We start from the raw sequence: 57,671 nt of genomic DNA on the forward strand, positions 1-57,671 counted from the left end.
AGAACTTAAAAAGTTAGGAGAAATTTGTCTTGAAAGAAACATTATTGTATTATCAGATGAAATACACTGTGACCTCTCTATGCAAAATCATAAATATGTTCCTTTTGCTTCTATCTCTGATGAAATTTCTAATATTACAATAACTTGCACAGCAGCAAGTAAAACTTTTAATATTGCTGGTTTATATAATTCTAACATAATTATAAAAAATGAAATTTTAAAAAAAAAATATTTACAAGTTTTACTAAAGAATGGACTTGGAGCAGCAAATCTATTTGGTATAATTGCAACAGAAGCAGCTTACAGATATGGAAAAGATTGGTTAATTCAAGTAAAGAATTATATCTTTGAAAATTATCTTTATACTATCTATACATTTTCTCAGAATCTTCCAGATGCCAAAATTACTTTACTTGAAGGAACTTTTCTTGTTTTAATAGACTTTAATCCATATAAAGAAAAAATTATTAAAATTATTAATAAAAAATTCCCAAATAATTTACTTGAATTTGAAGATTTTGATAAAATACTCAAGATTTTTTTTGAAGATCTATGCAACATATGGGTTGATGAAGGGATTAAATTTGGAAAAGAAGCATCCGGATTTATGAGAATTAACATTGCTACATCAAGATTTATTTTAGAAAAAGCATATAAAAATATATTTAATTTATTATCATAAAATTGAATCAATTTTTATTTAAAATTAATTTTAAATCAATTATCTAATCTGCAAGATCTCTTCTAAATTTTTTCTCTCTGGTCTATTTAGTTCTCTCTCTATTTGATCTTTGTTTAATTTATTATTGTCTAAATTATCATCTTTTTCCCCAATAATTATCAAAGTTATTACTTCTGAATCATTTTCCAAACCTAGTAATTCTTTTACTTTTTGTGGTGAAAAACCAGCTATAGGATGAGCAACATATCCTAATTCTGTAAACAATAATATTAAAAATCCTACAAATATCCCTGTATCAAAAGAATAATAAAACCTATCTTTAATAATACAATCATAATCTTTTTTACTCCAGATTGCCAAAACTGCAGAAGCTTCATAACACCATTCATTACCCTTTGAATAAACACTCTTTAATTTTTGAAGAATCTCGTTTGATATGCATGCAACAACTCTCCATGGTTGATTATTAAAACATGAAGGTGCAAGAAGAGCCAACTCAACAATTTTTTTTATTTCATTTATATCAATATTCCCTTTCTTTAAATTTCTATAAGCTCTTCTTTTTTCAACTGCTTCTCTTATATTCATATAAACCCTTTTATATTTTTATTTCAATAATTTCATAAGGTTCAATAATATAATCAAAAAAATTAATTGTTTCGTTATTATAGTTAATAACATAAATTTTATCTATTAGTATAAATAGTTCCAGATTTTTTTTATTCAGAATTTTTAAAATGAATTCATCTATATCTAAATCAGAAATATTTTTAAAAATTTTTTTTAATTTATATATAGGAATCATATTACTTGGTATAAATTTCCTAATAATTTTATTTAATTCAACAGAATTAAAACAAGAGGACAGATAAAGTGTTTTCTTATCTTCTGAAATAATAAATGGTACTATTATATCCTTTCCTTTGTATTCCAATCTTTCAATCCAGTAATCTCCAGTAATTTCCATTCCATTATAACTAAAATTAAAATCTTTTATTGCTCCAAAATCAATTATTTTAAATTCAATATTTCTAAAAACTTTAATTAAACTCTCATTTAAATTTATTCTATTATATTGATCTTTAATATCTGTCATACAAGTTACTATAAGATAATTTTTAAATGATTTTATTTTTTCTTTAATTTCATTGTCTAGATAAATTGCATAAGGAAATATTAAAATATCAAATTTATTTAAATTTTCTTCATTTTTAAATATAAATTCAGGTATAAATCCTAAAGATTTAAAGACCTCATAAAAGTTAAAAATTCCTTCAATATAAGAAAAATCTTTAGATACGCTGTTAATTGAATGAATAAAACTATTTTCATAATCAAAATATATTCCAACCTTATATTTGTTTCCAGAATCTTTGTTAAATTGATTTAAATTTCCTTTTATTTTTTTTTCTTCTTTATTTATATAAAAATCATGTAAAATTTTTAACCTTGGAGAATCCTCTGTTTTACCATTATAATTCAATATAGCATTATGATATTGTTCAGCTCCAAAACTTAAAGCTCTATCTCTAAATATAAGAATATCATCTGCATTGTGTAAAAATCCTTGATAAATCCAACACTTTAATATTTCATAGGGATAATACCAATTTCTTTTTTGCCAATTAACCCTTCCTGGTTGCAATTCCATTATTGTAAAAGGTTTCCTTTTTAAAGAATACATTAATGAATAATTCATAGAAATTAAAGCTGGATTAAAAATATCAGATGGTATATAACTGTCATATGATACAAAATCATATTGCTTTGCCAATTCAAAATAATCAATTTCTGTAAAATTTACCATAAAGTTATGAGTTATTGCTTTGTTTGAATATTTTCTTATTAACTCCTCTTGAAAATTGGAAAATTCAATTATATTTTTTGTAGTAAATCTATAAAAATCAAGATATTGATGAGGATTTGGTAAAGCATTTGTCTGTTTAGGTGTTTCTATTTGATCAAAACTATTATACATTTGTGACCAAAAAACAGTTCCCCATGCTTTATTAAGATTCTCTATAGTTATATATTTATTTTTTAAATATTTTCGAAATTTTTCATCACATTTTTCACAATAACAATATGTTGTCCCTTCACAACCAAACTCATTATCTATTTGCCAAGCATATAAAGATTTTGAATCTTTATATCTCTTTATAATCTTTTCCAACAATTTTGATATGTATTCTTTATAAATATCACTTGAAAAACAATAGTGTCTTCTAGAACCAAAATTTCTAATAGATCCATCTCTATTTCTTTGTAAAATTTCTGGATATTTTCTTATAAGCCATGCTGGAGGTGTTGCAGAAGGAGTGCCAAAAATAATTTTCAAACCTAGATTTTCAGAGATATTAAAAACTTTATCAAATAGATCAAAATTAAAAATTCCTTCTTCTGGCTCAAATATATCCCAAGCAAACTCACCAATTCTTATTATCTCTATTCCATTATTAATAAAAGTATTTAAGTCATTCTCAACTCTATTTTCTCCCCAATGTTCAGGATAATATGCAACTCCTAACATAAATACCTCTTTTTGAAAATTGTTCAAAATTATTAGAATTTTTTTTAACTAATTCAAATTGTAACAAATATTATTCAGATTGAGGAGTAGTCTCAACTTCTTCTACTGGAGCTTCAATTATATAAATTGAAGACCATTCTGGATGATCCTCATAAAGTGCTGCTAAATTCCATAAATATTGAGGTATATCTTTTTCAAATTCTATATTTTTTTCAATTCTTTTTACTAAATTTTTACCATCATAAAATTCAAAAATAACATTTTTTTTATGCCATGGTACAACAATTTGTCCAGGAACTCCCACAAAATAAGTTAAAACATTTTCTTTGTAAATTTTCTTTTTAAAAATTTTAAACCAAATTTTATCCATAACCATCAAGAGAGGACTAGGTTCTACAGCAGAAATTATTTTGCATGTATACTTTGCAGGAATTTCTGTCCCATCTTTTGCAATAAATTTTTGATTTACAATATTTATAGTATGTCCTTTCCCAATATTATAAAGTGCAACACAAACTAAAATATATAAAATTATGAATATAAATCTAATAAAGTTTCTAAAATTAAATATTTTCAATATATTTAATCTCATATTTCTTCCCTTTAATTATTCTTTCTAGTACATATTTCTATTTATTTTACTTTATTCTTATTAAGTTCATTAAACCTTATAGCCTCTCTCTCTTTCTGTTTTTCTTTAAATCTCTTCCAAGAATATAATACTAAAGCAATAGCTATAATTCCATAAGAAACAAAAACTCTGAAATATTCACCAACTTGAGCATTTCCTATTAAATTCTTACCTGCCATAGGAGAAACTATGAACATTAAATGAAACAAAATAACTCCAAGAAAAACATTACCAATAGAAGCATTACTAACTGTAGCACCTCCTACTAAAAGAGAAGCAGCAGCAAATTGTCCTGTTTGATCATGGCTATTATAAGTAGAAAGAGTCCCTATGTTTTGTAAAAATATTATTTGACCAATTGATGCAAGAACAGTAGATATAACAATAGCTATTAATCTAGTTCTATCTGCATTAATACCTGAAGATTCCGCGATAAGTCTATCTTGACCTACAGCCCTCATGTCTTGACCAAGTTTAGTTTTAGTAAACCAAATAATAAAAAGACAAAACAAGAAAATTACTATATAAGTTCCTATTTGTAACTTAATGCCTGGATCAAAATCAGTTTGAAGTATATTAATTGGTATAAGATCATCTAAACATTGTCTTATCCCTTGTAAATTAACAGCATTTCTAATACCAAATCCTCTTGATAAAAGAATCAATTTATTTCGTATAGGAATAACAGGCCCCATTAAATATAAGACTACAAATTGATAAAAACCATTCATAAAAAATCCAAGAATCATAGAAGTAACCATCTCTCTACCTTTTGATCTATTAAGTATATAACCACATAAAAACCCAAGAATAACTGAAAATGGAATAGCAATTAAAATAGCTAAAAAAAATCCTGGTAATCCAACAATACTCCAATCTGTGATAAGTATCAATGAAATTTGTCCTGCCATTGCACCTAAAACCATAGCAAAATTAATACCCATCCCAGCCATAATAGGTAAAAGAAGCGAAAGAACTAAAAAAGAGTTTCTTGCAAGTCTATTTAAAAGCTCATTTACTAAATACTTCCATGAAAAACCAGAAGCAGGAATAGTTATTATTAAAAAAATAATGAACATTATAGGAACAGGGTATGAAATAAAAATCTTTTTAAGATTTTCATAAAATCTACTTAAAATATTACTTTTATTTATACTATTGATATTTTTATTCATATTTTCCTCTTATCCTCTTACTTTTGTTTTTCTTGTTAAAGCATAAAGGATCATTCCCATAGATATAATTATTCTAAATATTTCTGACATGTCAGTTTTTAATGCACTATTTATTACTGATGGAGCCATTGTTAAGATTCCTTGAAAGAGAAAAGCTCCGATTAACACATTTGCTATGGTTGCTTTATGAACAGAAGCTCCTCCAAGTAAGATAGCAGCAACTGCTGGAAAACCCAGATAAAAAGGCCCATTGTAAATTTGAATGAAACCATAACTTTGTTCATAAATTATTATACCTATAGCACCTAAAACTGTAGACATTATAACTGAAAGAGTTCTAATTTTATCTATATTAACACCAGATGCTCTTGCATAGTCAGGATTTGAGCCAACTGCAGTCATAGCAGTACCTGTTTTTGTGTGAAAAAAAGCCCAAATTAAAAAGCACATTAAAGCAAAAAACAAAAACATTCCTGTAGGGAAATAAAAATTTTCACCAATTCTAAAAGCTAAAATATCAGATAAAGCTGATTGCCAGAATTTTTGAACAGATATAGTTGTTCTAAGTCCCTTCCCTGCATATCCCCAAACCATTACTGGGCTTTTAAAAGGCAATAATAACCACAAAATACAGAAAAATGAAACAGAAGAAAATCCAACATAAGTTGCGATCATCATCTCATCACCTTTTACTTTATTTAAAAGATTGCCATATGCCCATCCAAATAAAATAGCAAAGGGTATTGCCATAAAAATTGCAGCAAAAAGACCAAAAATACCTGTTAGATTAAGTTCTATAGATAATAAGGCACCTAAAATACCAGCTAAATAACCAAGAGGTAAACCAAAATTTAAACCACAACCTGATTGAACCATAGGAACTAAAGCTAGTACCATAGTAGCATTCATACCAACTCTTACAAGAGTATCTGAAATAGACCTAGCTAAATTTAGCTTAACAAGTGGTGCACAAGCGAAAAGAATTATTAAAAATATTCCTATAATAATCCTTGGCCATCCTGCTTTTTCTATAAATTTTTTAATACTATCCATATATTATCCTTTTATTTAATAATTAAACTATTAAAAATTTTTTCAATCCTTGTTAAATATTAATATCATTTAAACTTAAATCTACTAAATAAATAAAACTAAACTTTTTGTCCAACCATTAATAAACCAAAATCATCTAAGCTTGAATCGGATGGTAATATTCCAGAAACCCTTCCATCATCAACAATTGCTATCCTGTCACAAATTGATCTTAGCTCTTCAAGCTCAGATGAAATTATAACTATAGTAGTTCCATGTTCTCTATTATATTCTTTAATTGTTTCAAGAACCAGTTTTTTAGCACCAACATCAATTCCTCTTGTCGGTTCAGAAACAAAAAGAACCTTTGGGTTTAAAGCAAAAGCCTTTGCAAGACACACTTTTTGTTGATTCCCTCCTGATAATTCCTGGACATTTTGTTTTGAACTTACACATTTTATTTCAAACTTTTTGATATAATAATTAGCTAGCTCTTCAAGTTCCCTATCATTTCTCCACTTTATTAAACCTCCTAGTAAATTTTTAATATATTTATTTTGAATTTGCATTGCAGTAAAACCAATATTCCAATCTATTGGCTCTTCAAGAAGTAATCCTACGCCTCTCCTATCTTCAGATACAAAAGCAAAACCGTTTTCTATTACTTTTTTAGTATTATTTATATCAATTTTTTTGCCTTCAAAATATACTTCACCACCAGATGGATATAATCCCATTATTCCATTAGGTATACCGAGTTTCCCTTGACCAGCCAATCCTCCTATTCCAAATATTTCTCCCTTATAAACATCAAAAGAAACATCATAAACATTCTCCCCAGGCATATCGACCCATAAATTTCTAACTTCTAATAAAGGTTTCTCATTATAAGTATTTAAATTTGTTCTCCTTTTTGCTTCCTCTTTAATCTCCCTACCTACCATCCAATGAACTATCTGTTTCATATCAGTATTTTTAGTTTTTGCCTCACCTACAACTTTACCATCTCTCAATACAACAATTCTATCTGAAACACTTAGAACCTCATTTAATCTATGACTTATAAAAATTACTGAAATTCCTTTTTTAGCTAAATTTCTTAATGAAGTTAATAATATTTCTGCTTCTTTCTCAGTTAATACAGCAGTAGGCTCATCTAATATGAGTATTTTCGTAGTTTCCCTTTCCAATTCTCTTGCAATTTCAGTAAACTGTTTATGACCAACAGGCATTTCTGAAACAAGCATATCTGGATCTATATTAATTCCTAGCATTTCAATTGCTTTGGAAGCTCTATTTCTAAGTTCAACAAAATCAATAGTTTTCATTCTTTCACCAAAAAGCTCAACTAAGAAATTGTATTTTAATGGTTCCTTATTTAAACAAATATTTTCTTTTGCAGTAAAGCCAGGTAATAATGAAAACTCTTGATGAACCATTCCTATTCCTGCATTTATAGCTTCAAAAGGTGAATTAAACTCACATTTTTTATCTTCAATAAGTATTTCTCCCCTATATCCACCAGTTTGATTAATTATTGGCATTCCAAAAAGAATTTTCATTAGCGTACTTTTACCTGCCCCATTTTCACCTACAAGGCCGAGAACTTCGCCTTTTTCAAGATATAAATTTACATTGTTTAAAACTACATTTCCAAAAAAATCTTTTGTTATATTTTTCATTTCAAGAATTTTTCCCATTAAAAATACCTCTTTTTATATTTAATTATAATTTGCTAACGAATAAAATTAAAATAATTAATTTTAACTAAAAATTAACGCCACTATAATAAATTAATTAAATTCATAATAAAAAAAATTACTAATTTTAATAAAATTTTTAATCAAAAATATTATTTTACTACATTAAACCTTACAATTGTCTTATAATTGTTAATAATTAAAAACTTTATTTTAAAAATTCTTTAAAAAAATAAATAAAAAGGCATAAGAGCTTTTAGCTCTTATGCCTTATAAAAACCAATTTAATAAAATTATTTAATTTTAAAATATTTTTCAGGAACTACTTCTTTTGTCATACCAAGATAACCTAAACCAAATACATAAGTGTCTTGATATAATAAAACATGGTTCTTCTTCTGTTCTCCAGTAGCCATGTCTATATAATATGAACCATTCCATTCAGCACCAGGAGTAAACTTCATATATGCATCCATTAAATCTTTAAAGTTTTCAAGTTTTGCAACACCTTCAATTATTCTTTTTGCAAATTCACCTAAACCTGCTGTTGTTGTATAACCATAAGAGTAAGCCCATGTACCCATTCTTTTAGCTCCACCTGCTGCAATTACAGCATCTTCAACTTTTTTTAGAATTGCTGGCCAATTTCCTGCTTCTTTAGAAAGATCTATTCCTAAAGCACCAGGATACCCCATTAAAGGTGATGGTAAATCTGCTTCAACAAAGAAACCCCCAAGTTCAGCAATTCTCTTTAACAATGGTTCAGTATGAGCATCATTTGTACAGAAGAAAGCAGCTTTTTTCCCATATTTCTGTAACCATTGTGGTACTTTTTCTAAAATATATTGTTGAGCTCCTGCAACACCTACATCTGTTGTTGGATCTGGAGCTGTTTCAAAAGCAAATTTTAATCCCAAATCTTTACAAGCTTCTTGCATTATATTTCTTCTTCTTGAAAGAAGTTCATAACTCATATGTCTTGGGAATGAAATATGAACAAAAGTGTCTGCTCCCATTTTTTTTGCTGCTAAAATAATTAAATAGCCTCTTGCTACATTATCAGCATTAACTGCTAAATCAGCAACACTTTCAATAACATTTGGATCTTCATGTGGTTCACCAGCAAACAAAAGTATTTTTCTATTCGGATATTTTTCTCTAATTCTTCTAAAAGCTTCAGTAGTTCCTGGAACAGCTTGATTTACAATAATTGCTTTCATCAATGGATCATCTGCTAAAGCTACTATTTGAGATATAGTTGTTTCCATTTCTGAAGTAAAATTATCTGGGTAAGTAATATGTTTGATCATTCCTCCTTTATCAGCATCACCATAAAGAGCTATCAATGCTTCCGCACCTCTAAGATCATCTTCACTTTGAGATACAGTACCTGTTACAATACCAATGTGAAATTTAGCTTTTGCAGCTTTTTTGCCACAGGAAAAAGAAAACAAAACAAGAAAAATAACAAGTAAAACTACTAAAAATTTTTTCATAGAAATCTCCTTCTTAAAAGTTTTGAATTGCTACTATCATTTAAATATTATTTAGTAAATTGTCAATAATTTTTATAAAAATTATTATTTTATAATAAAAATTATTTAAAAATAAAAACTTAATTCAAAAGATATAGTTAGAGGGAAATTTAATTCAAGGGCACTTCTATTATTAACATTAAATTGGTTTTCTCCAAATTCATTTCCAATATCTAAAATATTATAAAATGCAATCTTTAAAAAATTATTAATATTAATTATTAAATCTATTCTCCATAAACTATCTTCCCTTGGACCTCCTTTAATTCCATATATATTTTCTGCTTGAATTGTATCAAACAAATAAGCTATTTGGCCTGATGAACTTTGAAATATTCTATAAAAAGAAAATGGTTGGCCATCTTTGTATCTTATATTAATGTAACACCAAATTTCATCTAATATCCTAAATCCCATAATAAAATTAAAAATATATGCCCTATCATTGTCTGTTCTTCCATAAGAAGTCTTGTCAAAATATGAATAATAAGTATTAGGATTAGCAAAGGAATAATCAAGAGCAAGTAAATCATTGTTAGAAAATCCATTCCCAAAAGTTGTCACCCCTACTACCTGATGGGTTTTAAAAGCTGTTTTAATAAATAATTTTTGATCTATTAAATATATAAGTTCTATTTTCCCAGATATCGAATAATCAAGGTACCTATTATCACTATTTTTTAAAATATAATATTTTTCACCTTCTTTATAAAAATAAACTATTGTTTCGTTTATATTTTCATAATACATATACTTATTAATATCATCATCAAATACTAAAATAAACTTGTTTAATATTATTTTACCTGAAAATTCTAAATTTATTGTAAAGTTATTATTAATGATAAAATCAGTTCCAAAAATTGCTCCATAAATAGATGGTAATTTAAGTTTATTATCTACCTTTGTGAATTTACCTCCCAATGTATTTATTAATATAAAATCATTATTGTTATTTTTATAATATACATAAACATCAAAAAAATTAGGATTTAAATATTTTAAATATTCAAAATTTAAGTATACATTTTGTTTATAAATATAAAAATAAGGAGAAACCTTTTTATCTTTTTTAATATTAGCTAGTTTTATTTCAAAAAAAGGTGAAACTAAAAATAAATTATTTAATAAATTATTATTCAAATATAAATTTATCCCTAACCCTGCATTAATTGATAATATATAGTTACTCAATAAACTTAAATTGGAACTAAAGAATATTTCATTTATTGAATTATAAAATAATTGTTTTTCATAATTTATATTAATTTTACCATATTCAGCATTCTGATAATAAATTTTGTTTTCAATTGAATCATTATAATAATTAAAAATAAAAAATGTATTTCTAGTATTAAATTTCAGTTTAAATAAATCTTTTGTTTTACTTAACCCAAATAAATTTAATATATTATTTAAATCAACATTTATAAAATTTAATACAAAAATATCAAAAAAACCTTCAAAATAAATGGGGAATAAACCTTCTCCATCAGGATCGATTATATTAAAGAAAAATGATGGATTTATATGTTTAAAATCACTATTTATAAAATATATAGAGTAAGAAAAATTACTTTCTCTAATTAAATTCAAATTTTTATAAAATAAATTATTCAAAATATTAAAAATTTTATAACTGTAATTTTCTTTTTCTTGTTGTTCTTCAAATTCATTATTTTTATTTAATTCAATATTATCTTGATATTTTTTTTGAGAGAATATCCCAAACATAGTATACGAAAATTTTAAAGTTTGTTCATATTGAAAACCACATTGGTTTTTAAAATTTGAAATGTATCTTAATTCATATATAAAATATGGTAAATTTTCATCTTTACAATAAAAATTTTTGTCTAATAAAGTTGTAATTAAATTAATATTATGCATTACTTGAAAAACAAAATAATTTTCCAAATAAGACATATTATTATTAGAATCATAATAAAATGAATTAAAACTTCTCTCTCCTTTTAAGAAATACAAATTAACAAAGTTGTTATTATTTATTTGCTTTGTTTTATTATAATCTTCTAAATTAAAAAAAAAGTTAAAAGATGTTTGATATTTCAAATGTCTTCTATTATGAAAAGGAGAAATCTCTCTTTCTAAAGGATGTATTCCTAATAAAAATGATTTAACATTTAAAGAATTTATAAAATCATATAAATATTTCCCTACTATTAAACTAAAATTATTATAACCATTTGTATATGAAAAATTTATAAAACTTTTTCTATCAAAGTTATATTCTAATATTATATTTGATAGGCTTATATTAATAAAATCTATTAAATAAGTTACAGGAATAAACAAAGAAGAACCTGGAATTATTGGGTTTGAGAAATTACTGCTATTCAAAAACCAATCAGTTATCAAAAAAGAATTATCATAAACTGATATAGCTTGAAAATCTATTACTGTAAAACCACCAGATTCTTCTATTAATGATAAAAAATCTGGAAATAAATATTCTATAAAAGATAAATATGATTGATCATATGCGTAAATTTTACTACAATTCAATATTATAAAAATAACAAAGAAAATTGTTAAAAATATTAGAGTCCTATTTCTGAAAGAAAATGTCAACTTATTCTCCTTTAATTCTAAAAATTGAGCATAAATTTTTTTATTAATTAATAAAATTAATAATTTAATTTATTTTTATATAATTTTTCCTTCTCTTGACATCCTTTTATATTTTCTGACTAAATCTTCATTAAAATCAGTATTATAAAATGTAAAAATAGCAGGATTATGCCACAAAAAATCTTCAATATTATTTTTTATCTTACCCTTTCTATAATTTTCTAAAATTAAATCATAATAAAAAGTTCCTTTAATAGGTGAATAAAAAGCAAAATAAGTTTTATATCCTCTTTCTGTTAAATAATTAACTGATTCCCTTACTTCTTCAATAGTTTGGTCTGGCAATCCTATAAGTAAATAAAATTTAATAAAATCTTTATTAATTTTATTTCTTTCAAGAATAAAAATAAGATTATCTAAATCAATTCTACTAAATTTATAACCTCTTTTTAAATTTGACTCTTCATTTATAGATTCAAAACCAAATCTAATCATTTTAAAATTAAGTTTTTTAAACCAATATGCAATTTCATCGTCAAAATATTTTATATGAATAGCATTTGGAAGATAAAAAGAAAGTTTTTCATAATTATTCAAATCATCAATATTATTTTTAAAGTTATTAGTATTTTTTATATTTTCTATTTTATGAAACAAACTTACTATATGTTTTTTATCAAATAATAGAGCATCGTCATAAAAAGCTATATTATAAATCCTATTTCTGATAAAAAAATTTATTTCATCTTCTAAATAATTTATATCAATTTTATAAAATTCTCTATTTATTATTTTTGAAGCACAATATTTGCAATTAAATGGACAACCAACAGTTGTTCTTATAATTCCATAATTTAATTTTTTATAAACTTCCCATAATGGAAAAATAACTTTGTCAAGGTTAATATCATTATAATTTTTGCAATTACTAAATAAACATTTTTTATTTTCTAAATATTTATTAAGATTATTTAATTGTTTTTCATTAACTAATTTATTATTAATAAGAAAAATTAAAAAAGAATTTAAATTTTCAGGAGCAATACCATCAATTAAATTAACTAAATTCCCATAATTTAATATTATATCACCTTTATATAAAATTGAAAATAAACCACCTATATATATTTTAGAATTTTTAGAGTGCTTTCTTAAAATTGGAACAATTTCATAAATTATATTATAATGAAAAGAAAAATTAATATTAACGAAAATATAACCAAACTCATCATTATTATATAATAAATCTGTCATATCTTCATTAGATAAACCAAACCTAAAATATTTTTTCCCTGTTACCTTAAGTACTTCGGGTAATTCTATTTCATATTTGTAAAACTTTCCAGTCCCATCCTCTTTGGTTTTCCCTTTTATATACAAATCTCTATTATTAAAATATTTTAAGTTTTTATCAAGACAATCTATAAAAACAAAATCTATATTCAAAATTTCAAGTAATTTAGCTAATTTAAGCATCCCATATGGTTTTGAGAATAAATCATATTGGGAAAAGTCATTGACTGGTGGGTTAAATAGCAATATTCTATTATTTGTCATAAAACCAACATTATTTAAAAAAGTAGGATTATAAAATTATTTTGAAATAAATTTGAAACTTTAAAAATTATTAAAATAAAAAAAAATTAAAATTAGATATTTAATAAATTAATTATATTATAAATTTTTTGGTTATTAGAATTATTTATTAAATAAAAATCTTTTTATATTTTTGTAAAAGATCATTATAAACTTTCCAAGCATATTCAATATATTTCAAATGCTTTTCACTTATTTCTTTTAATTTTTTAACAGGATTACCAGCATAAATAAAGCCACCCTCAAGTTCAATGTTTTGAGGAACAATAGATCCTGCTGCAATTATAGTATTTTTATTAATTTTACAATTATTTAATAAAATAGAGCCCATCCCAATTATAACATTATCATCGATCTCACTCCCATGTATTGTACAATTATGACCAATAGTAACAAACTTGCCAATTTTAACTTTAATATCTTTATCCGTATGAACTATAGTGCCATCTTGGATATTAGAAAAGCTATCAATAAAAATAGAATCTAAATCTCCTCTCAAAATACAATTAAATAAAATGATTACATTGTCATTTATTTTAACATCACCAATTATAAAGGATCCTGGCAAAACTAAACTATATTCGTTAATAGAAGGAATTTTACCATCTATTTCAATAATGTTTTTTATGTAATATTTATTATTATCCACATTCACAACTTAAAAAATATTAAAATATCAAATAAATATTTTAACTAAAAAATAATGCATCTATATCGAGAGTTACTATTACCTGATTATCAATTTTAACAAAACCTTTTATAAACTTATCACCTACAAACCTCAATAATTTTGGGGCTTCCTCATATTGATTTTCATCAAGATATGTAACTTTAACGATTTTTTCTACAATTATTCCACCTAAGCCCTCTTTCATATTACAAACAATAATATTGCCATATTGATTATTTTCGTTTATCAAATTTTTTCTATTTTTTATTTTAGAATCTTCTTTTTCACTATTTATAACAGATGTATCTGCATTGTTTTTATTTTCATCTACTAACTTTTCAGAAACTGATTTAGTTAAATCTTCTATAGTAATATTCTCAATTTCAAGTCTTTTTTGTAAATTTATTATTGGAATAATTTCACCTCTTAAATTCAAAAGCCCTTCAATATAAATATTTGAGTTTGGTAATTTTCTTATTCTAAATGTATCAAGTATCTCTTTTACATCCATAATATCTATACCAAAGTACTTTCCTGCAAGTTCAAATATTAAAACTTGTTTTTTTAAAAAAGCTTTTTCTTTTTTAATTATATTTGTATCAACAGCAAGGTCTTGTATTTCACTAATACTTGATACATTTTTAATATTTTTTTCCATAAATATCTCTTAACTATTATATTATTATTTGCTATTATTTAGTAAAAAATTTATTTCTATGGATTTTTTTGTTCATTATTTTGCTCAGTATTACCTTCGTTTGAATTTTCTTTTTTTTGCTCTATATTTGGGTTTGCTTTTATAATTGAGTTATTTTCCTGTGCTTTTTCTTGAGCTTCAATCTTTTTAAGTTTTTCCCTTTGTAATTTGCCCATTCTATTATATGAAAATGATAGTAAAAAAACAACAATAAAAAATATTATACCAATTATTGTAGTTATTCTATTAAATATAGAAGATGATTGTACTCCAAAAGGATTACCACCACCTCCAAACATATCTAAGTGTCCTTCTCTTTGAGATTGAACAAGAACTGAAAGAATCAGAAGTATTGCAAATACAAAAAATAGAATCAATAAAAGTGTTACCATTAATATATCCTCCATCTTTTATAATTTTTATATATTTAATTTAAAATTCAATAATAAACTTAATAAAAAATTCATAATTAAATATTTTTTAACAGCCTGAACCTTTAAATCTTAAGATTCTAGCAAACTGTTCATAAATAATTGATGCACCCCCTACTAATACACCATCTATTTGTGAAACAATCATAAAAGAGTCTATGTTATCAGGCTTAACAGATCCTCCATACAATATTCTTATTTCATTTGCAAAATCTTCACTATATTTATCTTTAATAATTTCTCTTATAAATTTATGCATCTGATATGCATCTTTGGGTTCAGCATTTTTACCAGTGCCAATAGCCCAAACTGGTTCATAAGCAATTACAAGCTTTGATGGGTCAGATATTTCAACTTCTTCTAAAGCTTGTAATACTTGATTCTTAACAACTTCAAAATGAATATTTTTTTCTCTTTCTTCTATCAATTCTCCAACACATAAAATAGGAATTAAACCTTCAAACAAAGCTTTCTTTACTTTCTTATTTATAAGATCATCTTTTTCATTAAAAATATGTCTTCTTTCAGAATGTCCTATAATAACATAAGTAACACCATAATCTTTAAGCATTTTAGGCGATATCTCACCAGTAAATGCTCCTCTATCTTCATAATACATATTTTGAGCACCTAATTTTATCTGAGAATTTTTAATAATATTTGATACCACTGGTATATTAATAAATGGTGGACAAAGTAAAATCTCATTTTTATACTGTTTGAATTCATTTAATATTTTTTCTGCAAGTTCAATAGATTCCTCTTTATTTAAATTCATCTTCCAGTTACCAGCAATTAATTTCATTATTCATCCTTTTATGATTTCTAAAATAATAATCTATTATATTATTTTACAATGTATAATTTTACTCAAAAATTTCAATCCCAGGTAATTTTTTACCTTCAATATATTCAAGAGAAGCTCCTCCACCTGTTGATATGTGAGAAAACCCTTTTTCAACTTTAGCTTGATTTACAGCAGCAACAGAATCCCCACCTCCTACCACTTTAAATGCTTTTATTTTCGCTATGCCTTTTGCTATTTCCATAGTTCCCTTAGCAAATTCTTTTCTCTCAAAAATACCTACAGGTCCATTCCAAAAAATGACTTTACCTTTTTTCAAATATTTCAAAAACTCTTTAATTGTTTTTGGACCAATATCAACTCCAATAAAGTTAGATGGAATTTCAACACCTGGAGTTTTCACAATTTTCTTAAAGTTTTCAACATCATCAACTACTATATGATCACATGGTAAAATAATTTCTACATTTTTTTGATTAGCTACAGAAAATAGTTCATTTACAAACACAAGTTTATCATTTTCAACAAGAGATTTTCCTACTTCTAAACCTTTAGCTTTTAAGAAAGTATAAGCCATAGCCCCACCAATAATTAAAACATTTACTTTATTTATTAAACTTTTTAAGACATCTATTTTAGATGATACTTTCGAACCTCCAATTAGAGCAACTAGAGGGGTCTCTTTTGCATGAAGAACATAATTTAAGCTATCAACTTCTTCCTTGATTAAATAACCATAATAAAAAGGAATAAATTTAGCTATACCTGTTATTGAAGCATGAGCTCGATGGATAGCACCGAAAGCATCTGAAACATAAACATCAGCAAGTGATGCTAACTTTTTAGCAAATTCTTCATCATTTTCTTCTTCTTCTTTATAAAATCTTAAATTCTCAAGAATAGCTATATCTTTATTGTTCATCTTATTTATCTGTTCTTTAACATGATCACCAATACAATCATCAATAAAAATAACTTTATTATAATTTATATTATTTTCTTTCAATAATCTTTCAAGTACATCTTTAATAGGTTCAAGTGAATCTTTTTTACTTTTTTCTTTAGGTCTTCCTTTATGTGAAATTAATATAACTTTAGCATTGTTTTTAAGAAGAAATTCAATTGTTTTTAATGATTTCAAAATTCTGGTTTCATCTGTAACTTTATTATCTTTATCTGTTGGAACATTATAATCAACTCTAACTATAACTCTTTTATTAAAAAATTCACCATTTTCAATAAAGTATTTTTGATTTAATATCATACTTTCTCCTTCATAATATTTTATAAGTAAAAAAGTGATAGAAATAAAATCAAATAAAGTAATTTTTTTTATTTAAATAAATATATAAAATAATTTAAAAAAAAGTTATAAAATTTTTTATGAATAATAAATTATTTAAAAAAGTTTTGAGCAAGATCAACTACTCTGTTTGAATAACCAAATTCATTATCATACCATGCTAAAATTCTAACCATTTTTCCCATAACTTTAGTCTGTTCTGCATCAAATATACAAGAATAGGTTGTACCAACAATATCTGATGATACTATAGGATCTTCTGTATAGTAAACTATACCTTTATAAGCCCCTTCCGCTGCTTTTTTAATAGTTTCGTTAATTTTCTCTTTTGTAACTTCAGAATTTGTTATAAAAACAAAATCTGATGCAGAACCATCTGTTACAGGTACTCTTGTAGCTACTCCATCAAGCTTACCTTTCATTTTAGGATATACTAGAGCAACTGCTTTAGCAGCACCAGTTGAGGTTGGAATAATATTTGCAGCTGCAGTTCTTGCTCTCCTTAAATCTTTATGAGGAAGATCTAAAACTCTTTGATCATTTGTATAAGCATGAATAGTATTCAACCATCCCTGTTCAATTCCAAATGCTTCATCAAGGATTTTAACAATAGGTGCTATACAATTAGTAGTACATGATGCATTTGACAATATTTTATCAGTAGGCAAAATATCTTTATCATTTACACCAACTACTATAGTTTTAACATCATCTTTAGCAGGAGCAGTTAAAATAACTTTCTCAGCTCCAGCTTTTATATGCTTTTCAAGTTCAGTTGATTTAGTCCAAACACCAGTAGACTCAATAACATATTTTATTCCTAAATCTTTATATGGTAAATTCTCTGGATCTTTTTCAGCAGTAACTCTGATTTTTTTACCATTAACAATAATATTATTGTCATCATAAGAAACTTCACCTTTAAATCTTCCATGAACAGAGTCATACTTTAGTAAGTGAGCTAATGTTTTTGTATCTGTTAAATCATTAATTAAACCTATATCAAAACCTCCTTTTTCTATCATTATTCTAAAAACCAATCTTCCTATTCTTCCAAAACCATTTATAGCTAATTTTGACATAAAAATACCTCCATAATTACTATCTTATTCTTAAAAAAATTATATTAATTTTTTGGTTTTGTCAATATAAATAATCATTAATTTTATAACTACTTTATTAAAAACATTACTTTTATAAAGTTGCTATTTATATAAAATTTTGACCATATCAAAATAATTATTAATTAATATTATATTAAATTCTCCTATTTATTTTCATCTTCAGAAGTTTTCAGTATCTTAACAAAAGCATCTTGAGGTATATCGACTTTTCCAAATCTTTTTAATTTTTTCTTTCCTTCCTTTTGTTTTTCAAGTAATTTTCTTTTTCTTGTTATATCTCCTCCATAACACTTTGCAAGAACATCTTTTCTAAATGCTGAAATAGTTTCTCTTGCAATTATTTTATTTCCTATTGCAGCTTGCAAGGCTACTGGAAATTGTTGTCTTGGAATTATATCTTTTAGTCTTTCAACAATCTGTCTTCCTTTATACACAGCACTTCCTTCATAAACAATCTGAGAAAAAGCATCTATCTTTTCATGAGCCACCAAAATATCAAGTTTAACAAGCTTGCTTTCTTTATAACCAATTATATGATAATCTAATGAAGCATATCCTTTAGAAATAGATTTTAACCTATCATAAAAATTATAAATTATTTCTGCTAAAGGGATCTCATATTCAAGAAGAACTCTTTTAGAATCAATATAGGTTATCCCAATTTGCACCCCTCTAGCTGACTCAGCTAAACTTATACAATTTCCTATATATTCAGAAGTAACAACTATCTCAGCTTTAACATAAGGTTCATAGGTCTCTTCTATTTCAACAGGATCTGGAAATTTTATTGGATTATCAATAAATATTACTTCTTCAGAATTTTTTAACTTTACTTTATATGTTACAGAAGGAGCAGTTAAAATTACATCTATGTTATGTTCCCTCGAAAGTCTTTCTGTAAATACTTCTAAGTGAAGCATCCCCAGAAAACCACATCTAAAGCCAAATCCTAAAGCGAGAGAATTATCTTTTTCATAAATCAATGCTGGGTCATTTAATTTAAGTTTTTCCATTGCAAAACTTAAAGCTTCAAACTCATCTGGATCAACTGGGAAAACAGATGAAAAAACATAAGGTTTTACCTCTTTATAACCTTCAAGTGGTTCTAAAGCTTTATTATAAAAAGTAGTTACAGTATCTCCTATTCTTGCATCTGATATATTTTTTATGGAAGCTGTAAAATATCCTACCTCACCTGTTTGGAGTTTTTCACATGGTTTAAATTTTAACTGTATATAACCAACTTCCTCTACCTTAAATATTTTTTCCTCTTTAGACATAAAAATAATTTCATCTCCTACTTTAAGCTCACCATCAAACAACCTAACATAAACTATAACACCTTTATAATTGTCATAAATAGCATCAAAAACTAACGCTTTTAAAGGATTTTTTTCATCACCCCGAGGAGGAGGAATTCTTTTTACTATTTCATCAAGTAAAATATCAATGTTCGTACCGTTTTTTGCTGATATTAATAAAACTTCTTCTTTTTTATAACCAAACTCATTATTTAATTCCTCCAAACACATATTAATATCAGCATTTGGAAGATCAATCTTATTAATGACAGGTATAATTTCTAAATTTTCATTAAAAGCAAGATAAAAATTTGAAAGAGTTTGAGCTTCTATACCCTGTGATGCATCAACAACTAATATTGCCCCCTCACATGCTTTTAATGCTCTTGAAACTTCATAAGTAAAATCTACATGACCTGGGGTGTCTATTAAATTCAAAATATAATCTTTACCATCAAAATTATGAGTAAGTCTCACAGTTTGTGATTTAATGGTTATACCCCTCTCTTTTTCTATTTCCATGGTATCAAGTATCTGTTTATGTTTTTCTTTTTCTTCTTTAGGTAAAAGACCAGTCCACTCAATAAGTCTATCAGCCAAAGTTGTTTTACCATGATCTATATGAGCAATAATACAAAAATTTCTTATATTCTTCATTTTAAATTACCACTATTATTTTTATTATAATTAGTAAAATATTAAATAAAATAATTTTACCTAAATCAAATTATATAATTTATTAGAAAAATCAATATAAATAAAAAAGGTCATCCTCCTTAAAAATTGGGAGAATGACCTTTTTAAGAAATTATTATAATATTTTTTCTTATTTATTTAATTTTTCAAATTTTAAATAAAAATTATTCTTTTTATAATTTTTTATAAAACTAAATTTTTAATTTTATTTATAAACTAGAAAGAAAGTTGTGCATTAACAGTATAAGATATGGATGGCTTATATCCACCTTGTCCATCTGGGACAAAGAATACATTATAACCAATTATTATAGCTATGCCTTTATCAACTTCATATCCAATTTTTAAATAAACAAACAGATTATCTGTAAAATTCTCAAAAGGCTTTGGAACAAATACATTCCAATTAACTTTTTTTACTGATAATTCACCAAATACTTTTGGAATAAGATCTTTTTCAAGTATTAATCCCAATATCATTGTATCTCCTAATACGCCAATAAATGAAGAAGGTAAAGTGAAGTAATGAACATATGATACATCGCCATGAATTTTCTTTAATACATTAATAGTTAAATTAAAGTAAAATCCAGAAATTATAGTTTCAATATTAGTTGGATTTATAATTTTATTTTTATAGTAAAGATAAATATTCTCCTTATTTATATCATATAAATTATTAAACATTTGAGGTAGGAAGTCATTATAAATCATTCTATATTCTGCTCTGTAGGTACCAAAAAAATAAGATCCTCTAACTCCAGCAAAAACACCAAATCCTTTTAAAATACCAATTTCTCCATTTTTTCTTATGTAATAATTGGTACCTATATCACCAAATAAGAATAATGAAAAGAAATTATTATTTGGGATTACAGGTAAAATTAATCCAGCAGCAACACCACCTATAACAGGATTATTATTTGTTGAGTCGTATAAAGGCTCAAGATCTCCTATAACCTCTATTCCTACTTGCAATGGAAACTGTTTTTTAAATGGTTTTAATGCTGGCCTTAATCCTACTACAGAAGGTTTCAATATATTATTAGTCATAATATCCATAGCAAAAACTTCTGATTCAAATTTTAACTGAACACCCAAATATCTTATAGCTGGAAAATTAATCATATTTGAATAATAATACATATTTAAACCATTTCCTATTATAAAATCATCAATGCTTCCAATCTTAAAATAAAATGGATCATCATGCTCATTTATCCTTAAATATTTAATTTTAGTCACAATACTATAAAGTGTTTTAAATGTATCTTGATAAGAAGCAAAACTAAATATGTATTCATTATAATTATACCAATTTTTTGGTTCAAAAAGTCCACCTTTTGCTGGATCAAATATTATTGGAGCATAAATTCCAATACCAACATTCCCAAGAGCAAATTCAGTATTTATAGTAAAAAGTGACCATATCTTACCATCAATTACTATTGTTCCAAAATCTCCAATCATATTTAAATTTTTTTCTAACCATTCTTCAAAAGCTGATTTTACTTTCTTCTCAGTTTCCTTTTTTACCTGTTCCTTTTTTTGCTCAGGTATTTGAACAGTTTGAGTTTGTCCAGTTGTTGTATCTATAGATTCTACAGGTTCAGGAGAATCAGTTTTCATATTTTGTAAAAAGTTGTTTTTAACATCTTCTGGAATATTAACTACTTGAGACATTGTTTGTCCAATTATTGATGCCATTTTACCAGCTTCAACCATTATCTGGTTTGTTAATGATGGTCCAAATGCTACTAAACCTTTAAATACATAAAGATCAGTTTTACCATTTTGTGGATCTACTGAAATACCAAGGTCTGTCCCTCTAACAGATGCTACTCCATTTGGAGTATTGATTTGAAAAGTTGAATCTTGACCTTTAACTTTTGCAACAATAGCTCTTACAGTTCCTGCAACAATATTAAAAACTGATTTTTTTGTTTTCTTATTTTGATCAATAATCTCTTGTAATTCTTTAATCTCAAAAATAGATTTTTCTGCAATCTTAATTACAGTACCATCATCAAAAACAAGCTCTACTGAAGATTGAGCTTTTGTTTCAACTTTATAATTAGCATATAAAAGCATATCTACTTTAGCAGTTATAGGTTGTGCTAAGGGATTACTCATATCATATATGAGAACTTCTCCTACTGGGTAAACTATCTTAACAGCAACCTTTTTAGTTTGCCCCTGTGAAGAAGTAGATTGCTTTTCTTGTGAGTATATAGTAATATTAATTGTAGTTACAAACAAAAATATAAGCAAAATCATTAATATTATTTTTCTCATTTTAAACCCCCTATTAACTATCTAATTTATATAATTTTATTTTTATTAATTTATTATATGTTTTATTATATTTAGAATTGTATTCCAGTAGTAAAATAGCTTGTTGAAACTCTCACTACCTGCCCATTTTCAATTTTATATTTAATTTCATAAATTAAAGAAATAGAAGAAGTTCCAGAACCTGGAATAAGCTTAATTTCCATTTTTAAATAAGAATTCAAAAGAGCTTGAGGATTACTCCAATTAAAAATATCTCCAAATTTTTCAATGTTTCCCCTAATCATGTATAGATTAAAAGAAAGGAAAGGTATAATTCCTTGATTTAAACCAATCGCTCCAATAAAATAAGGTTTGATTGTTGAAGAACCAAAAGGACCAGAGTATTCAGCATAAGTATATACAATTTCTTGTAAGATGTTCAAAAAAGCAAAAATTCTCCATCCAGTATAGCCTGGAATCAAATCAAGTGTACTATATTTTGTGTTTCTAATATCTTTATTTTCATAAAGTAAATCAAAATATGGTGCTGTAAATTTATCTTTATAGCTTAATATTTCAGCACCCAAACCTATAATTTTGAAAAATATCGAATGAATACCTGTTTTCAATCCAGATCCTTTACCCTTTATAGAAGCAATGTCAAAAAAATATAATGCACTTATAGATTCATTATTTATTAAAGGGATTTCAAAATCCAAGCCTGTTATTGAAACAACATCTGTAGGGGAACTAGAATCTGAATATGGAGCAGTTGATAGAGGATCAGTATCAGATACTATTGAAAAACCAACTTTAAATTGATTAATAATTGGGATCTGTAAAAATAAGAGCGGTCTTACATAGAATCTAAATCCTATTATATCAATGTCCTTTATATCATCAATAAATGATTCAAATCCGATATATGGGAAATTAAATAGAGCCCCATCTAAATCAAAAGCAAAACCAGTTTTTCTTATTTCTGGGAAATATAATCCATTTGAATAATTCTGCATAATAAGACCATGCCCTAAAGTAGCATCTTCTATAACACCTATTTTAGCATAAATTGGCTCTCCCTTAAAACCATATTGAACAAATAATATTTTATTCATCCAGTCTTGCCATGTCGACCAACCAACATATTTATCATTCTCTTTTCTTAAATTACCATTAGAATCTAATTCAAAATATAAATCAAACCCAAAAGATATTTTTCCAAATGTAAAAGTAGGTCTTAAAGATATTGTAAAATATGTTATACCATTTATAACTGAATTTCCAAAAAACATATTAAATTTAAAAAAATCTTTGTTATTATCCTGATTTTCTTGTGCAAAAATATTCAAACTAAAAAATAGTAAACATATTAAAACTACAATAAAAAAATAATTTAATCTTTTTCTTATAAATATCATATTCTCTCCTTAAAAATTATTTCTAATAATAAAAAATTTTTTCTTTTATAATAATTTTAGCATAATTTTTTTAAAAAACAATAAAAAAATTAAAAATATAACTATTGTAGTCTTTATAATACCAACAGTTATAAATTTTATATATTTAATAATTAGGAAAAGTTAACCACTTAGTATTATAATAATACAAACTCAAAACAAATAATTATATTTGATTTTAGATAGTATAACAAAAAAAGATAAATAAGATAATTAATATAAGATTTAAATAATGTACTCTAAGATTTTTTATGATGATAAAGCTTTTTTTATAGCAGATAACATTCTTTCATTTTTATAAGGTTTAACAATAAAATCTTTAACACCAGCTTTTATTGCTTCAATAATTAACAACTGTTGACCTAAAGCTGAACAAATGATAATTTTTGCATTTGGATCAAACTCAAATATTTTTTTCATAGCTTCAAGGCCATTCATATATGGCATTGTTATATCTAGAATAATAATATCAGGTCTTAACTCTTTATATTTTTGAACGGCTGTTATACCATCTGCTGCTTCCCCTACAATTTCATAACCTTCTTTTTCCAAAAGATCTTTTTGCATCATTCTTACAAATGATAAATCATCGGCTAAAAGAATCCTAGCTCCCATTAAAACCCCCAAATTATTGAAATAAATATCCTCATTTATCTTTAATATAAATTAATATATTTATAAAATTTTTCAAGTAATTTCATTAATATAAATTTCTTTAATTTTTTCTTTATCTTCTACATTATTATTCTTTAATTTATTTAATTGTTTTTCATTTTCTTTTTTTATTTCTAACTTTTCTTTTTTTTCTGCTTTTTCTTTATCTTCATTCTTATTTTCTATATTATTTATTTTATAATTATCTACATCTGATTTATTTATAATTTTTTCACCCTCTTTAACTATATTATCATGAAACCCTACAAAATCAACATTTTCAGAAATCATTTCAAATAATCTTGCATTTTTTTCTATATACTCTCTCACAATTTCTGGAATATTTAGTACTAAGGCAATGGACCCATCACCTAAAAGACCAACTCCTGATATACCTTTAACCTTCTCAAAAATATTATCTAATGGCTGCAATACAATATCTTGTTCTCCTATAAGTTCATCTATTACAATACATATCTTTTTTTCATTAAATTTAACAATTACGATGTAAACTAAATCATCAATTGATTTATAATGTTTACCCTTTCCAACAAGATCTGATAAAAAAATGACAGAGTAAATTTCACCTCTATATCTAATAATATCGTATTCTTCCAATTTTTCAATTGAAGATATTGAGACTCTGTCAGTTTGATCAATTGTATAGATTGGAATAGCAAAATAATCATTTAATGATTTTACAAGTAAAATTTCAAGAATAGTTAAAGATAAAGGTAAAATAATTCGAATATTTGTTCCAACGCTCTTTTCTGAATTTATTTCAACTTTTCCCCTTAATTTTTCTACCATCTCCTTTACAACATCAAGACCTACCCCTCTCCCTGATAACTCTGTTACTTTATCTTTAGTGGAAAAACCAGGCAAAAATAAGAATGAATAAAGCATATTATCATGAACTGGTTCAAATTCTGATATTAGACCCATTTTTATAGCTTTTTCTCTAATCTTTTCTTTATCAATCCCTCTTCCATCATCAGATACTTCTATAATGATATTAGAACCTTCCTGGTAAGCTGCAAGTTTTACATTTCCTTCTGGGGTTTTTCCTAATTTTTTTCTTTCATCTGGATACTCAATACCATGATCAATAGCATTTCTTATAATATGTGTTATTGGATCTTGAATCTCTTCAATAACCTTTTTATCTATTTCAGTATCACCACCTATAATTTCTAAATTAATATCTTTCCCTACTCTCCTTGCTATATCTCTAACAACTCTTGGGAATTTATTAAAAACATTGCTAATCGGTATCATTCTCAAACTCATTATAATATTTTGCATATCATCAGTAATCCTATCTAGCTCTTTCTCCGCTTCCTCCATATAATTAATAATTTCAGAAATATCTTTCCCCGATTTTAAATATTCAATAGCTTGGATAAATTTTGATTTATTAATAATTAATTCTCCAATGTGTCTTGAAAGGGCGTCAAGTCTTTCAATATCAACTCTAATCGAAGTTATAGAAGATTTTTGAATCTTATCAGTTAAAGATTTAACAGAAGTTTCTTGTTCTTCATCGCTTTCATTCAAATTATTTTCATTTCTACTTAATATTTGGGCAGTCTCCTTTTTCTCACTTTCTTGTGTAGAAAATATAATATTATAAATTTTAACATCTTCTATTTCATCAACATTACAAGCTTCTCTAATTAAAGCTTCTTTAACTCCATCTTTAAAGTATTCTATAATGTACAACTTTCTGTAATTATCATCATTATGATCTTTTTCTATATTAGGGAATGTAGCAAGAATTTCCCCAATACCATTTAAATTATTCCAAACAAGGAAAGCTCTTGGGTATTTCATAGGGGAAGATTCAAGAATATAAATTATTAAAAACCTAATATTTTTTTTATCTTTTACTGATAATATATTTGATTTTTGAAATTCATTTAATGAAAAAATTTTTATTAATTCATCAAAAGTATAATTTTCTGTTGAATTTTTTTCCTCAGTTTTTTCCTTATTTTTTTCTTTTTTAGATGCTCCTATTAAATCATCAATACTCATTTCATGAACTTCTAATGAATCACTATCTTCGCTTGAAGTATTTTTATTTTTTTCTTTTACTTCTTTTTCAATATTTTTATATGATTCTATTATAGATTTAAATTTACTAATTAATTTCTCATTTACTGGTAAATCTTCCCACTTTTTAGAAAGATTATTTATCCCCTCATGAATATAATCAATACCTAAAAATAATATATCAAAATCTTTTTTAGAGAGTTGAATATTTTTACTTCTTATTATATCTAATAAATCTTCCATTTTATGTGCTATTTCTGAAATATTACTTAACCCCATTAAACCTGATTCAGACTTTAATGAATGTGTATATCTAAAAAGTTCATTAATTAGTTCTCTATCTTTGGGGTTTTCCTCTAATTCAAGCAAAGAAGAGTTAAGTTTCTCTATCAGCTCTGAAGCCTCATCCAAAAATGCTTTTTTATATTTCTGATCAACTTCCATATATTTACCTTTTATCTTATCATCTTTTTTAAAGAATTTTTATTATGTTATAAATAATATTTATTCAATTTTTATAATAATTAATCAATAACATTTTTCAACACCAGAAAACAACCTCGATAAAACATTTCCTGTTTGAAGATCAAATATAATTGTTCTTCCTAAATCTCCAAATACATCTTCAGCAATTATTTTTATATTAAATTTTTTTAACATTTTTCTTGCCATTTCAACATTCATTTTACCAATATCTGGTAATATTCCAGCAGTATCAGAAAAATATATTTTTGCTCCACCAAATATTTTAGCTTGCAAATCACATGAAGATATTTTTAATTTTTCAAAATTTTTTATCATCCTTTCTATAGATGTATCGACAAATTTAAACTCATTTATTATATTTGAATGTTTTTGAGGAAGCATAGCATGAGCTAAAGCTCCTATTTTCAGTCTCGGATAATAAACACAAATCCCTACACAACTACCCAAAACAGTTTTAAGTTTTTCTGGAGATTTTCCAAATTTCATATCAGCAATACCTACATGGACAAGATAAACATCATTAATAATAATTTTTTTTTCTAAATCCATTTATTACCTATTAATTAAAATTTTTATTTATATAATTTTTATTAAATATTGAAATATTTATAAACTAAATTTATCATTTTTTCAAAATATATTTATAAAAATTATTTTATTGTTCACCTTTTATTTGCTCAAAACATTTTATTTCTTTAGGTAGATAAATAAATAAACCCTCAATATTCTCATTTTCAATGTAAAATTTAGCAGAAAAGAGTTTAATAATATCTGTATTTTCAATTATATCATAAACAAATTCATTAATTATAGCATATTTATAAGAAAAAGATATCATTGGAATTGATAACATTATAGGTTTTTGAATTAAATCAGAAATAGAAGAAATAAATGTTGAAATAAATATTTGAGCTAAATTTTCTATCGAACCTCTTGCTATGTCTCTTAGATGCCCATTTTTATCAACAATATTATATTTAGACTTTCCTGTTAATTTTTTAACAATATTTTCTCCACTCTCTTTTGAAACAATAAATATTATTTTCCCTGGGATTTCATTTTCTACATTTATCAAAACACAAATTACTTCTTCATTTTCATTACCTACAAAAACTGGAATTTCATTAATTTCTAATGAAAATATTTTAAACTCAGAAAAAACAACTTGATGATTAAAAAATTCTTCAAGTTTAGTTGATGTTTCTAAAGATGCTTTTTTGAGTACTTCATTTAATGAATTAAAAATATAATTCTCATTTTTTTCCTGTTTATTTTTTTTACCAAATAATGGCATAATTAACCCTTAAATAACTAATTAAAATAATTTATTTTATTCCTTATAATATACAGTACAATCATCAATTCTTAAATATTTAAAATCAGTTTTTATAACATATAAAGTTTCCGCATGGCCTAAAAAAAGAAAACCCCCTCTATTTAGAGACTCATAAAACTTATCAACAACATACTTTTGAGTCTCTCTATTAAAATATATCATAACATTTCTACAAAAAACAATATCAATATCATTAATATATTTATCAATAAGTAAATTATGTTGAAAAAACTTAACACTATTTTTTATTTGGCTTTTAATAATGTAATTATTTTCATCTATTTTATTAAAATATTCATTTATTATTTCCTGCTCAGTTCCTCTTAATTTTCTATCATTATACACACCATTTTTGGCATCTTCAAGAACCTTTGTATTTATATCTGTAGCATATATTTCAACTCTGTAAAGACTTTTTATCTGATCACATGCAATTGCTATTGAATAAGGCTCTTCACCAGTAGAACATCCTGCAGACCAAATTTTAATTTTTTCTTTTTTCTTAAAAAGAAGAGGTAATATACGATTTTTCAAGACCTCTATTTGGTTATTACTTCTGAAAAAATAAGTTTCATTTGTTGATATAGAGTTTATAAATTCAGATATTTCTTCAGGATGAATTATTAAATATTTATAATAATCTTCATAAGAGCTAAGATTTAAAATTTTTAACCTTTTTCTCAACCTATTAGCAACTAATAATTTTTTAGATTGTTTTAAATATATACCAGCTCTTTGATATGCAAGTTTTGAAAACTCATTAAAAAGCTCATCGGACAAATTTTCATAATTAATATTTACTAAATCACCTTCCAACAATTTCCTCATTTTTGTCTGCGAATAATATTTTTTCAATATTTAATATTATAACTAATTTTTCTTTTATCTTACCAATACCATAAATAAACTCAGATTTTAAACCAGATACAGTAGGTAAAGTTGGCTCAATTTCTTCTGGTTTTAAGGTAACTACTTCTGAAACCGAGTCTACTATAAATCCAAATTTCCTATTTTCCAGTCCAACTATTATAATTTTAGTTTTATTAGTTATTTGGGCATCTTTAATACCAAATCTTTTTCTTAAGTCTATTACTGGAATTACATTACCTCTTAAGTTAATAATCCCTTCTACAAAAGCAGGGGAATTAGGTATTGTTGTAGGTGTCATATATTTCTCTATATAAAATACATTCTCTATAGGAATAGCATAAATAACAGTCCCAACATTAAATAAAATTATTTGAAATTCTTTTTGCATAAAAGCCATAAATACTCCTATAATTCAAAAATTAAAAATATTTTTCATTTTGATTCATAATAAATTTAAATAATAAAAAAATCAATTTTCATTAATATATAATAATGAAAATCTATATTAAAGCTTTTTTAAGTTCACTAAATATATTTTTAGCTTCTAATTTAATTAATTCATTTTCATCATTTAATAAATTATATATAATTTGTAGTAAAGAATTTGAATCGTATTCTTTAATTGCTTCAATAGCTTTTAATCTAACATCTATATCTTTATCATAAATCAAAGCTTTAATAATTTCTTCGCTTTTTGAACATTTATATTTTAAACATAAATCTATTAATAAAAATTTAACTTCTTTACTTTTACTATCTTTTAAAAAAAATATATCATAAATAATTTTTTTTCCATAAATTTCACTTATAAAATTTAATGTAAAAATTATAACCTCGTAATTCTCCTCCTCTTTTAAAACTTTTATCAAGAAATGATAATTTGAATTCAAATCTTTTTTTATCAAGGCTAAAATTGCTACTTTTTTTACATATGGATTAGTTGATTCTTTTACCCTCCTATACAATTCACTTGATGGTAATTCTAAAGTATATTGATCTACAGAAATTATTTCCTCTTTTGAAAAATTTTGATTCCTTTTAATGTAATTTTTTTTCAACCTAATATTTAATTTTTTAATATAATCAATGATATTAATTGAATTATTTTCTTCTTCAATCATAGTATCATACTTTAACCTTGTTTTTGGATTAGATAATATAGAAAAAGCTTTATTAATTTTTTTAAACATCTCCTCAGCTTCAGGACTTTTATTCAAATCTGGATGATATTTTAAAACTAATTTTCTATACTGTTTTTTAATTTCACTCATAGAAGAATCAGGCCTAACATTTAAAATAGAATAAAAATTTTGACTAAAATCACCCATTAATCCTCCTTGAGCAAACCTTCACTAATAAATTTTTCCTTTTGAAATGATAACTCGTCACAATAATAAACCAAATTATTATAAATATCCTTTAGCTTATTTATATCATCCCCTTCTATATATTTTTCGATATCTTCAAATAAAAAATTTATTTCATTGTACATTTCTTTATCTATATTAATCTGCTTAAGATGCTCTTCCAATTTCTGTTTTAAACTTTTTATTTTTGTTTTTGTTCTAACTATAGATTCAAAATATAAATCCTTATCTTCAAATTCTCTTGCTTTTTCAATGATTTTATCAATTTCTTCTTTAGTTAATTTTCTATATGAATCTATCTTAATAGCTTGCATTGCTTTTGTATCTTCGTCAAAGGCTTTTACTTCAAGCTTCCCATCAACATCAATTGAAAAAATAACTCTAATCTTAGGTTCACCTGCTTTAGCTTCCCTTATATTCTCTAGAGTAAATTTCCCCAGATATATATTTTCAGAACAAACTTTTCTCTCTCCTTGATAAACATTTATTTCTACTGCTTTTTGACCATCTTTTATTGTTGTAAATATTTTACTATTTTCAGCTGGAATTTGAGTATTCCTATTTATTATAGGAACAAATAGATTCCCTTCAACTTCAACTCCTAAAGATATAGGAATCACATCAACAAGTACTACATCCTCTACTTCATGATTTAGTATAGCTCCTTGTATTGAAGCTCCTATTGAAACGCATTCATCAGGTTTTATTGAAAAATCAATCTTATTTCCAAATAGGTTAGATAATCTTTCTTTAACAAGTGGAATGTTTGAAGAACCTCCAACTAATAAAACTTTATCAATAGATGTTAATTCTAAATTTGCATCTAAAATAGCCTTTTCAACAAGTTTTATAGTATAATCTACATGTTGAGAAATCATCTCTTCAAAATCCTTCCTTGTTAGCTCATAATCAAGGTGTAAAGGCCCTTTTTTATTTGCAGATATAAATGGTATAGTTATTCTAACTTTTTCTAAAGTTGATAGAGATATTTTTGCTTTTTCACATTCTTCATATAATTTTTGCATAGCAAATCTATCTTCATGCAAATCAATTCCAGTATCATCAAGAAAATTTTGGCAAACAACTTCAACTATACTCTTATCAAAATCTATTCCTCCAAGTTTATTATCTCCACAAGTAGAAATTACGTTGTAAACTCCTTCTCCAATATCTAATATTGAAACATCAAAAGTTCCACCACCAAAATCATAAACTAAAACAATACCATTAAAATTTTTTTTACTAAGTCCATAAGCAAGACATGAAGCTGTAGGTTCATTTATAATTCTTTTTACTTCAAGTCCTGCTAACTTCCCAGCATCTATCGTTGCTTTTCTTTGATTATCATTAAAATAGGCTGGAACAGTAATAACTGCTTCAAAAATATCTTCTCCTATATAATTTGATGCAGCATCTTTTAAATATTTTAAAATATAAGATGATATTTGTTCAGGTGAATATTCACAATCTCCTATCTTAAAAATATGATTCGTTCCCATTAACCTTTTGACAGATGAAATTGTATTGTCAGGATGCAACAATCTCATATTTTTTGCTCTACTTCCAACGAGAATTTCTCCATTTTCATTAATATATACAACTGATGGAGTAATTTTCTCCCCGAATTCATTCAATATCAACTTAACTTCACCATTATAATAAATTGAAGCAACAGAATTAGTTGTTCCAAGATCAATACCTAGAATTTTTCCCATCTTATCTTCCCTTTTTTAATTTTATAATATTGTATAATAGCTTAATTTCTCCAACTGGTTTATCTAACAATTCAGCGATTTCTTCAAATGATTTACCTAATTTTATTAAAGCATTAACTTCATTTTCTAATTCTATTTTATTATTATCACTATACTTTTTATTTTCTACTTTAGTACCATTTTTAATATAATCTTTACTTCTTCTTTCATTATTATCGAGAAAATTTAAAACCTCATTATTAACTGTTTCCTCTACCTTAAAAAGAGTGTTTTCTTCTAATCCATTTTTCTCATCAAGAATTTCATTTTGCTTTTTTTCTATATTCAAGTCCCAATTTTTTATTTTATTATTATCTAATAAGTTAATAAGGTTAACTTTTTCTGCTTGATTTATAATATTTTTTAGCTCTTTCTCTTTTAATTCAATATTTTTTATCATATCTTCTAAGATTTCTATATACTCATTTGCTTTATTAGAAAATGCCTCAGTTATATCTCTAATTTCCTCAATAATATCAGATTTTAAATACTCTTTTCTTATTTTATTAATTTGATTATAAATTATAAGATAAAAAATTAGTAGAAATATTATCATTATTAAAACATATGTCATATCTTTTTATCTATTATATGCATTTCTTCAGATTTACCATCAAAAAACTTTTCTTTTAATCTATTTTTTATTTCATTTTCAATAAATTTATCTTTATCTTTCCTATTATCTTTATATCCTTCATTTTCATTATCTTTTTTCTCTTTATTCTCTCTTTGCTTACCATTTTTACCATAAGCATTTTCATTTAACAATTTTGAAATTCTATTTTCATAATCAATTATTTTCTCAATCTTTGTAACTTTATCCTTTATTTTATTTATTTGTTCATTTATATTTTCATTTTTAATCTGTTCATTTATTGCTTTTTGAGCAGAAAAATGGCTTATATTTTTGCTTAAATCTTCAATTCTTAAATAAACATTTTGAAAATCAATTGGTCGAATTGGCATTTTAGAGCTTTCCTCTTAAAGACAACATTCTTTTATCAAACAATCTTCTATCAACAGCAGGAGGTTCATAAGGCCCAATCATTACATTATTGTCTTTTTCATAAAATGTTCCAGATCTTAATTCCTGTTCTGCTTTATATTCAGCATTTTTAGTTTTTATTAAAACATTTGGATAACAAATGGATTTAAAACAAACTTTTCCACCTATATCCATCTCTCTTATTTTCTGAATAATTTCTTTTAAATTATCATTTAAATTTATTAAAATTTCATTTAACTCTTTTAATCTTTCGATTTTCTCTTTATATATATTTTGTTTTTCTTCATTCCATTTAGATCTATTTTTTCTTAAATCTTCAAGAGTTGATATATCAAGCTTAATATTAGATATTTCCTCTTCTAGTTTAACTTTTTCATCCATAATTTTTTCATATTCCCTTCTTAATTCAGGTAATATTCCTACCTCTATTATTGTATCAGAATAAGATATATTTCCAAGTGTTTTACAGTTAACTTCAACTCCACACCTTATTACTCCTCCATAGAGTTGAGCTCTCCTTCCAAATAAAACAACACACTCATTTGCATCTATAATAGAATGACCAATATGGTCATCAACTATTACAAATTTCCCAGCTGAAACTTTTGCACTTTCAATAAATTTTGCAAATACACTACCCTCAGTTATTATTTCTGCTTCTTCTTGTCCGTGTATACCTTCAGCTATATAAATATCAGAATCGGAAATAAGTGTGCATTTACCTACTGAACCTCTAACTTCTATTGTTCCTTTACATTTTATAGAAAAACCATCCATTACTGAACCATGAACTACTACAGAACCTACAAAAACAATGTTTCCAACTTTAATATCAACATCTCCTTGAATATGTTTAACAGGTTCTACACAAATCTTATTACCTTTTTTGATAACTTGGCCATCTATAGCAGCTCTTAATTGTAAACCATCAGGGCTTAGTATAGTATTTTCACCTGCTGGAATCTGCTTATCTTGACCAGGTCTTGCCGGCATAATTTTTCCTGTAACAGTATAACCTGCTTCACCTTCAGAAAAAGGTATTTTTTCAACAAGTAGATCGTTTTTTAGCACATTTTGGATTTTTTTATTTATAAGTTTAAAATCAAATTTCCCTTTCTCTATTATTTCTCTATAAGTATTTGTATCACTATTTATATCAAAATGATATTTAAATTGAGCATTTTCTCCATTTATAGGTTTTTTACCTTTAGCAACAATAACATCCTGATAATAAATTTTTTCATCTACCAATTTTTCTATCTCTTCTTTAATTATTCCCTCAACAACTCCATTATTCTTCAATCCTTCAAGTATCTCTTCAGCACTTAATTCAAAACCTCTAGCTTTGGGAGGGAACATTATTACAGAAGCACTCATTTCATCATGTGAAACTTTTATTTGAAATGTTGCAGAAGCTTCATATAAACCATTATATTCGCCAACAACAACATATTCTCCTTTTGCCTCTTCAACCACTTTTCTAATTATTTTTTCATTATAATTTGTTAAATTTTTCGTTTTGATGATATCAATAACCTCATTAAATTTGATAACCTTTCCACCTTTTGCTTTTGGTGGTGTAACTTTAAGTAAAACACCACTTTTACTCAATATTATACTGAATTTACCATCGGGATCAAGAATTTCTTCTACTTTTATTTCTTTAGAAGATAAATCTAACTCTTCAACTCTCTCTTCTATAACTTTTGAAACTTTATAAATCAATATTTTATAAGGTTTTTTATTTAATCCTAAAAAGCCAGTGGAACCATAGTTTATAATTTCATATTCAACTTCGTTTAAAGAAGCGTGTAATTTTTTGCAACCTTCCGATATTGCTTTTTCAAGAGAATAAGCTTCAATAATAATTTTCTTTGATTTCTCTGTAAAATTTAATGTTCTTAATAATTCTTTAAGCTTATCCATAATCTTTCCAATCTATTTGATATAATCAATAATATAAACTAAAATATTATTCTTTATTTTTATCAAGTTCTTTCTCTAAATTAACATTCATATTTAAAAATTTTGCAACTTTTGATCTTAATCTAATAATAGCTTTGGTATGTAATTGAGACACTCTAGACTCAGTTATATCAAGAACTTCTCCTATCTCTTTCAATGTTAATTCTTCATAATAATAAAGTATTAAAACTTTTTTTTCTTTATCTGGCAACTCTTTAATAGCATCAGCAAGCAAATTTGTAATTTCTGTTTTTTCTACTATTCTTTCAGGATTTTTAACTTCAGGAGATTCAACAGTATTGATAAATTCAATAGGTTCTCCATCCCCACTTTGCTTTGAATATAAATCAGATAGAGAAAGTAAAGTTGTTCCATTTGCATCAGTATACCATTTTTGTAATTCTTCATAAGAAATATTTAATTTATTTGCTATTTCTTCATCAGATGGAGGTCTTCCTAATTCTTCTTCCAATTTACTTATAGTTGATTCCAACTGTTTTGTCTTCTGTCTAATTGTTCTTGGAATCCAGTCTAAATTTCTTAATTCATCGTAAATAGAACCCATAATTCTTGTTGTAGCATAAGTATTAAACTTTATCTTTTTAGATGGATCATATTTTTCAATAGCATCAAGTAATCCAATTGTTCCAAATCCTAATAAATCATCAAATTCAACTGCTCCTTTAATTTTATATGAAATTTTACCTGCTATATGCTTTACAAGAGGTGCATACTTTATCACAAAATATTCTCTAATTTTTTCATTTCCAGTATTTTTATACTCAAGCCATAATTCTTCTTCAGTTTTATTTTCAAACACTATACCCCTCCTATGTGAAAAAATAAAGTTTAACTTAAAAGGATTAAAATAACCAAAGCAATAATCAAAATAATAATAGCAATAAAAATAAAGCCTGTTGATAAATTTAGCCCTCTTGATTTAATATTTTTTGTAGGTTTATTAATTTTTGAATAATCAATATTAGCATATTCTCCATCAACTTTTATATCAGTACCACATATTAATTTTCCTGTTATTCCTGGCCCAAATTCAACTATTATTTTGTATAAATCATCATCAAGTTTTTCTTTTGATAAAATTTTAGCAAGTATTGGTTGAAAATTCCCATTCTCATCTATACCATTCATTAATTTAGTTAAAAAAGTTGCTATTTCTCTTTGATCAATTATTTTAACCTTTATAGAGTCTCCAACATTAAAAAGACTAATACTTGACCCCCTAACTGGAGAATAAAATGGTTCACATTCAAGTTGGATAATATTTATTCCTTTAGTATCATTAGATATATTATTTTTATTTTTTTCATCTGAATTTTCTGATAAATCTTCACGTTCTATTTCCTCATCAAAATATTTATTCTTACATTTAATCATACTAAAAATATCAATATTTTGTAAGTCAATTTTAACAATAACATTTGTTTCACCAAAGAATTTCTCAAAAATATTAGTAAAAAGAATAATTTGTTTTTCTTCAAATTTTTTATCGCTCATATATTTTATATCATCATAAATTTTAAAGTTTCCATTTTTCACATAACTTTTAATAAATTCAAATAGTTCAGTCTCCATTTTATTTTCATGCAACAAGGAGAGTCTTAAATTTTCTATAGTTTCAATAACATTTTGATAATCATCTTTAATATTAATATTAAATGCAGAAGCATCTTTTGTTATCAAAATAAAAGAGCTATCCTCTATATTACATATTTTCCTATTATAAAATAGAACCATATCAACATAAATATTATTTAAATTACATGAAGCTTTCAATTTAATTACAGCAATATCCTTATCTATTGAATCTATTATCTTCAATGCTGCTTCTTCATCTCCACCAGTAAAAATTAGTAAAAGTTTTGCAAATTTTTTGTCTATATTTCTCTTATTAACCAGTGAATCAATCTTTGATTCCTCCATATTAATCCTCTTTGTCCTCCATCATCATATTTTTAATAACCTTTGCAATTTTCTCTGGTTTATTTTCTATTTTCTTTTTATTTTTTAAATAAATATAATCCTGATCAATAGATTCTATATCACTATTAACAATAGAAGAAGAGGAAGTAGAACTTATTAATGTTTTTTCTGAATCACCAATAGATACCTCCTTTAAATCATCATCAGAATGGATAATTTTTGGTTCATTTAAATTAATATTATTATCTATTATTACTTTATTTTCTTTAACTTCCCCCTCAAGTGAAGTTATTTCATCTTTATCAGGAAAATTTTTATATTCAAAAGATCTGAAATTATTAGATTCATCAATAATATCTTCTTGATTTTCTTGTTTCTCCAAACTACTAAAAATTGAAGAATAATTTATATCTTCTTCTTCTTCTTTAACATCTTCCTCTAATTTGCTTTTCTCAACAATATCTTCCTTATCTATCTTATTGTCTTCAAAATTACTTCTCAAGTAATCTTCAAAATTTAAGTTAGAATTTTCTGGATTTTCCTCCTTCTTTTTAATATTTATAGCTACATTATTATCAAATGTATCAATAGATATATTTTTATCAATAAAAATAGCTAGAATTATACCAAAAATAGACATTATTATTGTTGAAAATATTGTTCTAATAATAAGTTTAATAAAAGAAACTCCTACAATTAAAGAAGGGAAGAAACTAAAAATAAATCCTATTGTTGTAAAAAATATTATTATATAAATTGTTTTTTTCATAATTCTTTTATAAAACTAAATATTTATTTATTTTCTATAATTTTAAAATAAAAAATAAAAAATTAAACATTTTTATATTTTTTTTATTTAAATAAATTACCGTATGGCAAAATTAATAGCAGGTTTAAATTTTTCAAAAATTAAAATTAAATTTTTTTATTAATAATTATTATAGATTTAACTTACATTTGAATAATTAAAAAATTTTTTTATAAATCCTACAATCCCTTTACCTTCAACATTATTTATATGTTCCAGTTGAGAAACAACATGATATATAGAAAGGGAAGCTTTTGATTTAGGATTAAGAACAAGAAATGGTTTTTGCAGTTTTACAGCTTTTTCAACAATTTCATCATCCATAATGTAACCTAAATTTTCAACTTTTATCGATAAGAATTGAAAAGCAATATTTATAATTCTTTCTGCAACTTTTTTCCCTTCTGCTATAGTTTTACATTTATTTATTACAAGCTTAATTACTATATCTTTATCGAGAGCATATATAGATTTTATAATACCATAAGCATCAGTAATAGCAGTTGTTTCTGGTGTTGTTACTATTATTGTTTCATCTGAAGCAACTATAAAAGATAAAACATTATTAGAAACACCAGCACCTGTATCAATTATTATTATATCAGCAAAGTTAAGTTCTGATAGTGATTCTATAAAATTTTCTCTTTCATCATCAGGAAGATTTGCAAGTTCTGAAAAACCAGAAGCACCAGCAATTATTTTTATCCCATATTTCGTATCAAGAACTATCTCTTTCATTGTCTTTTTTCTTTTTACAACATGGTAAAGGTTATATTTTGGTATTATTCCAAGTATTACATTAACATTTGCAAGACCAAGATCAGCATCCATCACCAGAACATTTTTCCCATATTGAGCATAAGCTATAGCCAAGTTAACAGCAAAATTAGTTTTGCCAACACCACCTTTTCCAGAAGCTACAGTAATAATCTTAGTTTTACCCTTCTTTTCTTTTTCTTCCATTACTTTTCTTAATTTTTCAGCTTGATCAATCATAAATCCTTTCCCCCTGAAATAAAATATCCATAATTTTCTTTTTATCAGGAACAATTAATGTTTCCAATATATCTTGTCCATTTGTTAAAAAAGAAATAGGCAAATTAAATTTCCACAATGCAGAAACAACTTGCCCTAATGTATTTGTTTCATCAAGTTTTGTAACAATTATCGAATCATAATTTATAAATTTAAATCTTTCTATTATATCTATAATATCGGAATATTTTGTTGTTGCAGAAATAGTTAAAAATATTTTTAATTTCTTTTTTTTAATATCAAGTCTATCTTTAATAATTGCAAGGTGATGATTATCCTTTTGAGAAGTTCCGAGTGTATCAACAAAAATTAAATCTGTATCATCAACTATATTTTTTATTAAGTCATCTTTATTCCTTATTATTTCGCATTTTGTTTTTAAAATCTCAGCATAATTGTTTAAATGATCAACAGCTCCTATTTTATATTGATCAATAGTTAAAAATTTTATGTTCATATCCTTATAAACTCTATACTGAGAAGCTAATTTTACAAGAGTTGTCGTTTTTCCCACACCAGTAGGACCTATTAAAACAATTACATCTCCTTTTTCAAAAGTATTACAACAAATATTAATGTTGTTTTCAATTTCTTCATACACTTTACTTTTTATCACTTCAATAGATTGTGATTCATTAAAAGAAAGAGAATTTCTAAACTTCTCTTTTAAATGATTAATATAATCTTTTGAAAAATCAAAATTAGAAAGAGAATCACAAAATTTATCAATTAATGAAACTCCTTTTTCTTCTAATAAATTAATTTTATTAGTATTTTGAATAATCATTTGAATCTTATTTTCTATATCATTTAATTTTAAGCTAAAAAAATCTTTTAATTCGTTTACTTTTATATCATTTTGATATGTATTCAATATTGAAGATTTATTATCATAAGTGTTAATATTATTATTTAATAATTTAGATTTCTCTTCTATTATATTTTTTACATGTTTATAAAGAATAAGCTTTTGAGATATATTATCTTTATTCTGAGTATATTTAGAATTTATTTTACTAGTATTTTTATCTTCTTCTTTAATCTCTTTTTCATTTACTTCTTCAAATAAGCTATTTTGAGAATCATTTATAGCTGCTTTTTTTCTTTTATAATATCCCCTATTTATTGATTTATTATAAACTTCATCCTCAATACCAACAACAACTGAAAAATATTTTTTCTTCTTTAAAAGCCCTTTCTCTTTTTGTTCAACATTTAATATTAAAACCTCATCACCATATTGAGTTTTTAAAGTATTTTGAATCTTTTTTAAATCCTCTCCTTCAAAAGTTAAGTATCTCATAAAAACCTCATTTCATAAGTTATTAAGCCTGTTTTAATAAAGTAATTAACTCTTTTACACTCTTTTAAAATCAATAATGATAAATTTATATATTAATTATTTTTTATATTTTTTATAATATTACATTATTTTAATTTTTCTCAATCTATTTTTATAACATCAATAACTTCAATTTTATAATTTTTTGATAACTCATCAAAAGATAAAAAAACTGCTTTAGGAATAATAGAAGAAAAGAGATTTCTTAAATGTCTTCTTAATCTATTAGATACAACAACAATAAAATATTCATATCCTTTCTTATATACTTCTGCTTCTTTCTCAACAAAAACATTTATCAATTTGTTTAAATATTCTGGATTTATTGAAGTTACACCTGTTTTATCAATCTTTTCAAACTCTGAAGCAAGATAATTTTCAAGCTTTGCATCAAGTTGAACTATATATAAATATCCTTTAGAATCAGCATATTTTGCACATATTTGATTTTTAAGTTTTTGCCTTATAAATTCTACAATAATATCCGGATTATGGAAATAAGAAGTATTATCAGATATTGTTTCAAAAATTGTAGTTATATTTCTAATAGATACTTTCTCAAGAAGTAATTTCTGTAAAATTTTCTGAATTACACCATAGTATTTTTTATCATCTATTTCAGAAACCAAAGTAGGATACATTTCTTTTACTGAATCAATAATTTTTTTAACTTCTTCTCTTCCCAACAAAGAATCAACATTTTGAATTATTACTTCAGTTAAATGAGTTATAATAACTGTTGAGCTATCTATAACAGTATATCCAAGAGATTCTGCATAATTTTTATCTTTAGGATCTATCCAAATAGAAGGAAGTCCATAAGCTGGTTCTGCTATTATCTTGCCTTCAATTTGTTCACTTACAGTTCCAGGATTAATAGCAAGAAGTTTATCAGGGTATACTTCAAAAGTTGCTGCTTCTACACCATTAATCTTAATCATATATTGATTTGGATCTAGTTTTAAAGAATCTCTAACAGAAATTGTAGGAACAATCATACCATAATCATAAGCAATTTGCTTCCTTACATTTACTATTCTATCAAAAAGATCTCCACCTTGAGATTTATCAACAAGAGGTATTAAGGAATAACCAATTTCTAAAGCAATTGGGTCAACAGGAATTATTCTATCAATGGTTGTTGGCTTCTCTTTCTCTTTTTCTTTTTCCTCTTTTTCTTTAATAGAAACAGCTTCCTCTTTTTTACCTAAAAAATATGCAAATGCCCCAAACATCAATGCAAGCAATAATACTGCTAACTTTGGAAATCCAGGCAAAAAAGCAAAAAATAGCATAATTCCACTTATTATCCATAATGGCTTATATTGTTTTTTAATCTGATCAAAAAAGTCAATACCCAAGGTATTATTCGCAGACGATCTTGTCATAATGATTCCAGCAGCAGTTGAGTTTAAAATAGATGGAATTTGAGAAACAAGTCCATCACCAACAGTAAAAAGAAGAAATGTATTAACAGCAGATGTAATATCCATATTAAATTTAAATATTCCAATTAAAATTCCTCCAATAGAGTTAATAAAAGTTATCAAAATACCAACAATAACATCTCCAGAAATAAATTTAGAAGCACCATCCATATCACCATAAAAATCAGCTTCTCTTTGTAACTCTAGCCTTCTTCTTATAGCTTCTTGCTCTGTTATTATCCCAGCAGCTAGATCAGAATCGATTGACATCTGTTTACCAGGAAGAGAATCAAGAGCAAATCTTGCAGCTACTTCTGATACCCTTGTGGTTCCTTTTGTAATAACAATATATTGAACAGCTATCAATATAATGAATATAATAATTCCTACAATGTAATTACCAGCAACTACAAAATTACCAAAACTTTTAACAAGTTGACCATTAAATTGGGGACCTTTTATCAAAATAAGTCTTGTTGATGAAACATTTATAGCTAATCTAAAAAGAGTCAAAATAAGTAAAAGTGATGGAAAAATAGATAAATCAAGTGGACTTTTCGAAAATATAACCAAAATCATTACTAAAAGACCTGTTGAAATAGATAAACTCATCATAAAATCAAGGACAAAACCACTTACTGGAATAATCAACATCATTATAGTCACTATCACAAATATAACTATTATTAAATCTGGAGATTTGGCAAAGCGAGCTATATTTGCAATTTTAAAAGTATCTGCCATAATCCCTACCTTCTTTGATTATATTAAATAAATTATAAATTAATTTAATTAAGCTAATTTATTCAAATATTTTACTAAAATTTTTACTTTTCTTTTCTTTATAAACAACTTCAAAAACTTTTACCATTATTTCATAAAGATCATAAGGAATATAGTCTCCAATATCAAGTCTCTTATATAACTCTCTAGCCAAAGGTTTATTTTCATAAATATAAATATCATACTCAATAGCTATCTCTTTGATTCTCTTCGCCCAAAGATCTTCTCCTTTAGCAACAACTTTAGGTGCTATATCTATCCCATATTCGTACTTCAATGCAACCGCAATATGTGTTGGGTTTGTAATTACTACATCTGCAGTTTTAACTTCTTCGAGGGATTTTCTTTTCATTATTTCTCTTCTTCTTTTATTTCTTGCTTGTTTTATTTCAGGTCTTCCCTCTTGCTCATATATTTCCTGTTTTAGTTCATATCGAGACATTTTTAATGCTTCTATATACTCTCTTCTCTGAAAAAAATAATCAAGAATTGCTAAAATCAATATTATAACAGCTATTCTTAAAACTGTATCTCTCAAGATAATATAAAATAGTTCAAGAGTTGTCTGAATGCTATTCTGAGAAGATTGGAGTATCTTAAAGATAGAAGAATTCATTATAGACAAAAATATAGCAAAAGAACCAAAAACAACTACAAAAGATTTTAAAAAATTTACAAAACCTCTTAAACCAAAAATTTGCTTAAAGTATCTGCTAAAATTTGGTAATATTTTTTTTAAATCAGGAACAATTGCCTTAGGAAAAAAGAAAAATCCCACTTGGAAATAATTGGAAAGTATTGCTAAAATAATAGAAATTAAAGCAAAAGGTCCAAAAAAATATAAGCTTCTAATAAGACCAAACTTAAATAAAGCTCCAAAATTTCCAATGGTTATCTCTACATTTTCTTGAAGATAATAATAAAAAATATCTAAAATGTACTTTCCACTCCATTTTATTAAATAAATTAGAGATATAAGAGTCCCAAATGTCACAAAAAAAGAAACAATATCCTGTGACTTTAATATTAATCCTTCCTCTTCTCGAGCTTTTCTCTTTTTAAACTCTGTTGGAAGTTCTGTTCTACCTTCATCCTCTGCAGCAAAAAATTGAAGATCAAATTTATAAATATAATTTATCCTAACAATTTCATCCATTTTATTATATTCTCAAATAAGTTATTAAATATATTTTTTGTTATTGAAAAGAAAAATGGAAGATACATAAAAATGAGTAAAAAACCAACTATTACAGAAATATCTAAACCAATACTAAAAACATTTATTCTTGGAGCAAATTTAGAAATTATTCCAAGAACAATATTTACAAGTAAAAGACATACCATAATAGGTATTGCAATTTGTAATGCTATTAAAAAATATGTTAAAAAAAGTTCTTTAACATATGGAAAAATTTTTTCAACTTTTTGTGCAAAGTTAATTCTTCCAATATAATCAAATGATCTATATAATACTAATGTGGTATATTGTAATCCATTCATAGCTATAAAAACAAGAGTTGATAATAAATTGTAAAGCTGACCTATAACAGGAGATTCAATTTCTGAAAGAGGATCAAGAACTTCTGAAATACCTAATCCCATTTGAAATGAAAAAAATTGTGCTGCTAATTGAAATGCACTGAATATTATATTTAAAAATAATCCAATTGAAATACCAATAAAAAATTCATTTAATAATAGCAAAAAATATTCATAAAAATCCTTTGGAATGGAAGGATAACCTTTACCAGTTACAAGATAAAATATAGATGCAGACATAAAAAAAACTAAAGTTAAAATAAACTCCCTTGGAACTAATGTTGAAGAGAATATTGGGCTTGATATTGTTATACCAAGTATTCTAATGAAAATAAGTAAAAAGACTGGAAAAATATCTCTAAAATAGAAAGGTACCATATCTATATAATTCTATAAACTTTTATTTAATAATTTTATAATAATATTATTTTATCATTTGAGGAAGTAAATTAAATATATAAATTGTATAATCCATAAGTTTCTTCAATATCCATGGGCCCATAAATATTAAAATAGCAAAAACAGCAACCAGTTTTGGTACAAAAGTTAAAGTTTGTTCTTGTATCTGGGTTGTTGCTTGTAAAATAGAAATTATAAGACCTACAAGCATTGAAGCAAGCAAAATCGGTGCAGAAATAATCAATAAGTTATAAAGTGAAACTCTCATTACATCTAAAAAATTTCCCATTGTCATTTTATTTTCCTAAATTTTTTAATTTGTTCTTTTAATTAAAAATTATTTATCATCTTTAAATATTTTAATTAACAACTCAATCTTACATCCTAAAAGACTTAACAAGGTTTCCAATAAGAAGATCCCATCCATTAACAAGAACAAAAATAATTATCTTAAATGGTAATGATATCATAACGGGAGGAAGCATGATCATACCCATAGACATAAGAGTTGCAGAAACCATCATATCAATAAGGACAAAAGGAATCATTATTAAGATTCCCATATTAAATGCAGTTTTTAATTCTGAAAGAATAAAAGCTGGAATAAGTATATATGTTGGTAAATCAGCAAAAGTTGCAGGAGGGCCCTTTTTTGTAATATTAAGGAAAAGTCTTATATCATCGATCCTTGTTTGATTAAACATAAATATTCTTAGGGGTTCAATTCCTTTATTATAGAATTCTTGGAGATTTATCTTGCCATTCATATATGGAATAATTGCATTATTATTTATCTGTTGAAATGTTGGCATCATTATCATAAAAGTTAAAAAAAGGGCTAAACCAGCCATAACCTGCGATGGAGGCATCTGTTGAGTTCCTAACCCTCTTTTAAGAAAATCAAATACTATTATTAATCTAACATAAGAAGTTACAGAAATTATTATCGATGGAGCTAATGTTAACAGTGATACAAGAAGTAAAACTTCCAAAGAAAGAGCAACATCTCTGGGGGTTCTAGCTTGCCTTACATTTAAGTCAACAAAAGGGATTGGTATAGTACCTTCTTCTTGAGCATTTAAAGGAGAAAATATGGGCAAAATAATAAAAAATAAAATAAAAAAAGAAATTAAAAATGAAGAAGATTTAATAATTTTATTTATAAAAAATTTTAAGATAAGCAAAAGTTTATTTAATAAATAACAATGATTAAAAAGATTTTTATTTTGCATCCCCCTCCCCTTAATATTAACAGAAAAATAGAATTAATTTGAAGATAGATATTCAATTAAAATTTATTTCTTTTTTTTAATTTGTCAATATTTTTTGTTAAAAATTGTTATTTTAGTATTATTAAAAAATAAAATTTATAAAAAATTTAATGATAGAAAATTTTAGGTATTATTAAAAATAAGTTTAACTTTTGTTCCTTTATTTATTTCAGATTCAATAAATATTTTCCCTCCATAGTTTTTAACTAGAGTACTTGTTATATACAAACCAAGCCCTGTTCCTTCATCGCCTTTTGTTGAAAAAAAAGGTTCAAAAGCTCTGTTCAGTGTTTCTTCGTCCATTCCTATACCATCATCAACAATTTCAATGACATCAAAACTATTATCTCTGTAAGTTTTAATATTAATAGTACCTTTCTCTTTTATAGCCTGATAAGAATTTAATATTAAGTTTACAATTATTTGCTCAAAGTGGGCTTTATTAATTTTTATCTTACCAACATCTCCTTTTTCAAAATTTAACTTTGCCTTACTTTCAATAGTTTTTTTGACTATTGATATAACATTCTCAATAAGTTCATTTATATCAAAATAAGAAATTTTCTCTTCATCTTTTTTAGCAAAAGATCTAAAATTTTGAATAATTTCAATTATTTTTGAAATTCCTAATTGAGTGTTTTTTATAAGTTCTTTAAACTTTTCAATATTTTGATAAAAGTTCATCCCTTTAAAAGAAAAATTATTTAATATTTCACTGTCTTTTCCATATAATTTTTCAATAAAATTTATAAATGATTCTATAAAATTAAAATAATAGTTATAAAAAAGATCAATATTTCCTTTAATGTAAGTTATAGGAGTATTTATTTCATGAAGAATACTTGTTGTCATTATCCCCATCGAAATTAATCTATCTGAATGGATTAATTCAGCCATTTTTGATTTAATTTCAGCTTCTATTTTTAAATTAATAGATTTTAAATATTCCAAATTTTTCTTATATATCAATAAATTTTTAACTTTAATAGGTAAAACCACATTTAATAAATTAGTATCTAAAGGTTTAACGATATAGTCAAAAACTCCTTTTAAAAAAGCTTGATTAATATTTTCCGAATCCTCTAAAGCTGAAATAACAATAATAACTAGATTATCAAACAAATTATCATTTTTTAATCTTTCAATCAACTGAAAACCATCCATTTCAGGCATTATGATATCTAAAAAAACAATATCAATCTTTTCATTTTTAATACAATTGTAAGCTTCTATACCCGAACTAGCTTCTAAAACATCAATTTCTTTAAATAAATTTTTTAAGCTATTAATAAGAATATTTCTATTTATTACTTCATCATCAACTATAAGAATTTTTATATTCTCTAAAGATGTAACATTAAAATTATTAACAAAATCCATAAAAAGTATCCTTTTAAAAAAGACATTAAATTTTAATAAACTTCTATTTTTTCATTTAAAACTAATTATTTTTCAATTCTTCCTGTCCTGTAGATAATAATACAGATCTCCAAAGTGGACCTTTAGGATCAATCTTTTTTCTACCAAAATTAACAATTTCCATCGGAAGATGAACAAAGCTCTCATTCCATTTACCGATAATAAGTTTAGTTTTTCCAGCCATTGCAGCATGAACAGCATTTTCAGCTAAAAAACCACAATAAACAGAATCATTAGGACTTGCAGGTACAGACCTAATTATATAACTTGGATCAATATACTTAATATTAACTTCCATTTCTATTTTGTCAAAATATTGCTTTAATTTGTTTTTAAGATAAACCCCTATATCATTTAATATTCTGTTACCTGATGCATCATATTTAGCCTCTGCTCCTTCAAAAAATTTTTGTCCTGAACCTTCAGCAACAACTATTAATGCATGCCCTCTTTTCTTAAGTCTTTCTTCAACACTTTTAAAAAGTCCTTTAGGACCTTCTAAATCAAAATCAATTTCTGGAATAAGAACATAATTTACATCTTTTTGAGCTAGTGATGCTTGAGCTGCAATAAATCCTGAATCTCTTCCCATAACTTTAACTATTCCTATACCATTTGGAGCTCCTTTTGCTTCTGCATGAGCACATCTAATAGCTTCAACTGCAGATGAAAAAGCAGTTTCAAAGCCAAATGTTTTTGAAATAAATGGAATATCATTATCTATGGTTTTTGGAATACCTACCACAGAAATATTTAAACCTCTTTTCTCAATTTCTTCTACTATTTTAATAGCTCCTCTAATAGTACCATCCCCACCTATAGTAAAAAGAACATTTATTCCATAATATTCAAGAGCATCTACAATCTTTACAGCATCCGAATACCCCCTAGAAGAACCTAGAAAAGATCCTCCAAGATTATGAATATCTTGTACTACTGTTGGATTAAGTCTTATCGGACTAATTTTTTGATCCAAATTTAAACCTTTATAACCATATCTTATACCTATAATATCATAGACTTTATATTGATAATAAAGTTGCATTACTAATGATCTTATTACATTATTTAATCCTGGACATAGCCCACCACATGTTACAATTGCAGCAACAGTTTTTTCTGGTTCAAAATAGATTCTTTCTCTTGGACCAGCTTTCTCAAAAGTTATAATTGAATTAGAATTCTCTTTGATAACTTTTAATAACTCTTGATAATTTGTATTATAAATAATTCTATCATTGTCATCAACGAAATTAACATATTGAATAGGTGAAATATAAATTGGTTTACCTAGACTTTTTATTTTAAAATCTATTTTTGATAAATCAAATTGAATATTTTCAACTTCATGATTCATTTCAATTTCCCCCATAAATCAAAATTAATGCAAAAAATTCTATTTTATATAAATATTAAACCATTAATATGTTTTGTAAAAATATTTTTTATCTATTTTTTTCAATTTTATATTTTTTTAAATCCATAACCCAGGACATCATGCACTTCATTCACAATTATAAAAGCTTCTCTATCCATTTTCTTTACAAAATATTTTAACTTTTCAAGTTCTTTTAAATTAATAACTACATAAACTATTTTAAGCTCTTTTGAAGTAAAACCTCCTTCCCCATGTATAATAGTACAACCCCTATCTAATTCATTAAATATAAAACTCTTTATTTCTTCATATTTCTTTGAAATTATCATCACTCCTTTATTATAAGGTAAACCTTCTAGTACAATATCACAGACTTTTGAAGAAACAAATAAAGATAAGAATCCCCATAAAATAAGATTTCCATTTTTAAAAACAATTCCAACAAGAAAAATTATAAATGAATCAATAAACAAAAATGAAGTACCTGGTGAAATCCCAAGGTATTTTTTTAAAATTAGTGCAGGAATATCTGTTCCGCCAGTCGAACCATTAAACTTAAATACAAAACCAAGTCCTGCACCAAGTAATACTGATCCTGCAAGTACTCCAAGAAAATAATCACTTGTAAAAGAATAAGCTTTATCACCTATTTTATATAAAAATGGTAGAAAATAGTTTATTTTCAGTAAATTCATTGGAGAAAAAAGATCAGTAAATACAGATACAAAAAATATAGAAATAAGAGTTTTTATTCCAAACTCTTTTCCAAGAACTATAACTCCTATAATAAATAAGGGAATATTCATAATAAACATTGCAATACCTGGATTAATATTAAAAATATAATAGAAAAATTGAGATAAACCTCCAACACCTCCAGGAGATGCTTTAAAAGGTATTAAAAATATAGAGTAACCTATACCACATAATGCAGATCCAACTATAATTCCAAATAAATCTTTAAGAAAGTTTATAAACTTTCTATCCATAAAATTTATCCTTCTGTTTAGAGTTTAAGCTTAATTAAAAATTATATTTCAAACAAAAATGCAAACTAAAATAATTAGGGTTCAAAAAATACCTTTTTTAATATACCTAAAAAAATCTATCAAAAAAATTTAATTAATCAATTTTAGAGATCAATTTATAGATTATTTTTAATAAAATACTTTTACTTTATTGACTTCTTACAACTATTTCATCTGAGAAATCTGATTTTTGATAAACATAAGCATTATCAAGAGCTCTTACTGCAACATAATAATCTACATATGGTGGTAAAGTTAAAATTAAATAGTTCTCCTCAGTAAAAATAGGAGAAGGACCTTCTTTAGCATCATTTGAAACATAATATCTTGAACTTTTTCCATAGTAGACAAGATAACCTTTAATATCTGGCTCAATATTTTTATCCCAAATAATTTTAACTTGATTATTGCCTAAAATTTGATATCTTAAATTTTTTGGCTTTGCAGGAGGTAAATTTGGTTCTACTGAGTAAACAAAATCATATAATTGAGGTGTATAAGTTCCATTATATGAAGTATAAAAAACAAGTTTCCATTGAATATATTTCCCTATTAAAATAGTATCATTCCCAACAAGAACCCATGGTATTTTATAATCATCAGGAGAAAATACCTCTTCTGAACTTCTCGCAAATATATAAATTTTTGAATTATTTTCTTGAATGCCATCTATAATAAATTTTTTAAATTTTGAAGTATAATATTTATAATCTATAACTTTTGATATTAGTTCTCCTGGTTTTTCTATGTATTTACTTAGAGAAAATTCTTCATTATAAGAATTCGCAATATGAAATTCATCAAGGTTTCCAAATATATTATTTCCAATAATAAAATCATTTTTGATATATTCAGTAATCTTTCCATTTAGTAAAGTTCCATCCTCATACCCATTATTAGTAAGCCAATATATCTTTTCCTTCTTACCATTTTTCAAAAAAACCAATTTACCTGTAAAAGCATTGTATGAAATTGCTATATGTTGCCATTGAGCTATATCAAGATATATATTTGAATCTAATGTAAAAGATACAGGTTCCTCACCAATATAAAACAAATAAGCTATATCTAAAAAAATCTTGTTTTGTGAAATATATATTTTAAATCCTGCATAATCAATTTTATTATACTCTTTTATAAAACATGGGCCATAATATGATAGGATAATATTATTTTCGTAAATTGACTCTGGATAAAACCAGAAATCAATAGTAAAAGAAGATATATCTTTTCCAGAAGAAAAAATTGAATTTTTAGATGGAATTAATATTATTTTATGATTTTGTAATGAAAAATTTGCAGACGCTTTGCCATACTTCTTATTAATTCTGTCAGGAATATATGAAACATCTTTAACTCTATAATTTCCAATTATTTCAAATTCAAGTCGGTCTTCTTCATCAAAATGAATTATCAAGTCTGTATCTTCACTTTTTTCATAATAATTTTCTTTTAATCTATATGCTATCCTATTTTGATAAATAAATCTTTCTAAATTTCTAGCAATATAAACATTTGACCAATTATTTTCCTTCCCTTCTGAAATTATTCTATCAATAATTATAAATGATAAAAATAATATAAAAATCAAATAAAACAAAAAAACAAAATATTTAAAAATAAATTTTCTCTTTTTAATATTATTCATTCTAAATATTATCTATTTCAAATAATTATAATTTACTTTATTTTAGTTCATTTAAAAAATCAATAAACAAAATATATTCTTCTAATCTTTCAAAATTTTCTTCACCAACAACTAAATATGTTGATACTATTCTTAATAACTTAATATTAATTTCAAATTTTATTTTATTTTCTTTATCACTCTCCCCATTATCAATTTCGATAATTTCATTCTCTATTGTAATTTGTTCTAAGTCCTCCTCTTTAAACTGATTAAATTTATTTTCAAAATTTTCTGTAAAAAATGTAAATATCTTTATTCCTTTAAAAAATTTTTCTCCTTTTCTTTTAATTGATTCATAAAAAGAATTGTTATAATCAATTATATATCCTTCATTATCTATAATAATAATCGGTTGATTTATCATATCAATAAAAAATTTAACTTTCTTTTTTTCAAGAAAGATTCTCTCTTTTTTTAAATCATCAAACTTTTTCAAAATCTTCATAAAATAATTTAAATGTTTTCCTAAATCTCCAAACTCATCTCTCTCAGGAAATCTTTCTGACAAAATAATAGAATCCATATTTTGCATCTTTTTAAATTCTTCTATACATTTCTTGTAATGTTCCACACTTCTATATCTTATATAGTAATAGATTAATAATAATATAAAATCAAATAATAAGATATATAAACTTATATTTAAATATATAGAGCTATTTATTCCAATATAGGAAATATTTAGAAAAAAAAGAATAACTATTATAGAAGCACTTATGATAAAACAAAAAATATAAAACTCTGATTTTTTATAGAAATCCATAAAAGCCCCTTTTGTTATTCAAAAATAAAATCTAATATTTTTAGAAGATATGTTTCTTTTTTTTCATTATTTAATTTATTTTTTTGAAGTTGATATATTATTCCTTTAATATTTTCTTTTTTTAACTCTCCAATTTGCTCTCTAATATTAAAGAAAATACCATCAAATATTATATCTTCTTGAATTACTTTGAAGGAGGCAGAATTATTATTTCTGCCAAAGTATCTTATATTTTCAAGTTCTATAGGATAAGAATAAAATATAGGTTTTTGAAATTTTTCTCCAAAAGGCTCAAGTTGATTATACCATTTAAAAAAATTTTCATCAAATTCATCAAATGATATAAAACAATCATAAAAGTTATTTATCTTATAATCAATCTGTACATAATTTATTTCATTCTTTAATTCTTCTTTAAATTTATCATATAAATCAACCTTAATAGAAAAACCACATGCAGAATAATGCCCTCCAAAGTTTTCAAAATAATTTTTAAATCTATTTATAAACTCATAACCGTTTAAATATTCCATAGTTCTAAATGAACCAGAAATTTTATTTTTATTTATAATAATAACTATAACAGGTTTATTATAAAGATTAGCTAATCTTGAAGCAAGTAAACCTGAAAGTCCACTTTCAACATCGTTTACTTCAATAAAAATAATATTATCAATAGGCAATTTTATATTTTTATACTTATTAACAATCTCTTCTATCAATATTGTTCTTTTTAAGTTAAAATTTTTTAAATTCTCTAAGATATCTTTTACCTTATCTTTATCTTTATATAAAAATAAATCTATTAAAACTTCTCCCTTACCAAACCTTCCTGGTGAATTAAATAAAGGGCTTATTTTCCAGTTAATATCATCTGAATCAAAAGGATAAGATAAATTTTCTATTTCATTTACTAATAGATTAAAAACTTCAATTTTTTTTTCATTTAAACTATTTATACCACTACTTGTTATTATCCTATTTTCACCAATTAAAGGCATAATATCTGATATAGTTGCTATAGCAACATATGGAATAAGTTTATTTAAAAATCTTTCAATCTTACTATAATTTTCTCTTAATGCCACAAAAAAAAGATAGTATAATTTTTGTTCTTCAAAAAGATAGTCTTCCTTAAATATTTCTAAAATATTAATCTCTTTTTTAATAGTATAAAGATCATTAATATATTTTAACGATTTTTCTTTTTCTATATCTCTTTTTTTTATCAATTCATTAAAATAATTTTTCAAACTTTCATTAAAAAATATAAACTCAAAACCTTCATTAAGTTTATCCAAAAAAAAAGAGATAAGTTCTTCAAGATTAATTAATTGACCTATTTTGATAACTTCAGATTTTAATGCATCTTCAACATTTGTTAGATAATCTTTAATTTTTATATAATCATCAAAATTTAGAGTAAAACTATGTACTCTATCTATCTTAAGATTAACAATCTCAACTAAAAAAAAATTATACCAAAATTTCTTTTCACCTTTTATTTCATAAAGAACTTTTTTAACATTAAACAAAATGTATTTATTTGTATATACTCTAGTCACGGAAAAAAGAAGAGCTTCTATTAGTTTAAAAACTACTCCACAACCTGATAAAATTTCAAGAGAAGATATTTTTTCTACTCTTGGGTTCATTAACAAACAATTTTGTGGAAGTTTTTCTGGCGGATTATGGTGATCAGTTACTATTACTTCAATCCCTAAACTTCTTGCATAATTAATTTCTTCAACGGAAGAAATTCCATTATCTACGGTTATTATTAATTCAACTCCCTTTTCTTTAATCTGATTTATTTTTTTAATACTTAATCCATAAATATCCTCTTCATCTGGCATAAAAATCAAAGGATAACTCCCAAGAACAGATAATGTTTCTTTAAGTATATAAGAAGCTAAAACACCATCAATATCAGAATCTCCATATATTGCTATTTTTTTACCTTCATTTACAAAATATTTAATTTTTTCAATAATCTGCGTAATATTTCTAAAAATAAAAGGAGGATAAAGAAATTTGATATCTTTATTAAAAAATTTAAATAACTTTTCTTTACTATTAATATTTCTATTATAAAGAATTTTTAAAATTTTTTCAGGAATTTCAAGGTTTAAAGTCTCTATATCATCTAAAAACTTTTCAAAATTGTCATCATCATTTTTAAGTTCATACCAATTAATATTTTTAATTCCTTTTACTTCCATAAAATAAAATTTATAGATAAAAGAAATAAAATCAAGTAAAATCAAGTTAATAGATTTTCTGATGTTTCAGCAAGTTCGATTGCGATATCAGAGAAACTATTTATAAGTTTAGATAAATAATTAAATTTATCAAATAATCTATTACTTAATTCTCTATTATTTTTAACAACATCATAAAATTTATTAAAATTAATGTTAAAACTTTCAAAATTATTTTTCAATTCTTTACTTAAAACATTACCATTTTCAATTAAAATAATAATACTTTTAACATTTTCATTAATATTTGTTGACAAAATATTAGATTTTAATGCAAGATTTTTAACTTCATTTGCAACAACTTGGAACTCTTTAACAAAATCTCCTCCTCTTGAGGCTTCTATAGAAGCATTAAGTCCTAAAAGATTTGTTTGTTTAGATATATTTTCAATGTTTTCAGCAAAATCTTTAATATTTTTTAAGTTTACATATATTTGCTTAAATAATTCAAAAAACTCCATTAATTTCTTATCAATGTCATTTATCAAAGATATTTGATTTGCTATATTTTCTATTGATTTACCTTCATTTTCATAAACATAATTATTTGTAGTTATTATTTCTTCTAAATGAGCAGTAAATTGTGAAACAATACTTGATAATTCATTACTTAAGTCTTTTATCATTAGTGAATTTTTTTTGTAAATATTTGAATTTTCTTTTAATAATTCTGAGATAGATGTAATTTTTCCTATATATACTTCCATCTCTTTATTTTTATTATTTAAAAGTTTATTTTTTGCCGTTACATCTTTATAAATAGCTACTATTTCTATTAATAAATTTTTTGCTATTATGATAACCAAAAATTCAAACCCATATATCATAGTATAAAATTGAGGATATTTATCAGGCAAAGTAAAAACTAGTATATCATTTATCAACGAAAACATAAATAAAATAAGTGAAATCCTAAACTTTTTAAGATGTTCAAAGCTTTTTTTAAAGGAAAGATTCAAATAAAATATTATAAGATAAAAATAAGCTAAAAGACCTAATAATAATTCAAAATTATATATATTTTTTCTTAATCTATATTTATTAAAAAGTATAAGATCAATAACAAAACTGATGCAAAAAAATATTACTATTATTTTCATTACATTATTTAATTTAATATTAGAATACTCTTTTAAGAAGAAAAGAAGAAGGAGACCACATATATATAAACTTTTATAAATTATAAAGTAATTAAAACTTAAATAATCTATAGGTAAAAATATTAATATTTGATTTAATGAAAATATTCCAACTGAAAAAGAAAGCAGCGAGAAATATATTAAATCAAGTTTTTTTTCACTTAATCCAATAAATAAAAATACTATGAAAATCATTATTAAAAAAATCAATAAGAATTTTTTTAAATAAAAATTAAAAAAATTTAAAATAAATGCTTTATAATAAATAAGATCATAATGAGAAATTATTATTTCGTCAGTTAAACTCGCATTTGTCTTAACATATAAAACAATTTTTATATTTATTTTATTATTATTTGATAAATCAATAAGATAAAATGGAATCCTGTAATATTGATAATAATTAAAAGACGAAAAAATTATACCATTTCTTTTTCCAAATTCAGATATTTTAAAATCATTTATATATATTTCAGATGCATCTGAAAGTTTACCTATTGCTATTCCCAAATCAAAGTTTTCATTATTTAATTTTTCATTTTTATTTTTTATCACAAAATTTTTAATTTCATTTAAATCTAAATCTTTCTCTATTTCAAAAACACTATTTTTATATCCAGATAATGAAGAAAGATTAAAAGGAATATTAAAGTCTTTAGTAATGTCTGGTGTTTTATTTTTATAATCTATTGAAGGTTCATTCATTAAATAAACTTTAACCTTAAAATTATCCTTAATTTTATAAATCTCATAATCTCTTTTCAATTCAAAAAAATATGAGAAATAATTAAAAATAACACATATTATTAATACAAAAAAAAGTAATAGGGATATATAAATTAGAAATTTTAATTTTTTAGTTTCTTTAATTTTATTTATCAGACTTAATAAAAAAGTAGTTACAAGAATTTTTAAGTTTTTTTTCTTATTTAAATCTTTATCAATTTTACTCATAAATTTAAATTATTTAGCACTAAATTTAATTTTAATTAAATTTTGTTATATTTATTTTAATTTTAATTCTAATTTTATTTAATTTCTATATTAAAAAATTTTAATTGTTATTTTATCATTCTACTATTCTTCTCAGCAATTATAAAGAGGTCCTTAGAGTTTTCCTCTATATTTATAGAAATATTACTTATCTTAACAAGAGTTTCTATTAATTCATTTGTTGTCATTAAAAATTCTTTTAATGAAGAAGAATTATTCTTTAAAAATTCAAATAATTCACTGTAATTTAAATTAAAAATATTAAACTCATTTTCAAATTTATTAAGAGAATTAATAGAATTTTCTATTATATTTTCCATTAAAAATAATTTATCTTTAATTTCTTTTGAAAATTCAGATGATTTATTTGCAAGTTTTCTAATTTCATCAGAAACAACAGAAAAACCTTTTCCTTTTTCTTTTGCTTTTGAAGCTTCTATTGAAGAATTTAAAGATAATAGTGTTGTTTGCTCAACTATATTATCTATGGCTATTGTATTTTCAAGTATTAATTTATATTTAGTTTTAAGTTTATCGAAAATATCTCTTAGGCTAATAATTATCTTCTTTATGTTTTTTAATTTATTTTCAAGTTTTTGAGCTTCCTCAACAATTTCATTTTCCTTTACATTTATTATATTAATAAAATCATTAGCCTCTTTTAAATTTAAAAGAAAATCTTCATTGATACTTTTAAACTCCCTACTCAACTCTTTAAGCTTTGAAGATAT

The 57,671-nt window shown here is 24.5% G+C and carries 48 protein-coding genes (2 of these 48 cut by a window edge); 1 reads left to right on the forward strand and 47 read right to left on the reverse strand.

What is annotated here, in order from left to right; genetic code table 11:
- Positions 1-682, forward strand: the 3' portion of a protein-coding gene (locus N3A58_05405; GenBank protein ID MCX8058830.1) for a pyridoxal phosphate-dependent aminotransferase. It extends 641 nt beyond the left edge of the window; the window shows 682 of its 1,323 coding nt (coding positions 642-1,323); its start codon lies beyond the left edge, outside the window; it ends in the stop codon at positions 680-682.
- A 39-nt stretch (positions 683-721) separates the two neighbouring features.
- Here N3A58_05405 and N3A58_05410 read toward each other — a convergent pair whose 3' ends face one another.
- The 47 genes from N3A58_05410 to N3A58_05640 form a co-directional block, all read right to left on the reverse strand.
- Entirely contained in the window at positions 722-1,270 is a 549-nt protein-coding gene (locus N3A58_05410) for a nitroreductase family protein (protein MCX8058831.1), read from the reverse strand.
- Between the two features lie 10 nt (positions 1,271-1,280).
- Positions 1,281-3,212, reverse strand: coding sequence for a beta-galactosidase (locus N3A58_05415; GenBank protein ID MCX8058832.1), 1,932 nt, complete (start codon positions 3,210-3,212; stop codon positions 1,281-1,283).
- A 70-nt stretch (positions 3,213-3,282) separates the two neighbouring features.
- A complete protein-coding gene (locus tag N3A58_05420; protein MCX8058833.1) occupies positions 3,283-3,804 on the reverse strand; it encodes a hypothetical protein in 522 nt (173 codons plus the stop codon).
- Positions 3,805-3,845: 41 nt separating this feature from the next.
- The gene (locus tag N3A58_05425) at positions 3,846-4,922 is read right to left on the reverse strand and encodes an ABC transporter permease (protein MCX8058834.1); all 1,077 of its coding nucleotides are present in this window, start codon (positions 4,920-4,922) and stop codon (positions 3,846-3,848) included.
- A 105-nt stretch (positions 4,923-5,027) separates the two neighbouring features.
- Positions 5,028-6,071 carry an ABC transporter permease gene (locus N3A58_05430; GenBank protein MCX8058835.1) on the reverse strand — a complete coding sequence of 348 codons (1,044 nt, stop codon included), beginning with the start codon at positions 6,069-6,071 and terminating at the stop codon, positions 5,028-5,030.
- Between the two features lie 98 nt (positions 6,072-6,169).
- A complete protein-coding gene (locus N3A58_05435; GenBank protein ID MCX8058836.1) occupies positions 6,170-7,750 on the reverse strand; it encodes a sugar ABC transporter ATP-binding protein in 1,581 nt (526 codons plus the stop codon).
- A 293-nt stretch (positions 7,751-8,043) separates the two neighbouring features.
- Positions 8,044-9,246, reverse strand: a complete 1,203-nt coding sequence (locus tag N3A58_05440; protein MCX8058837.1) for a DUF3798 domain-containing protein — start codon at positions 9,244-9,246, stop codon at positions 8,044-8,046.
- Positions 9,247-9,351: 105 nt separating this feature from the next.
- Entirely contained in the window at positions 9,352-11,877 is a 2,526-nt protein-coding gene (locus tag N3A58_05445; protein MCX8058838.1) for a hypothetical protein, read from the reverse strand.
- A 75-nt stretch (positions 11,878-11,952) separates the two neighbouring features.
- Positions 11,953-13,434 carry a radical SAM protein gene (locus tag N3A58_05450; GenBank protein ID MCX8058839.1) on the reverse strand — a complete coding sequence of 494 codons (1,482 nt, stop codon included), beginning with the start codon at positions 13,432-13,434 and terminating at the stop codon, positions 11,953-11,955.
- Positions 13,435-13,582: 148 nt separating this feature from the next.
- Positions 13,583-14,128, reverse strand: a complete 546-nt coding sequence (locus N3A58_05455) for a gamma carbonic anhydrase family protein (protein MCX8058840.1) — start codon at positions 14,126-14,128, stop codon at positions 13,583-13,585.
- A 34-nt stretch (positions 14,129-14,162) separates the two neighbouring features.
- Positions 14,163-14,801: a chemotaxis protein CheW gene (locus tag N3A58_05460; protein MCX8058841.1), complete on the reverse strand. Its 639-nt coding sequence runs from the start codon at positions 14,799-14,801 to the stop codon at positions 14,163-14,165.
- Between the two features lie 56 nt (positions 14,802-14,857).
- Positions 14,858-15,232 (reverse strand): preprotein translocase subunit SecG, encoded by a 375-nt coding sequence (secG, locus tag N3A58_05465; GenBank protein MCX8058842.1) that lies wholly within the window; start codon positions 15,230-15,232, stop codon positions 14,858-14,860.
- Positions 15,233-15,320: 88 nt separating this feature from the next.
- Positions 15,321-16,076, reverse strand: a complete 756-nt coding sequence (gene tpiA, locus N3A58_05470) for a triose-phosphate isomerase (protein ID MCX8058843.1) — start codon at positions 16,074-16,076, stop codon at positions 15,321-15,323.
- Between the two features lie 61 nt (positions 16,077-16,137).
- The gene (locus N3A58_05475) at positions 16,138-17,340 is read right to left on the reverse strand and encodes a phosphoglycerate kinase (GenBank protein ID MCX8058844.1); all 1,203 of its coding nucleotides are present in this window, start codon (positions 17,338-17,340) and stop codon (positions 16,138-16,140) included.
- Between the two features lie 131 nt (positions 17,341-17,471).
- On the reverse strand, positions 17,472-18,461 hold the full coding sequence (gene gap, locus N3A58_05480) for a type I glyceraldehyde-3-phosphate dehydrogenase (protein MCX8058845.1): 990 nt from the start codon (positions 18,459-18,461) through the stop codon (positions 17,472-17,474).
- Between the two features lie 185 nt (positions 18,462-18,646).
- On the reverse strand, positions 18,647-20,461 hold the full coding sequence (lepA, locus tag N3A58_05485) for a translation elongation factor 4 (GenBank protein MCX8058846.1): 1,815 nt from the start codon (positions 20,459-20,461) through the stop codon (positions 18,647-18,649).
- A 255-nt stretch (positions 20,462-20,716) separates the two neighbouring features.
- Positions 20,717-22,795, reverse strand: coding sequence for a FecR family protein (locus tag N3A58_05490; GenBank protein ID MCX8058847.1), 2,079 nt, complete (start codon positions 22,793-22,795; stop codon positions 20,717-20,719).
- A gap of 71 nt (positions 22,796-22,866) precedes the next feature.
- A complete protein-coding gene (locus tag N3A58_05495) occupies positions 22,867-24,192 on the reverse strand; it encodes a hypothetical protein (protein MCX8058848.1) in 1,326 nt (441 codons plus the stop codon).
- Positions 24,193-24,480: 288 nt separating this feature from the next.
- Positions 24,481-24,846, reverse strand: a complete 366-nt coding sequence (locus N3A58_05500) for a response regulator (protein MCX8058849.1) — start codon at positions 24,844-24,846, stop codon at positions 24,481-24,483.
- Between the two features lie 72 nt (positions 24,847-24,918).
- The gene (locus N3A58_05505; protein ID MCX8058850.1) at positions 24,919-27,384 is read right to left on the reverse strand and encodes a chemotaxis protein CheA; all 2,466 of its coding nucleotides are present in this window, start codon (positions 27,382-27,384) and stop codon (positions 24,919-24,921) included.
- 84 nt (positions 27,385-27,468) lie between these two features.
- Positions 27,469-27,975, reverse strand: a complete 507-nt coding sequence (locus N3A58_05510) for a chemotaxis protein CheD (GenBank protein ID MCX8058851.1) — start codon at positions 27,973-27,975, stop codon at positions 27,469-27,471.
- A 106-nt stretch (positions 27,976-28,081) separates the two neighbouring features.
- Positions 28,082-28,720, reverse strand: a complete 639-nt coding sequence (locus N3A58_05515; GenBank protein ID MCX8058852.1) for a hypothetical protein — start codon at positions 28,718-28,720, stop codon at positions 28,082-28,084.
- A 36-nt stretch (positions 28,721-28,756) separates the two neighbouring features.
- Complete coding sequence (locus N3A58_05520; protein MCX8058853.1) at positions 28,757-29,590, reverse strand: protein-glutamate O-methyltransferase CheR; 834 nt, start codon at positions 29,588-29,590, stop codon at positions 28,757-28,759.
- Positions 29,568-30,029 carry a chemotaxis protein CheW gene (locus N3A58_05525; GenBank protein MCX8058854.1) on the reverse strand — a complete coding sequence of 154 codons (462 nt, stop codon included), beginning with the start codon at positions 30,027-30,029 and terminating at the stop codon, positions 29,568-29,570. Before N3A58_05525 ends, N3A58_05520 begins: the two co-directional genes overlap by 23 nt.
- Positions 30,030-30,132: 103 nt before the next feature.
- A complete protein-coding gene (locus tag N3A58_05530; GenBank protein MCX8058855.1) occupies positions 30,133-30,960 on the reverse strand; it encodes a DnaJ domain-containing protein in 828 nt (275 codons plus the stop codon).
- A complete protein-coding gene (dnaK, locus tag N3A58_05535) occupies positions 30,960-32,714 on the reverse strand; it encodes a molecular chaperone DnaK (protein MCX8058856.1) in 1,755 nt (584 codons plus the stop codon). The genes N3A58_05530 and dnaK overlap by 1 nt, the downstream gene beginning before the upstream one ends.
- Position 32,715: 1 nt before the next feature.
- Positions 32,716-33,327 (reverse strand): hypothetical protein, encoded by a 612-nt coding sequence (locus N3A58_05540; GenBank protein MCX8058857.1) that lies wholly within the window; start codon positions 33,325-33,327, stop codon positions 32,716-32,718.
- Entirely contained in the window at positions 33,324-33,719 is a 396-nt protein-coding gene (locus N3A58_05545; GenBank protein MCX8058858.1) for a hypothetical protein, read from the reverse strand. The genes N3A58_05540 and N3A58_05545 overlap by 4 nt, the downstream gene beginning before the upstream one ends.
- A gap of 1 nt (position 33,720) precedes the next feature.
- The gene (locus N3A58_05550) at positions 33,721-35,685 is read right to left on the reverse strand and encodes a FapA family protein (GenBank protein MCX8058859.1); all 1,965 of its coding nucleotides are present in this window, start codon (positions 35,683-35,685) and stop codon (positions 33,721-33,723) included.
- Positions 35,686-35,731: 46 nt separating this feature from the next.
- Positions 35,732-36,544 (reverse strand): RNA polymerase sigma factor WhiG, encoded by an 813-nt coding sequence (gene whiG / locus N3A58_05555; GenBank protein ID MCX8058860.1) that lies wholly within the window; start codon positions 36,542-36,544, stop codon positions 35,732-35,734.
- 29 nt (positions 36,545-36,573) lie between these two features.
- On the reverse strand, positions 36,574-37,665 hold the full coding sequence (locus tag N3A58_05560) for a DUF4899 domain-containing protein (protein ID MCX8058861.1): 1,092 nt from the start codon (positions 37,663-37,665) through the stop codon (positions 36,574-36,576).
- Between the two features lies 1 nt (position 37,666).
- Positions 37,667-38,434: a hypothetical protein gene (locus tag N3A58_05565; protein ID MCX8058862.1), complete on the reverse strand. Its 768-nt coding sequence runs from the start codon at positions 38,432-38,434 to the stop codon at positions 37,667-37,669.
- A gap of 177 nt (positions 38,435-38,611) precedes the next feature.
- Entirely contained in the window at positions 38,612-39,469 is an 858-nt protein-coding gene (locus N3A58_05570; GenBank protein ID MCX8058863.1) for a MinD/ParA family protein, read from the reverse strand.
- Complete coding sequence (locus N3A58_05575) at positions 39,462-40,811, reverse strand: AAA family ATPase (protein ID MCX8058864.1); 1,350 nt, start codon at positions 40,809-40,811, stop codon at positions 39,462-39,464. The genes N3A58_05570 and N3A58_05575 overlap by 8 nt, the downstream gene beginning before the upstream one ends.
- 140 nt (positions 40,812-40,951) lie before the next feature.
- Complete coding sequence (flhA, locus tag N3A58_05580) at positions 40,952-43,021, reverse strand: flagellar biosynthesis protein FlhA (protein MCX8058865.1); 2,070 nt, start codon at positions 43,019-43,021, stop codon at positions 40,952-40,954.
- Positions 43,022-43,079: 58 nt separating this feature from the next.
- Complete coding sequence (locus N3A58_05585; protein ID MCX8058866.1) at positions 43,080-44,216, reverse strand: EscU/YscU/HrcU family type III secretion system export apparatus switch protein; 1,137 nt, start codon at positions 44,214-44,216, stop codon at positions 43,080-43,082.
- Positions 44,195-44,977: a flagellar biosynthetic protein FliR gene (gene fliR / locus N3A58_05590; GenBank protein ID MCX8058867.1), complete on the reverse strand. Its 783-nt coding sequence runs from the start codon at positions 44,975-44,977 to the stop codon at positions 44,195-44,197. Before fliR ends, N3A58_05585 begins: the two co-directional genes overlap by 22 nt.
- 46 nt (positions 44,978-45,023) lie before the next feature.
- Entirely contained in the window at positions 45,024-45,293 is a 270-nt protein-coding gene (fliQ, locus tag N3A58_05595; GenBank protein ID MCX8058868.1) for a flagellar biosynthesis protein FliQ, read from the reverse strand.
- Between the two features lie 82 nt (positions 45,294-45,375).
- Positions 45,376-46,230: a flagellar type III secretion system pore protein FliP gene (fliP, locus tag N3A58_05600; protein ID MCX8058869.1), complete on the reverse strand. Its 855-nt coding sequence runs from the start codon at positions 46,228-46,230 to the stop codon at positions 45,376-45,378.
- A 162-nt stretch (positions 46,231-46,392) separates the two neighbouring features.
- Positions 46,393-47,649 (reverse strand): response regulator, encoded by a 1,257-nt coding sequence (locus N3A58_05605; GenBank protein ID MCX8058870.1) that lies wholly within the window; start codon positions 47,647-47,649, stop codon positions 46,393-46,395.
- A gap of 61 nt (positions 47,650-47,710) precedes the next feature.
- Entirely contained in the window at positions 47,711-49,045 is a 1,335-nt protein-coding gene (locus N3A58_05610) for an ATP-dependent 6-phosphofructokinase (protein ID MCX8058871.1), read from the reverse strand.
- Between the two features lie 107 nt (positions 49,046-49,152).
- Entirely contained in the window at positions 49,153-50,055 is a 903-nt protein-coding gene (locus N3A58_05615; protein MCX8058872.1) for a YitT family protein, read from the reverse strand.
- A gap of 187 nt (positions 50,056-50,242) precedes the next feature.
- Positions 50,243-51,742, reverse strand: coding sequence for a hypothetical protein (locus tag N3A58_05620; GenBank protein ID MCX8058873.1), 1,500 nt, complete (start codon positions 51,740-51,742; stop codon positions 50,243-50,245).
- A 37-nt stretch (positions 51,743-51,779) separates the two neighbouring features.
- Positions 51,780-52,547 (reverse strand): hypothetical protein, encoded by a 768-nt coding sequence (locus N3A58_05625; GenBank protein ID MCX8058874.1) that lies wholly within the window; start codon positions 52,545-52,547, stop codon positions 51,780-51,782.
- Between the two features lie 14 nt (positions 52,548-52,561).
- Positions 52,562-54,769, reverse strand: coding sequence for a single-stranded-DNA-specific exonuclease RecJ (gene recJ / locus N3A58_05630; GenBank protein MCX8058875.1), 2,208 nt, complete (start codon positions 54,767-54,769; stop codon positions 52,562-52,564).
- A 41-nt stretch (positions 54,770-54,810) separates the two neighbouring features.
- A complete protein-coding gene (locus N3A58_05635; protein MCX8058876.1) occupies positions 54,811-56,901 on the reverse strand; it encodes a methyl-accepting chemotaxis protein in 2,091 nt (696 codons plus the stop codon).
- Between the two features lie 107 nt (positions 56,902-57,008).
- A protein-coding gene (locus tag N3A58_05640; GenBank protein MCX8058877.1) for a methyl-accepting chemotaxis protein crosses the window boundary here: on the reverse strand, positions 57,009-57,671 show its 3' portion. Its footprint extends 1,431 nt past the window's final position; 663 of the gene's 2,094 nt are visible here — the last part of the coding sequence; its start codon lies beyond the right edge, outside the window; the stop codon is at positions 57,009-57,011.

Source organism: Spirochaetota bacterium (assembly GCA_026415295.1).
GTDB lineage: Bacteria > Spirochaetota > JAAYUW01 > JAAYUW01 > JAOAHJ01 > JAOAHJ01.

What these genes read in the sequence shown, in the direction of transcription:
- N3A58_05500 (MCX8058849.1), bottom strand. Translation starts at nt 24,846, where the DNA reads ATGGGAGCTAGGATTCTTTTAGCCGATGATTTATCATTTGTAAGAATG.
- N3A58_05430 (MCX8058835.1), bottom strand. Translation starts at nt 6,071, where the DNA reads ATGGATAGTATTAAAAAATTTATAGAAAAAGCAGGATGGCCAAGGATT.
- N3A58_05620 (MCX8058873.1), bottom strand. Translation starts at nt 51,742, where the DNA reads ATGAATAATATTAAAAAGAGAAAATTTATTTTTAAATATTTTGTTTTT.
- fliQ (MCX8058868.1), bottom strand. Translation starts at nt 45,293, where the DNA reads ATGACAATGGGAAATTTTTTAGATGTAATGAGAGTTTCACTTTATAAC.
- N3A58_05565 (MCX8058862.1), bottom strand. Translation starts at nt 38,434, where the DNA reads ATGAAAAAAACAATTTATATAATAATATTTTTTACAACAATAGGATTT.
- lepA (MCX8058846.1), bottom strand. Translation starts at nt 20,461, where the DNA reads ATGAAGAATATAAGAAATTTTTGTATTATTGCTCATATAGATCATGGT.
- N3A58_05420 (MCX8058833.1), bottom strand. Translation starts at nt 3,804, where the DNA reads ATGAGATTAAATATATTGAAAATATTTAATTTTAGAAACTTTATTAGA.
- N3A58_05615 (MCX8058872.1), bottom strand. Translation starts at nt 50,055, where the DNA reads ATGGATAGAAAGTTTATAAACTTTCTTAAAGATTTATTTGGAATTATA.
- N3A58_05495 (MCX8058848.1), bottom strand. Translation starts at nt 24,192, where the DNA reads ATGATATTTATAAGAAAAAGATTAAATTATTTTTTTATTGTAGTTTTA.
- N3A58_05435 (MCX8058836.1), bottom strand. Translation starts at nt 7,750, where the DNA reads ATGGGAAAAATTCTTGAAATGAAAAATATAACAAAAGATTTTTTTGGA.
- N3A58_05550 (MCX8058859.1), bottom strand. Translation starts at nt 35,685, where the DNA reads ATGGATAAGCTTAAAGAATTATTAAGAACATTAAATTTTACAGAGAAA.
- tpiA (MCX8058843.1), bottom strand. Translation starts at nt 16,076, where the DNA reads ATGAAATTAATTGCTGGTAACTGGAAGATGAATTTAAATAAAGAGGAA.
- N3A58_05475 (MCX8058844.1), bottom strand. Translation starts at nt 17,340, where the DNA reads ATGATATTAAATCAAAAATACTTTATTGAAAATGGTGAATTTTTTAAT.
- N3A58_05575 (MCX8058864.1), bottom strand. Translation starts at nt 40,811, where the DNA reads ATGAGATACTTAACTTTTGAAGGAGAGGATTTAAAAAAGATTCAAAAT.
- fliP (MCX8058869.1), bottom strand. Translation starts at nt 46,230, where the DNA reads ATGCAAAATAAAAATCTTTTTAATCATTGTTATTTATTAAATAAACTT.
- N3A58_05540 (MCX8058857.1), bottom strand. Translation starts at nt 33,327, where the DNA reads ATGACATATGTTTTAATAATGATAATATTTCTACTAATTTTTTATCTT.
- N3A58_05585 (MCX8058866.1), bottom strand. Translation starts at nt 44,216, where the DNA reads ATGGATGAAATTGTTAGGATAAATTATATTTATAAATTTGATCTTCAA.
- N3A58_05625 (MCX8058874.1), bottom strand. Translation starts at nt 52,547, where the DNA reads ATGGATTTCTATAAAAAATCAGAGTTTTATATTTTTTGTTTTATCATA.
- N3A58_05425 (MCX8058834.1), bottom strand. Translation starts at nt 4,922, where the DNA reads ATGTTCATTATTTTTTTAATAATAACTATTCCTGCTTCTGGTTTTTCA.
- recJ (MCX8058875.1), bottom strand. Translation starts at nt 54,769, where the DNA reads ATGGAAGTAAAAGGAATTAAAAATATTAATTGGTATGAACTTAAAAAT.
- N3A58_05560 (MCX8058861.1), bottom strand. Translation starts at nt 37,665, where the DNA reads ATGGAGGAATCAAAGATTGATTCACTGGTTAATAAGAGAAATATAGAC.
- N3A58_05510 (MCX8058851.1), bottom strand. Translation starts at nt 27,975, where the DNA reads ATGGATTTAGAAAAAAAAATTATTATTAATGATGTTTATCTTGTCCAT.
- N3A58_05605 (MCX8058870.1), bottom strand. Translation starts at nt 47,649, where the DNA reads ATGGATTTTGTTAATAATTTTAATGTTACATCTTTAGAGAATATAAAA.
- N3A58_05635 (MCX8058876.1), bottom strand. Translation starts at nt 56,901, where the DNA reads ATGAGTAAAATTGATAAAGATTTAAATAAGAAAAAAAACTTAAAAATT.
- gap (MCX8058845.1), bottom strand. Translation starts at nt 18,461, where the DNA reads ATGTCAAAATTAGCTATAAATGGTTTTGGAAGAATAGGAAGATTGGTT.
- N3A58_05415 (MCX8058832.1), bottom strand. Translation starts at nt 3,212, where the DNA reads ATGTTAGGAGTTGCATATTATCCTGAACATTGGGGAGAAAATAGAGTT.
- N3A58_05570 (MCX8058863.1), bottom strand. Translation starts at nt 39,469, where the DNA reads ATGATTGATCAAGCTGAAAAATTAAGAAAAGTAATGGAAGAAAAAGAA.
- N3A58_05545 (MCX8058858.1), bottom strand. Translation starts at nt 33,719, where the DNA reads ATGCCAATTCGACCAATTGATTTTCAAAATGTTTATTTAAGAATTGAA.
- N3A58_05440 (MCX8058837.1), bottom strand. Translation starts at nt 9,246, where the DNA reads ATGAAAAAATTTTTAGTAGTTTTACTTGTTATTTTTCTTGTTTTGTTT.
- N3A58_05610 (MCX8058871.1), bottom strand. Translation starts at nt 49,045, where the DNA reads ATGAATCATGAAGTTGAAAATATTCAATTTGATTTATCAAAAATAGAT.
- N3A58_05530 (MCX8058855.1), bottom strand. Translation starts at nt 30,960, where the DNA reads ATGGGTGATTTTAGTCAAAATTTTTATTCTATTTTAAATGTTAGGCCT.
- N3A58_05515 (MCX8058852.1), bottom strand. Translation starts at nt 28,720, where the DNA reads ATGCCATTATTTGGTAAAAAAAATAAACAGGAAAAAAATGAGAATTAT.
- N3A58_05520 (MCX8058853.1), bottom strand. Translation starts at nt 29,590, where the DNA reads ATGAGGAAATTGTTGGAAGGTGATTTAGTAAATATTAATTATGAAAAT.
- N3A58_05450 (MCX8058839.1), bottom strand. Translation starts at nt 13,434, where the DNA reads ATGACAAATAATAGAATATTGCTATTTAACCCACCAGTCAATGACTTT.
- N3A58_05505 (MCX8058850.1), bottom strand. Translation starts at nt 27,384, where the DNA reads ATGGAAGTTGATCAGAAATATAAAAAAGCATTTTTGGATGAGGCTTCA.
- N3A58_05490 (MCX8058847.1), bottom strand. Translation starts at nt 22,795, where the DNA reads ATGAGAAAAATAATATTAATGATTTTGCTTATATTTTTGTTTGTAACT.
- N3A58_05460 (MCX8058841.1), bottom strand. Translation starts at nt 14,801, where the DNA reads ATGGAAAAAAATATTAAAAATGTATCAAGTATTAGTGAAATACAAGAC.
- N3A58_05410 (MCX8058831.1), bottom strand. Translation starts at nt 1,270, where the DNA reads ATGAATATAAGAGAAGCAGTTGAAAAAAGAAGAGCTTATAGAAATTTA.
- fliR (MCX8058867.1), bottom strand. Translation starts at nt 44,977, where the DNA reads ATGGTACCTTTCTATTTTAGAGATATTTTTCCAGTCTTTTTACTTATT.
- flhA (MCX8058865.1), bottom strand. Translation starts at nt 43,021, where the DNA reads ATGGCAGATACTTTTAAAATTGCAAATATAGCTCGCTTTGCCAAATCT.
- dnaK (MCX8058856.1), bottom strand. Translation starts at nt 32,714, where the DNA reads ATGGGAAAAATTCTAGGTATTGATCTTGGAACAACTAATTCTGTTGCT.
- N3A58_05525 (MCX8058854.1), bottom strand. Translation starts at nt 30,029, where the DNA reads ATGGCTTTTATGCAAAAAGAATTTCAAATAATTTTATTTAATGTTGGG.
- secG (MCX8058842.1), bottom strand. Translation starts at nt 15,232, where the DNA reads ATGGTAACACTTTTATTGATTCTATTTTTTGTATTTGCAATACTTCTG.